Origin of the sequence: Devosia sp. Root685, assembly GCF_001427875.1 — a bacterium.
Taxonomy (GTDB): Bacteria; Pseudomonadota; Alphaproteobacteria; order Rhizobiales; family Devosiaceae; genus Devosia.
In genome coordinates, this window is record NZ_LMHK01000001.1 from 1,021,226 (window position 1) to 1,078,118 (window position 56,893).

A 56,893-nucleotide genomic window follows, 5' to 3' on the forward strand; every position below is an offset into this window, starting at 1 on the left:
GCAATGCCGATCCAGGTAAAGCCGAACTGCTCGTCCGGGATTGGCCGGGGCACCATGATGCCGCGCTGGTTGATGAAGGAATCGAAGGGCAGCATGATCGAGTCACGCACTGCCGGCATGGCCTTCAGCACCGCGAAGTACCAGAAGAACAATTGCAGCAACAAAGGGATGTTGCGGATGACTTCGACATAGACGGTGGCAAGGCTTGAGACGATGAAATTGCTGCTCAAGCGGGCAATACCGATGGTGAAGCCCAGAATCGTCGCAAAGATAATGCCGATAAAGGCCACCAGCATCGTATTGAGAATGCCGACAAGGAAGGCCTCCCAATAGTAGGATGCGCGCGTCCAAGGCAGCAGCGAGAAGCTGATATCGAAGCCGGCGGTCTTCCAGAGAAAATCGAAGCCGGTCGTCTTGTTTTGCGCCGCAAGATTGGCAGCCGTGTTGCCGATGATCCAGGCGATGAAGCCGACAAGAATGGCGGCGACAACGAACTGGTAGATGTACCCTCTGATCTTAGGGTCATTGAAAAAGCTGACGCGGGGGGCAGCGTCGTGCCCCAGTTCGCGAGTGGTCATATGATGCTGTCCCTTGGCCGCAAGTAACCGCTATGCGCCCTTTTGAGGCGCCATAGGTGACAGAACAAAGAGACCGGCGCCCACTTTGGGGCGCCGGCACAATTCGTTCAGATTAGCGGATCGGCGGGGCGTATTGGATGCCGCCGTCTTTCCAAAGGGCATTCAGGCCGCGCTCGAGCCCGATCGGGGTCGCCGGACCGACGTTGCGATCATAGGATTCGGCATAGTTACCGACGGACTTGATGATCTGGTAAGCCCAGTCCTTGGTCACGCCGAGCGGGGTGCCGAAGTCGCCTTCAACGCCGAGGAGACGCTTGATGGCCGGATTGTCGGAGCCGAGCATTTCGTCGACATTGGCCGAGGTCACGCCCAGTTCTTCAGCTTCGAGCAGCGCGAAATAGGTCCAGCGAGCAAGATTGAACCACTGGGTATCGCCAGCGCGAACCACAGGGCCAAGCGGCTCCTTGGAGATGATTTCGGGCAGGATGATGTGATCATCGGGGTTGGCGAACTTGGAACGTTCGGCAGCCAGAGCCGAGGAGTCAGTGGTGTAGACGTCGCAACGGCCATCTTCGTAGGCCTTCACGACTTCGTCCTGATCGACGAACACCACCGTGTTGAATTCCATGCTGTTGGCGGCGAAGTAGTCAGCCGCGTTCAGTTCGGTGGTGGTGCCGGATTCGATGCAGATAGCGGCGCCGCTCAGATCGAGAGCGGATTCGATGCCATCGGCCTTGCGGACCATGAAGCCCTGGCCGTCATAGAACATGGTACCGACAAAGCTGATGCCGAGCTGGGTATCGCGGCTCATGGTCCAGGTGGTGGTGCGCGAGAGCACGTCGACTTCGCCGGCAGAAAGTGCCGTGAAGCGCTCCTGGCTGGTCAGCGAGGTATAGCGGACAGCTTCGGCGTCGTTGAAAACGGCTGCAGCCATGGCGCGGCAGAAATCGACTTCGATGCCGGTCCACACATTGTTAGAATCGGGAGCGGAGAAGCCGGGCACACCGCCGGTCACGCCGCACTGCACATATCCCTTTGCCTTGACGTCATCCAAAATGGCGGCCTGAGCCGAGACCGCCGTAAGACCCAGTATCGCCGTTGCTGTAAGCGCTACGAGCTGTTTTTGCATATTATTGCCCTTTGTTTCCTGACCCTCTTATCCCGGAGTTTCTTCCTAACTTTCGTTTCGGCGTCTCCGGCGACACCCGCCGCCTTTGTGTGGCGAATAGATGCTGTTAAGCATGCAAGCGCCTATCGGCGGCAACGTCAAGGGCAGAAGGTGTATTGGGACAGCAATTCTGTCTCTTTTTTAGCCAGACCAAGAAACTGATCCGTTTTTGAGCACAGAGCAGGCATGACCTCTTCTTCAAACCCGCCCTCCGTCGAAACCATCCTCACCCATGCCGGGCGCGACCCCGACAGCCAGTTCGGCTTCGTCAATACGCCGGTCTATCGCGGCTCCACCGTGCTGTTCAAAACGCTGGATGATCTCGACGCGCAAAAGCAGCGTTTCCTTTACGGGCGCGCGGGCAATCCGACCACCGAGGGCGTCGAGGACGTGGTGACGGCGCTCGAAGGCGCCTATCGAACCAAGCTGGTGCCTTCGGGCCTTGCCGCCATCACCATTGCCATGCTGTCCTGCCTCAAGACTGGCGACGATATTCTGATTACCGACAGCGCCTATGAGCCGGGCCGCAAATTCGCCGATGGCTATCTGACGCGCATGGGCATCACGGCGCGCTATTATGATCCGCGCATCGGCGCGGGCATTGCTGATCTCATGCAGCCCAATACGCGGGCAGTGCTCGCGGAAAGCCCGGGTTCGCTGACCTTCGAGATGCAGGATATTCCGGCACTCGCCAAAGCGGCGCATGATAACAATGCGCGCTTGATCGTCGACAATAGTTGGGCGAGCCCGCTCTACCACAAGCCGCTGGCGCTCGGCGCCGACATTGTCGTGCATGCCGGCACCAAGATGTTCGTGGGGCATTCCGACGCCTTTGCCGGCACGATTTCCACCACCGAGGAAGCCTGGGCCGATGTCGAGCGGGTGCGCACGCTGCTCGGCTTCTTCACGTCCGGGGACGATGCCTATCTCGTGTCGCGCGGGTTAAAAACCCTCGCCATTCGCATGGCGGCGCACCAGGAGCGGGCGCTCGAAATTGCCCGCTGGCTCGAACAGCAGCCCGAAGTGGCCTCGGTGATCCACCCTGCCCTGCCAAGCCATCCGGACCACGCGCTATGGCAGCGTGATTTCACCGGCTCGGGCAGTCTTTTCGCCTTCGTGTTGAAGCCGGCGCCGCGCGACGCGGTTGCCGCATTCGTCGATGGCATGACGATCTTTTCGATGGGCTATTCCTGGGGCGGTTTTGAAAGCCTTTGCCTGCCGGTGAAAATCGCCAAAAATCGCACGGTGATGCCGTGGACCAATGAAGGCAATCTCTTCCGCCTGCATATCGGCTTTGAAGGCACGGAAGACCTGAAGGCCGACCTCAGCGCCGGGTTCGCCCGCTACGTCAAGGCGCGCTGAACAAGCCGGCGCAGGGCCGGCACGCCACGGAAACGAACCCGCCCGTCAGGCATGGCTTTGAACAGCCAGCGCCGGCGGGCGAAATAATTGCGCACCGCATAGGTACCGATAGCGCCGAGTGCAAAGCCGGCCAGGACGTCGGTCGGGTAGTGATCGCCGACCACCACGCGCGACACACCGGTCACCAGCGCCATGATCAGGAAAAGCCGGAAGAAGCGCGGGGCGAGAAACCCGACGACGACGGCCGTCGCCATTGCCGTGGTCGAGTGCCCCGATGGAAAACTCTGAAACGTCCAGTCATTGAGCAGATACTGGAAATCGAAGGCCCCGAATTCTTCGAACACAGCCGGGCGGCCGCGCCCAAAAAGGCGCTTCAAAAGATTGACCAGAATGCCGGTGCCACCCACGGCGGCAAAGACGAATCCGGAAAGCAGCGCCAACTCATAGATGGCGAGGCGCCAGCGCGACACGCGCTTCCAGAATCGATAGGTCGCAAAACTGAGGATAAAAATGATTCCGCTCGGAATCAGCACCCAATCGGACAGCCCGAAATGGGTGACGAACTGAAATGGCTGACGCCATTCGACGTCCCACGTCATGGCGCTACGCGATGCATAGACGTCGAAAAACAGCAAAACGAACAGCGCCAGGATGAAAAAGGCCAGATAGTCCGGCCAGTTTCGACGATCGAGCCCCAAGGGCCAGCGTTTGCTCAGGTCAACCATGGCGCCTATTTGGTCGGATGCAACGATCCCGTCAATAGTTGGTCGTATCGCATTGGCGCACTTGCCCTTTGCCGCAGAACGCGCTAACTCACCGGCGCGACGTCGGAGTGTAGCTCAGCCTGGTAGAGCACCGGTTTTGGGAACCGGGGGTCCAAAGTTCGAATCTTTGTACTCCGACCATTCGCATCTCTAAGTTTGCTATTGGAATTATCCAAAGGCACGACTTTGAGATGCGGAAATCGCTGATTTCTTCAGGATTTTTAGGCCTTTGCGGCACTGTCGTTCCTGTTGATCCAAATCGTAATTTGGCGACCAACTGAGCTGCGTGTCCGCCGTCTTCATTCCTGTCGTTATGATTGTGTTGGCAACGAAACGGCTCGGTTGTTGCCAGCTTCGTCGCCTCTATGGTTCGCCCAAATGAGATTTCGGCCGAAATCACGAGGGGATAGCTGCCAGATAAGGCCGCCACGATCTGCGTAGCTATCAGCCTCAGGACGTCTCAGGCGCTGAGAGCGCGCGCCTTAGAATAAGAAAATCCCCGAGCGTTTCCGCTGGGGACTTAATGCGACCGCAGTGGCGATCTCGGAGGCTGGGCCTTATGCGACACTGGCAGATCTCAATTTTGAGCACAAGGGGCATTCCCGCACACGGCCTTGTTCAGCGCTTGGGTGCTCGGCATGCGGCACTCTGAAGTCGGCCATCGCCATCCTTTTCAATTTCGCAGATCGGCGGAATTTTCACTTTTGCACCCATTTTGGCGAACTGGGTGCAAAAATAGAAATTCCGACAGCAAAGGGGTGGGTAGCGGACCGGCAGCTTCGAATTGCCTTTCGGTGAATTCGGACAGTTCACTTTCCTGTCCGACGAGGTACAACTTTGCTGTCGGCCAGGCACATGCCACCAAAGCGCGAAACAAAATGATTGTCGTCACCGGTTGTCCGAGAGCGATGAAATGAGGCTTGGCGCGAAGATCGCTTTGGCTTTGAGCATTGCTGCTCTCTTGACTGTGGGCGTCGCTGCCTGCCGTCGAGCAGAGGCGGTGCTGCGTTATCGTCTTACCTTGACGATAGACATCGGCGGAGTACGGCAGTCCGCGTCCGCTGTCCAAGAAATCCGCGCGCAGTGGACCGAGCCGCTCTTTTACTTCCCCGGTCAAACAAGTTTTAAATTGAGACAAAGGGGGCAGGCAGTCGAGCTACCTCTTTCGGATGGGGGGAGATTGTTTTTAAGCATGCAAGGGAAAGGGGGCTCCTCAGCGCGATACCTCCTTACAGCATGTGGTCTATTGGACCCACCTACAGACGGCCGAGCCTTGGTAGCTCGAATAGGGGCCTTCCGAGGCAATTGTGATATCCCATCCAATCGGATGCCGGTAATCTTCACTGTGAACAGTGAGCAATTGCCGATTACTGGCTATGGTATCGATCCAAGCGCTGGTGAGGGTCTTGGTGCGACGACCGTCACCATCGAGCTTTCTACCACGAACGACCCAATCTTGTTTGATCTCGACCAGCGGTTCGCATGGCTGAACGGCGCCGGATCTAGTTCTTTTCCTCTGGTAATCGTCTCGTTTCCCGACAAAAAAACAGTACACCTGGGCGCTACGGACCTTATCAAGCAGACGTTCTGATGGCTGCTTTTGATAAGAGCCGTTTGGGGCACCTTTTGTCCGCGATGGGTTCTGCTGCGGACTGGCGGCGTCGGGGTGGTGAGCTGCCAGGCAGGCTTAAGTTGAGCGCTGGATTAAAGCAGTCGTTCGACGGCTAATTTTATTGTCCCGGTTTGCGCCGCTGTAGGCTACCCGGTTGGGAATTCCGGATGCCGACAAACCAACTACCTGATGAATTCGCGAATTATAATCGAAGAAAGTGGACTTTTCGAAATCATATAACGGTCATTGCCCAGGGCGGTGTCGATTCTATAGCCAAGCACATCGACAATAAGGTAGCTAATTGTCGATACAATACTCATCACAACAGTCGCCCAAATGCCTATCACAGTCATAAAAACTATTGATACGTAATCTTTTGAAACCCAATACCTAGCGAAATAAATTAATAAAAACGAGACGATGAGCAACACGATAAGGCGAGGGAGCGTGATGATCGATTGCTCCCTCAGTTCCGTCTTGTTAATCGCGCCTCTCACGGGCGTGCTCCTCGGAAATTAGCGATCAGCCACGCGCGTCACCGGAAAGGCCAGCTTTTTGCATCGGTAACACCCAATCCCTTTGTCGAATAGGAGGGCGGCAGACAACGGGCGGCCTCGGGGTGGGAAGGGGACCGGCGGCTTTTGAAGTTTTGAATGAGATTGCGGACGTCCCCAAGAATATCGGGTACCGGCAACGGCAACGGCAACGGCAACGGTGATGATGGCATTCTAGGATCCAAAGGAAATCAAGGATGCGCCAAGCGAAGACCCGAAGCCGAACAGGGATGGTTCTAAAGACTTCCAGATGGCTCTCAGATAGATGGCGATTCGAAAACCGGTAAGCACTGCCCTCGACCTGAACATTGCCGTCAAAGGCCGCGCGCTCGTCTCGCAATGCGAAGCCGGGGTCGAAAAAGCCTTCGCGACCGATCATACCAACCTCGATATGCCGCCCTGGCTCATACTCAGAAACGAGGGAAATCAGGCCATCCTCAGGGAAGTAAATCCACTCGGAAACCTCGCCGGCCTTGACGAGAGATTGTCGGATTTCGAGCCGGACCAGTTCGAGCTGAGGCCCTATGTGCTTCAGAATTGACGCGTCCAAATCGTTGAGCAGCAAGTTGACGTACGACATGCGGCTCTCCCGAGGGCAGGAGCAATTTTGCCTACCTGTCTAAACCCCTATTGGGGTTATCGAGACGCTACACCGTACGCAATAGACGGTCCAAACTGCACCAAGTGCGGACCAACCGGTCCTCAGAGGCGAACGCTGTATACGAGATTCCTCAAGGACACCGGCAATGAAGTTGGCGGATGAACGCATGCTCTGGCATTCTTTTTCACTAGGCGTGGCCGCCCCACATTCCGCCAGCATCTGCACCAAGTTTGACGCTACTGCTCAAATGCCGGAAGTCCCTCGTATTCGTTGCCGCTCAGTTGCGTAACGATACGGTTGTTGATGAGTTCGGTGCTCGCCAGCTCAAGCACGACGATCCGCCCACCTCCGCCGACAGTCAGTGCGATCGGAGTGTCCGCATCATCTCCGAGCACCTTACCGACGGTTCCAAGCAGGGTGCCTTCTCTGTCATAGACCTCCTTGCCAACCGTTTGGTCAACCGCCAGCCCAAGCACTGAAATCGAGGCATCGCCATCGGTCAATTCGACCAAAGGCCCTCTTTCTTGCGCGAGTGCTGGGATCGCCGACAGTGCCAACACTACCGTGATAGCCAAAATATTCTCCATCCAAGGTCTCCCTCTTTGGAAACTTAACCCGGCGATGGCCACGCAGTTCCCGTGACTGCAGGCGTGAAGGAACCTTTCGTTGTGGCAACCGCTAACTTCAACAGATCGGAGTTGGAAAGATGACCTCAAGACATACAAATACGCGTACGCCCGACCTAAAAGACGTCGGAAGCGGCAGTGATGCGGATGCTACACCCGCAGTAGACACCGATACCCGCGGAGGCGATACCCCTGCTCCCATCAAGACCGGGGAAACCAACCAGTTGGACGACAATGTGGATGACCTGGGAAACAAGGCGGGCGGTGGAAAGCTCGAGCAACCGATAAGCGGTCCGAAAGAATGACCAGTCGTGACAAGCCAAACGTGGAATTCGAGGCGCCAGAAGCGAAGCCAACGGCCGAGGAACTCTACAGCGACCCCGCTGAGCGGGTCGTGTTCGGGAGACATGGCGGGATGGCCGGCTTCTGGAGATTTGTCATCCCGTTGGGCGTTCTACTTCTCGCTGCCGGGGCTTTCTTCGCTTCGGTTGCATAGCGCCATCGCGGGTGCAGGACGTTGCGCTCTTTCTCAGATACGTCGCGCAAGGCTGACCCCGGGAGGTCTTGAACTAGCCGCAGCTGTTCGGGATAGATGGCCCCCAGTCCAGATCATCGTCACATCAGGCCACCGCGAGGTTCGTATCGGCGACATGCCTGACCACAGCCACTTTTTCAACAAGCCTTATTCGCCCCGCGTCATAGCATCGGCAATGCGTGAAATGGCCCCCTAATCCGGGACATTCCCCAGTGGAAAATGCTCCCGTAGATAATCCAGCCCCGTAGGCGTCAGCTCCGGTCCGCCCTCCCGCTGCTCATCTTCAGCATCTCCTTCTCGGAAACACAGATCATGCGGGAAAGTTGCCGTTGCAATCAGTCAGGCTGGGTCAATGCATCAAGCCGTGCCCGCAACGACCATATCACTCGCTTCGGTTGCCTCTCCAGTGTTGCCTTTCCCGACAGAGCGAGTGGAACTACGCGCTCCACCACCACGGAACCGAAGCCGCGACGCGACGGACTTTCTAGCCGTGCTGCGACCGTCTCGAGCAGTTCCTCGCGCCAAACGAGATCGAGGATGCGGTTGCCATCTTCGTCTTCGCCAATTTTCCAGTCTATCGAGATCGCACCGAGCCCCTGCGCAAGTACCCCATATTTCGCAGAATTTGTGCCCAGTTCATGTATTGCCATGCCCAGATGCTGCACGGCATTGGAGTTCAAAGTCACGAGGGGACCTGAGATCGTAACGAGCTGCTCGTGTCCGAAGACGCCGACATGGTGATGTATGAGCTCCAAGAGGCTTGCCCCAGACCAGTCAGAATTGACCAGGAGATCATGGGATCTCGAAAGTGCCATGATGCGATCGCGCAGTTGCGCCTGAAATTCTTCCGGACCCGCAGCACGATCACTGGTCTCGCGAATAATTGAAAGAATTACGGCAAACTGGTTTTTGACCCGATGATTGACCTCCCGAAGGAGGAGGCGAATACGTCGCTCTGCCTCCTTTGCCTGCGTTATGTCGCGGGCAATCTTCGATGCCCCGATAATCGTACCCTGAGCGTTTCTAATGGGCGATATGGTCAGGGAGACGTTGATCGTGCTGCCGTCTCGTCGAAGCCGCACTGTTTCGAAGCTCTCCACCCTCTCACCGCTTTTGATGCGATTGATAATGTCGACTTCTTCGCTTTGGAGATTCTCCGGAATTAGCATTGTCACGGATTTGCCGATTGCCTCTTCGGCGGGATAGCCGAACATGCGCTCCGCGGCTGCGTTCCAACTTCGGATGACGCTATTAAGATCCTTACTCACAATGGCGTCAAAGGAACTCTCAACGATGGCGGCCAGCAGAAATCTGCTGTGCTCGTCGAAGAGATCGGGGACCGGCACGTTTGGGGTCTGTTCGATGGGCATTCTCTACCCCATTGTTCTTGATTGACATATTAACGTCACATCAAAGGATGGCGAACGCAAGCCATTCGATGATCGACGAGAAGTGGGCCATCCAACGATCGCCAAGTGAACCGCGGGCGTTGAGGGTTCGGGTGGGACTAGCGCCGCGTCGGCTATCGAGCGGAGGTAAACAGAAGCTCGGATCGATCACCAAGATGGGCGAGCGAACGCTGAGGCGCCTCCCTTTCGGCTCATAAATGTCGATGCCGTGGCGAACATGCTAGCCATAGCTCGTCAATCGCCAACTCACACGGAACAAGTAGGAAATCGAGCTGAGAATAGCTGCGGACCTATCAAGCGCCCTAAAGAGGAGCCGGCTCAAACTGGTCATAAGTACCTTGCGGAATGGAGGTCAGTTCGGGTGGGATAAGGGCTCGGCTACCATTTCGTTGGTCGAGGCGGGAAACTGGAAAAACCATCCTCGTTCCCTTTGCCACCGTGTCCAGTTGACGCAAACTGACCTCGCGGCCCCAACTAATTGATGCAGCTGAAGTTCCCCAGGGAGTACGATTCCTACGACCCAGATACCGTCGAACGAATGATCGCATCTGGTGCCATGGGGCGGCCGAGCTGCTCAAAAGTGCATTGACCAGAAGCTTTGTCAGGCCGCCAACGCAACAATTTGGTGCCATGGCGGAATCGATTTCCGGTGATCTGGTCATATCCGACCTCGACAACAAGTTCATGCTCTAAGGGCACCCATTCGGTCGACCGCTCGGTAGACCAGCGGCTCGGCCCTCCAGGAGCCTTTCCGGTGAACCCAGGACCTCCCTTCAGTTTCTCTAGCCTGTTCGTGAGTTCGGGCTTTTCTTTCGCGGAGATCGCCGAAGTGAAGCCGACGTGGTCGAGATTTCCATTCTCATCGAACAGCCCGAGCAACAGTGAGCCCACCAGTTTATCACCAGTGCCATAGCGGAAGCCGCCCACAACACAGTCCGCGGAGCGCACACGCTTGATCTTCAGCATGGCTCGCTGACCGCTGACGTATGGCTCATCCAGATGCTTTGCGATCACACCATCGAGCTCGCTGCTGAGTTCTCGAAACCATTCGTTCGCTATCGAATGGTCGTTGGTGGCCGGCGATAGTCGAAGCGGCAGATCCGGAGGATTTTCTGCGAGGAAGGTTTCCAGTGCAGCACGCCTGCCCTTTAGTGGGTTCGTTGCGAGGTCGCGACCGCCAAGATGGAGTAAGTCGAACGCCACGAGCATCGCCGGCGTCGCTAGCGAAAGTTTCTGGATCCGGCTTTTGGCGGGATGCAGTCGTTGCTGCAGGGCCTCGAACGAAGCCTCGCCGTCGACAACCACGATGAGTTCACCGTCGAGAATGAAGCGGCGATGCGGCAGCGCTCTGACGAGATCGACAATTTCCGGGAAATAGCGACCGAGGTCTTTCCCGGACTTAGCCCGGAGATCGACGTGGTCTTCGTCCCGGATAGCGATGCAGCGAAAACCATCCCACTTCGGCTCGAACTGCCACTCTCCTTCGCTCGGGAGTTCCGAAACGAGTTTCGCCTCCATGGGCGGAATGAATTTCAGACGTGCCATTCACAGCTCCTCTCGTCCGACAATGGTTGGGACGACCGGGCGTTGCCTTTCGGAATCGGAACGTTTGCCGGGCTGAACCTTTGAAGGAGAAGCTGGAGGAGCATCTGGATGACCGCCTTCGGCGTGATGCTGAGCAGGGATAAGAAGCGATGGCTGGCGACAAACTCGGAACATACAGGAGCAAACGGGATTTCCAGAAAACTCAGGAACCGAGCGGTCAAAACCCGGTCACAGGATCCAAGCGCCTGCGCTTCGTTATCCAAAAGCACGATGCGACCCGTCTGCATTATGACCTGCGTCTGGAGCTTGACGGTGTCTTCAAGTCGTGGGCCGTGACGCGTGGCCCTTCCATTGACCCATCAGACAAGCGCCTTGCTGTGGAGGTGGAGGATCATCCGCTCGACTATGGCGACTTCGAAGGCACGATCCCCAAGGGGCAATACGGTGGTGGTACCGTGATGCTTTGGGACCGAGGCTATTGGGAGCCGGAGGGGAATGCGTCACCACAGAAGTCCCTCGCCAAAGGCGAGCTGAAGTTCACCCTGTCCGGTGCACGGCTTCACGGAAGCTATGTCCTTGTCCGTCTCCGCAATAATCGCGATGGTGGCAAGCGCATAAACTGGCTGCTGATAAAGCACCGCGACGATCACTCGGTCGAGGAAAATGGAGCCCTCGTCCTCGAGGAGAATATTACATCGGTGGCGTCTGCGCGCACCATGGAGGCAATCGCTGCAGGCAAGGGCAGGAAGCCGAAGCCCTTCATGCTGGCCACGGCGGGCGATGCAAACGCCGTCTGGGACAGCAGCCACGGTTTGGCGGCGAACAGGCGGAAATCCAAGAAACGGTCCGGATCCACCAGAGAAGTGGCGATGCCTGCGTTCATCGAACCGCAGCTTTGTGAGAATGCGTCGCGGCCGCCCGCGTCGGGCGGCTGGATCCATGAAATCAAATTCGACGGCTATCGAATTCAGATGCGCGTGGAAGCCGGAAGGGTCACTCTCAAAACGCGGAAAGGGCTGGACTGGACCGCTAAATATCCCGAAATCGCTGATGCAGGGCGATCGCTGCCGGACGCTATCATCGACGGCGAGATCTGTGCCCTCGACGAAAATGGCGCGCCTGACTTTGCCGCTCTGCAGGCGGCGCTGTCGGAGCGCAAAACCGGTTCTCTTGTGTTCTTCGCCTTCGACCTCCTTTTCGAGGGCGAGGAGGACTTGCGGGACTTGCCACTCTTGGAGCGAAAAGAGCGCCTCGCATCGATTTTAGCCGATGGCGGTGACGATCCTAGACTGCGGTTCGTAGAGCATTTCGAGACAGGCGGCGAAGCGGTGCTCAAAAGCGCTTGTCGCCTGTCCCTCGAAGGTATCGTCAGCAAGAGGACCGATGCCCTGTATAGCTCCGGGCGCTCGGACACCTGGGTGAAATCGAAATGCCGAGCCGGCCACGAGGTGGTTATCGGGGCGTATTCCACGACCAATGGGCGATTCAGATCGTTGCTCGTGGGCGTCAATCGCGGAGATCATTTCATCTACGTCGGTCGGGTTGGAACTGGCTACGGCGCCGAAAAGGTCAAAGCCTTGATGCCGAGGCTGAAGGCACTCGAAACTGACAAAACCCCATTCACAGGCGTCGGCGCTCCGAAGAAGTCCTCCGAAATCGTCTGGCTAAGACCGGAACTGGTCGCTGAGATCGAGTTCGCTGGCTGGACCGGTGACGGACAAGTCCGCCAGGCAAGCTTCAAAGGCCTACGGGAGGATAAGCCCGCCAACGAAGTGGTTGCCGAAAAGCCTGCCTCCCCGGCCAAAGTCGACACACCCGACCCAGCCGATGATCTGGCGGAAAAGCCGAAAGCCAAGACCTATCGCAAAGGCGAGAAGGTGCCGGTTATGGGTGTCTTAATCTCCAGTCCAGACAAGGAACTATGGCCCGATGCTAGTGACGATCATCCGGTGACCAAGGTCGATCTAGCTCAGTATCTCGAAGCCGTCGGTTCATGGCTTATCGACCACATTAGAGGTCGGCCGTGCTCGATCATTCGGGCACCTGACGGCATCGACGGCGAGCAGTTCTTCCAGCGCCACGCAATGCCTGGAACGTCGAACCTTCTGACTCTCGTGGAGGTTTTTGGCGACAGAAAGCCGTATTTACAGATTGACCGCATAGAAGGTCTTGCCGCCATCGCGCAAATCGGCGGACTCGAGCTCCACCCGTGGAACTGTGCGCCGGGTCGTCCAGAGGTGCCAGGGCGTTTAGTCTTCGACCTCGATCCTGGCCCTGACGTCCCTTTCGCGACGGTCGTTGAAGCTGCGAGGGAAATGCGTGATCGCCTTGAGGAATTGGGGCTCGTCAGTTTCTGCAAAACTACCGGCGGAAAAGGTCTTCACGTGGTAACGCCTCTAGCAGTCGGTCGCGGGAAGCAACTCTCCTGGGATGAGGCCAAAGCCTTCGCTCGCGCCGTTTGCCAGCAGGCAGCCCTCGATAGCCCCGACCGCTTTCTCATCAAAATGGCGAAGAACCAGCGTCATGGTCGCATTTTCCTCGACTACCTGAGGAACGATCGGATGGCGACGGCCGTCGCACCTCTTTCACCACGTGCTCGACCGGGCGCAACTGTGTCGATGCCGCTCACCTGGAACCAGGTTCATACCGACTTGGATCCCAATCGCTTCACCATCCGGACGGTCCCTGCCCTGCTGCGGGACACTTCCGCATGGTCGGACTATGACGAGGGTGCGCGACTGCTTGCACCGGCGATAAAGCGCTTTCAGCGGTCGACCCGGAAGGCGGCCTAGCGTCTTTGGGTCAAAGTGCGGATGACGAAGGTGCGGTGTCAAACCAACTTATTTCAGAAGACGGGTCAGTCGCCGATCCACTCGTCATCGAAACCGCTAGAAGCAATCCGCCAGGGGACGCGTTCCTGCATCACTCATCAGCGTGGTAGCGCGAAAAGCAACTACCCCAAGAGATGCCCGTTAGGCGGCAGATCGCCTCTCAAACCCTGTCGGGCAAGCCGTCACATAAACCTGCATTGCGTTCCAAAGGTAATCTTTTAAATGGCGGAGCATTCCCGGCTATCCCACCTCTGCGTCGACGTTCAAAACATGTTCGCGGGCGATACCGAGTGGCAGACTCCGTGGCTCAACCGGGTTTTACCCGCCATCGAAGCCCTCGTCGAACGCGCTCCCGCCCATACCATCTTCACGCGCTTCATCCCACCCGAGCACCCGAAGGATGAGACCGGCACGTGGCACGACTACTACGCTCGCTGGCCATCGATGGTTAGGTCGCGGCTGGCTCCCGAAATGCTACAGGTGGTGCCCACGCTCGCCCGTTACATGCCGCCTGCCGGTCACTTCGACAAGAACCGATATTCCCCTTGGCTGTTCGGCGGCCTAGACCGAGCGCTGCGAGCTAACGGCGTAGAAACCCTGATCATTTCCGGTGGCGAGACCGATGTATGTGTCATGGCGACGGTGCTTGGCGCAGTTGACCTTGGATACCGCACAATCCTCGCGACCGATGCTGTGTTCGGTTCCGCAGATCAAACCCATGACGCAGCGGTAACCGTGCTCCAAAGTCGCTTCGGACAGCAACTGACGGCCTGCACCACACGAGAGCTGCTCGACAACTGGAAAGATATCGCATGACCTTGGTCGGTTACCACGCATCTCACGAACAGTTCGCCCCAAGCGAATTGCTAGGTCTGGTCCGTGAGGCCGAGCAAGCAGGTTTCGCATGCGCGAAATCATCCGACCATTTCCATCCGTGGAGTGAGCGCCAGGGGCAGTCAGGGTTCGCCTGGTCATGGCTTGGTGCAGCCATGCAAGCGACGAAGTTTGGGTTTGGGATGATATCGGCGCCAGGATATCGCTATCATCCAGCAGTCCTTGCGCAGGCGGCCGCCACTATCGGAGAAATGTTTCCCGACCGCCTGTGGCTGTCCCTTGGCAGCGGCGAGGCGATCAATGAAGCGATAACCGGCGAGTACTGGCCCGAGAAATCTGAGCGCAATGCGCGCCTGCGAGAGTGCGTCGACGTTTTCCGCGCCCTGTTCGATGGAGAGACGGTGACCCATCGAGGCAGGGTGACCGTTGTCGAAGCTAAGCTCTATTCGCGACCGCAGCGGCCCGTACCCCTCTTCGGTGCTGCGGTAACGTCGGCGACGGCGGCTTTTTGCGGACCGTGGGCGGATGGGCTGCTCACGACAGGCGGCGACATCAATCAGGTGAGACAGGTCGTTGACGCATTCCGCGAGAACGGCGGCGAAGGCAAACCGGTCCACATCCAGCATGCGTTGTCCTGGGCCCCTGAAGACGAGATTGCAATTAGGGAGGCTCTCGATCAATGGAGAGCTCCCTCGATCGGCGGTGATGCGGCTTGGGATCTGCGCCGGCCCCGCGACTTCGACGCTGCCGCGAAAGCGATGAACCTGGATCAACTTCGCCAATGCATCGCGATATCGTCAGACGTCGGCCGCCATCGCGCCGACATAGAGACCCTTGCGGGCTTGGAGCCAGCCGCGATCCATCTCCACTGCGTTGGACGCAATCAGCGGGCCTTCATCGAGATGGCAGCCAAGCATCTCGTGACAGTCGTATAGGAGGCGACCATGGAAGGCATTGATTGGCAACGCATGCTCATCGGTGACGAGCCCCCGATTTTCTTCCTCGAAATCATTATCCGAACGGCGATCATTTACGCCTATACCTTGTTCCTGCTGCGTTGGCTCGGCAGCAGGGCCATCGGGCAGCTATCGACCGTTGAATTCCTACTGGTTATCGCGCTTGGATCGGCCGTCGGCGATGCGATGTTCTACCCTGACGTTCCTTTGCTTCACTGCTTGCTGGTCGTCACGGCAGTGGTCGTAGCGAACAAATTAATCGACCTAGGGATCGCTCGGAGCAAAGCCATCGAACACCTGATCGACGGAAAGGCTGAACAGGCCGTACGCGACGGCGTTATTTGTAGTTCTTTCCTCAACAGCAGTAGTCTTGGCACGAGCGAGCTGTTTCAGCAGCTGCGCGAGAAGGGTGTCAGGCAGTTGGGCGAGGTGGAGCACGCCATCATCGAAGCGGACGGGGTGCTGACGGTGTTCGAGACTGGGAGGGCCCGACCCGGACTGCCGATCTTGCCTCCTTGGGAGATAGAGCGGCCCAAGGAGGTCGACCGGACCTCCACCAAAGCCCTACTGAGCTGCATGCGGTGCGGGTATACTTCGAACGAGCAGTCTGCGGCAAGCTGCGAGCATTGCGGCGACGATCGGTGGACGATGGCGACGATCACTGGTGGCGGAAACGGCGATTGAAGCCGTCACCCTTTGCGGACGCTCACACCTCTATGGTCCAAAGCGCTGTCCAAGGTCCCAGCCGCCCCTCCTCGGCATAGCCCTGAAGGAAAATCTGGCGCCCTTCCAATGGCGGAACGCCTTCTTGCGTCTCGTCGGCGAGGTTGGCGTAGAGACGCAAGATCGATCCGTCGCCCATTCTCCACGTGACAAGGACCGATTTGATGCCGAGCAACTCATATCGCCCGGCAAAGCCGTTCTGTCCCGAGAGGCGAGGCACAATTTCAACCTTCCGAAGATCGATCAGCGACCGATAGTGCTTGAGCCAGGATTGGTGAGGCTCTCTGTTCAGGTTGGACCAGTCGAGCTTGGCTGATCCAAAAGTCTTCGCGCTGGTGGGATCGACGGCCTCTTCCACGTTAGGCTTGTTGGGATCTTCGTGCTCGGGGGTGCTCTTGAGTTCTGCCTGGCGGCCCTTGCGCACGGAGTCTCGCAGCTCGGCTGGTACATCGGAAAAGAATGGAAACGGCTGGGCGCTCGCCCATTCCTCCCCCTGGAAAAGCATCGGGATCTGCGGCGACAGCAGGTATATCGCGGTCAGCGCCTTTACTGCATCGCTGGTCGCCAGCTTGGTGATCCGATCACCCTTCACGCGGTTGCCGACCTGATCGTGATCCTGCATGTAGACGACGAACGATGTCGGCGGCAGGCCTTCGCTAGGCTCGCCTCGCTTCATGCCCTCATGCGGTTTCATCTCTCCCTGGTAAGCAAACCCCTCTGCCAAGGCGCGGCCGAGCATGCCCGAACGCTCCTCAAAATTATCGAAGTCGGCATAATAGCCCGTGTTCTCACCCGTCGCAGCGGCATGCAGAAGATGATGAACGTCATCATTCCATTGGGCCGTGTAGTGCACTGGCTCCGCACCGCTGTTCCGCCTCAGCCAGATTTCCTGATTGTCGGAGTTTTCGATGATCAGATGAGTATATCGGTGCGGACGAGATGCCCGGAGCCGAGCGGACAGCAGTTCGAGAATATGGGTGGGAGTGTTGTCCGCGATCGTGTGCACGGCATCGAAACGCAGCCCGTCGAAGTTGAACTCGCTCGTCCAATAAAGGGCGCTCTCAACCACCAGCTCTCGAACCACCTCGGCGCCGGGGCCGTCGAAATTGATGGCCTCGCCCCAGGGACTCTTGTGCTTCTTCGTAAAGATCGGCGCGATTGCCGGCAGGTAATTTCCGTGGGGTCCGAAGTGATTGTAAACGACATCGAGGAAAACCATCATGGATCGTCGATGTGCTGCGTCTATGAAGGCTTTGAGGTCCTCCGGTCGCCCGTACTTGGCTGAAGGGGCGAACCACATGGCGCCATCGTACCCCCAGTTAAATTTGCCGTAGAACTCGGCGATCGGCATGATTTGCACCGCCGTGATGCCAAGGTCGACAAGATGGTCGAGCTTTGCCGCCGCCGCGGCAAATGTCCCCTCATCGGTGAATGTGCCGATATGCAACTCGTAAATGACCGCTTCCTCCCAAGGCCGCCCCTTCCATTCCCTGTCGGTCCATTTGAATTCTAAAGGGTCGATGACCTCGCTATACCCATGGATCCCCTCGGGCTGATGTCGAGAGGTTGGATCGGGGATCGACGTTCCGTCCGGCAGGACGTACTTGTAAAGCGTTCCCGATCGTACGCCCTCGACGTCGAGCCGGTGCCAACCGTCGCCCACCGATTGGAGCTCGATCAGGGTGCGCCGGCCCTTCAACTTCAGTTTCATTGCCTTGCATTTCGGCGCCCAGATCTTGAAGCGGGTGCTTCCGCCTCTGACCTCGGCACCGAAGCGCATCTTGTGGTTCCGACGAATGATATCTGCGCTGGGCTGTCGCATTTACGAACTCGACTAGTGACCGGTCTTGGAATGGGGAGACGCCACGGGCTTCGACTCCGGCGAGCCGCGATGACGGAGAAAGATCGAAAGGACCACGAGTACCGCGGTCGAAAGGAATTCAGACTGCCAGTTCTGGAAGGACTCGAACCAAAGAGTAGGATCGGCAAGATATTCCAGAGCGGTTTGAGCTGGCTGTCCATGCATCGCAGCATCCTCATTGGCGGCCGCGGTGCTTTGCAGCCAGTGCAGCACGAAGGAGGCCGCGAACAGCGCCAAGAGGGCGATGCCGAGCGAATAGGAATATAGGAATGTCCAAATTCCCCCGGCTTTCACCGGCCAGGGCGCCTGCTTGTTCCGGCGCTTTTCGGAGGGGTCAGCGTCTTCAGGATTTTCCTTGTCCGGGTCCTTCGATTCAGAAGACCCTCGCTGAAAGAGGAATGCCGTCATGATGACGTATGCCGACATCTGCAGGAATTCGCTCTCCCAGTTCTCGAAGAGTGCCGCTTGGAATGATGAGCCGAAGAAGTATTCGACCAGTCCAATGGCCGGCTCACCATGCTCGCTCAGCATGGCGTTCTCGTCGAGCCATCCGGACCAGACCATGCCGATAAGGCAAAGGACAAATATGCCGATGAGCGCCAATGTCAGGCCATTGTCGCGAAAGTGTCTTCCTGGATTTCCCATCGTCACCACCTAAACGAAGTCTGGATTCTGGCAATGGCCAAGCCGGCCAACTGTTCCGCAGTCGGCGCGTCAACTTGGCCCATCAGGGTCGTTGGCACTGGCAGCTGTCCTACCCAATCAACGACCCCGCTAAAAAGGACGGCCTGAAGCGTGGCGGCGGTATCCGCGCTCGGATGAGACAGGAAGACCAGCATCCGGAAACCCAAGATCGGCAGCGCTGAACGACCCGGAACTCGTCAGAGAGATCACGCGTTGGTGACGCAGTTACACCCTGCAAAAAGGACGCATCATGGCCACCGAAAAGACCCTCAACGACCTTTTCCTCGATACCCTCAAGGACATCTATTACGCAGAAAAGCAGATCGTCAAAGCCCTGCCGAAAATGGCGAAGGCCGCTCAGTCAGCTGAGCTTGCTGCCGGTTTCCAGCAGCATCTGGAGGAATCCGAGGGGCACATCGATCGCCTGGAGCAGGTGTTCGAACTGCTTGGCAAACCTGCTCGCGGCAAGACCTGCGACGCCATTCTCGGCATCATCGAGGAAGGCAAGAGCATCATGGATGAGTTCAAGGGCACTGTTGCTCTTGATGCTGGCCTGGTCGCCGCTGCACAGGCAGTTGAGCACTATGAGATCGCTCGCTACGGCACGCTGAAGAGTTGGGCGAAGCAGTTGGGCTTGGACGAAGCTGTCAAGCTCTTCGACGCCACCTTGAACGAGGAACTCGCCACCGATCAGAAGCTCACTCAGCTCGGCGAGGCGCAGGCGAACATCAAGGCTGCCTGATCGGTATCGAACGCGAGGGACCGGCGGCGGCCGGTTCCTCTCTCTGGAGCAGAGGACGCCAATCCATGTTCGGTCTAGCCACACCCAAAATCGTGGAGCCGGAGGCTTTTCATCTGTCCAGCAATGGCCGTATTCCCAACAGCCATCTCGCGGTCGTGCTTTATCGGGGCGTATCCGATGAAGACGACCTCGAAACCTACTTTAGGCGATTGTTCAATTCCCACGACTGGAGCGGGGACTGGGCGATGGGCATCTACGGCTACCACCATTTCCACTCCAACGCGCATGAAGTGCTTGGGATCGCCGCCGGGTCTGCAACTCTAGTCCTGGGAGGCGAAGATGTGGGCGTATTTCAACAATGACTTCGATGGCTACGCGATAAAGAACGCCAGTATGCTGTCCGAAATTCTGTCTGCGTCGTGACGATCAGTTCCTAGAGCTGGATATGGGGGACTACAGAAGCCAGTACTCCATCGCACTAACCAGGCCGAACGGGCAGGTCCATAACCAGGTCGTGAGCGCGCAGTTAGCGGGCAGGCTTTTGAGGGAACCATCAAGGTACCCTTGGACAACGCAAAACAGCGGCTCCCACCCAATGGAAGAACCTGCAAAGCGCCTCAGCAACGCCTCACCCCTTTCTTTTGTTGGTGCTGGAACAATGTGATCGGGCGGCCATTGCCTCGCCGAGTGCCTGATGCGTGTGGATTCCCGTCTGATCGCGTTGGGTGCTCACCAAGGTCCAGTTCTGCAAATACTACCCCGGTACGCCGGGGCTTTTTTTTGCTGCAGCTCGCGGCAGAGAGTAGTCGGTTCAGGTGAGAGCGGTCGGCGAGAATGGCATCGATTGCTGTAAATTCGGACCGACATGATCTGGAGTTTGAATATGCCGGCGAACGAAACGACGGGGAGCCGGCCCGCCTGGGTGCCAGACACTGGTGCCCCCATGACGGCAAACGAATACAATGGAGCCTATCTCGCCCAGCCTGATCTGTGGTGGTGGACGACCAATCTTTCAACAGAGCCGAGAGGTTTGGTGCTGTCGCGGGTGCTCGCAATTATAATGCAAGCGAATGTGGTGGTTCATGAAAAGGCCGTCGGACAATTGGGTGCAGGTCCGCTCGAAGATATGATGTCCGACGAACTTCTCGATGAACTCAAAGTGTTGCATCCCTTCAGCCCCGCTTTGAAACTTGCGCTGTCATGTGTTCGGATTGGCACCGAAACTGCGCGGGTCCGAGAGCGCCTTGCTGCGATGTTGCGTTGACTGCATCGGTCGCATCGGCCGCGCTCTGCAGGGCTGCAATTTTGATTAAGTTCCGGCTTCCTTCATTGAAGTGATAAGGCGCTGATAGGCGACGATAAGCTTGCCGATCTGCTTGACGTGTTCTGGATGCTTCGGCCCCACTTGGACCCAAAACCGCGCCTCCTTACCCAAGATAACGATAGCTTCGTCACGCTGCGTCGAAACGAGAGACATCCAACGCCAGCCGCGTAACAGCATGACGGACTTTTTCAGCCTGCAATCGATGGGGTCGGTCAATTCCATATCGTTACGCTAGCAGTGGGACCCACACGAATGCGTTGACCCGCACGATGCAAATTTAAGGATTGCGCTCACTGACTTGTCGCCGACGAACACACAAAGTTCTAATCGCCGGAAGGCGACAACGCGACAACTCATGCCGAGGGTTTCCGAAGGTCACCGCGGCTCTGACACTGAAGTTCTGAAGACATAGCGGATCGGTACGTCGACCGACAGCTGCTCATCGACATACGCGGGCACCCTTGCCCGGAGGCATGCGATAGAGCGGGAAGAGACAGCGCGTGACATCGTCCCCTAGATCGACATCTGAAGCAGTTGTGTCGCGGTCATTGATCGTCGATTAGCGCCATTGAAATAGCCGCTGCAGGGGATCAATTTTTTTTCGTTACTCCCCTTGAATCCCATCTTAGCGTTTCAAAAATCATTAGTCGCCGACGGCCTGAGTGGCGTCGGCAAAGTCTGGGAGGCGTTCTCTTGGGCGCCTCTCGTATCCATGTTGCTCAAGGAGAATATGGCTATGAGAACCAATCTCGATTTCGCACCGCTCTATCGTTCGAGCATCGGCTTTGACCGTATGTTCAACCTGCTGGAAAGCGCCAGCCGCGTTCATTCCATCGACAATTGGCCGCCTTACGATATCGTCAAGATAGGTGATGACGACTACCAGATCACCATGGCGGTTGCCGGGTTCACCGACGAAGAGCTTACGCTGACTTATGAGCCTAACCTGCTCGTGGTGGAAGGTCGAAAGGCTGGCGAAGAGGAGCGGGAATACCTGCACCGGGGCATCGCGGGCCGCACCTTCCGACGCCGGTTCGAGTTGGCTGACCACGTCAAAGTCAATGGTGCAAGCCTGGCCAATGGCCTGTTGACCGTCGACCTAAAGCGGGAGATTCCCGAGGCGAGAAAGCCACGACGTATCGAAATCGGAACTTCCCCCTCCGATTGGTCTGAGCCTCGTCAGATCGAGGATACTCAACGGGCGGCCTAGGTCACGGCGGCGCCGGACAATCGTCCGGCGCCATCTCAGATCGCTAGATAGAAAGGAGATTCAAATGCGAACGATTTCAGCTCTGATCGCTGCCACCTTTTGTGCTTTGGCCCTTTCAACACCGGCCATCGCCAGAGAAGGTGACCGAAGCCATATCCAAAATTCAAATCCAGACTGGATTGAATTTCGTGCCGCTTTCGCAGCGGAGGATTTGTGGCCCAAGAAGGTGGGCATTCGTAGAGCCGCACCGGTTGAAGCTCCAATGGCTAAGCACAAGGATGCGGATGAATCTGTAGCCGCGGTGAATGCCATCTCGCTGGCCGTCATGAGCGGACTGGATTCCCTTCGCCAATGGGGCGCCTTAGCCAAGGGGAAGCCCACAGACTTCGATGTGACGAGGAATTGAGCGATGGCTGCCTACTTCTATCCCTCCGACGAGTACGAGGACGACGGCCTAGTATCACCAGTCAAGGCCTCGCCTTCAACGCCGCAAGAGGTGCTTTCTGATCAGACGATGTCCATTGAAGTGAAGCGTGCCCTCCTCGCCTCCTGGGCCTCCGACCGAAGGGCGGTTGAAAATTGGCCAGCCCTGCGCCGTTTGGATGACGGGAGCGAACTGAATATCGACGACATACTGGATGGTCTGAAAGCGTTGGATGCTGTCGATGGAAAGCCGCAGCCGGCCACCGTCTTGCCGTTTCCGAGGAGCCGTTTGGCGCATTCCAGGCAACCGGACTACGATCTTGACCCACCGCCTGCAGCCATTGCGGTTAGCGTGCCGAAACGTCGCGCTTACCTTGATGCTACGGCGTCACGAGCTCTCGTCGATGGCCGATTTCCGTCTGTCGATCTATCCATGTGCGAGGTACGAAGATGAACCTTGAATGGAGCTACCTTACTCCGCGTCAGCGAGCCGCGCTCGAAGCTCTGGAGCACACCGGACTTTGTCGACTTCCCGGAGATATCGGAGAGCAGCTCTATAATCTGGGGCTGGCGGAAATAGTGGACGCTGGAGTGTATTGCCTCAGCGCAACTGGCACTACGGTTCTGCCCCTCACAGTTCACTAACCCACGTCGTCGGCGCTGTTGCGTGTTCCGCAACAGCGCACTTCTCTAAATATCTGGCCTGACGTTCCATGCGTTGAAGGTGGCAACGTGGCGGCTGCACACCCCACGGCAATCATTGAAGGCAGGACCCAGCACGCTTCTACTCAAGTGGGAGCGTGCCGAATATCGGAGCGTTGATGCGGTAGCGGCTGTGTCGCGTATTCGCATCAAGTGCCGCAATGACGGCTTCGGTCTCTGATCCAAATGATCCGAAAATGAGATTTGTCCTGGTGTCTAGAACCGACCAGCCCCGCCGCCGCCGGTGGTGAATGAAACGAAAGATATATTGAGTTGGCATGGCCTGAGAAACGGTGCCACCACGGAGAAAGTTCTCCTGGCTTTTGGCCACAATTCGAATGGTTTACGGAAAGTTGCTAATTGCGCCGAAAGCAATGCAGCCTCCGCGACGATTTCGATGTCCCCAGGCCTCAGTCCCAAACCAAGGCACTGAAAAGGAAGTCGCAGCCTTCGAGTGATGGTCAACATCTCTGCACGCTACGCGCGCCCCTTGCCAGCGACGACAAATCCTCGACTGCCACGTTGCTCGAAAACGGCGGCGACTTCATGGTTTCGACGCCGAGCAGGGAGGACTTCCGGATGATTCTGAAGCTGCGGCGCGTGGATGGGACGCGCCGCAGTCGCTGGACCTAATTTGGTCTGCAATACAGCAGCATCGTCGTGACCAAACCTTGCAGTTCGCTACGAACTTCAAGAGCCAGTTCATGCGACCGCAGTCTCCTCCGAGGGAGACGAAACGGAAACAGGGCAGCTTTTGGGAACAAGGGAAACGCCACCCAATGGCGGCAATGGGGTCGGAAGTCCCCTGCCCTATCTCACGCCACCACGAGAATTGCTGCCGTGATTGCGCTCCCAACGTTGTTCTTGCGGCCACGTCGGCCACAGGAGAAATGTAATGGGTATCTCACAGTATGATCCTGCTGCAGCAGGAAAGCCTGCGTGGAATGCAGGCAAGCAGGTTGGCGCCAAGCGTGCTCTGAAAATCAAACAGGTCTGGTCGATCCGCTTCTTCCTTGATCGTGAAGGACGAATGAGAGATCGAGCACTCTTCGACCTCGCGCTGGACAGTAAACTTCGGGGTTGTGATCTGGTGAAGATCAAGATCGGCACGTTAGTGGTTGGGCCAGCGATCCGCTCACGATCGATGGTTGTGCAACAAAAGACAGGCCGACCAGTCCAGTTCGAAATAACCGCAGACGCCAGGAACAGTCTCCTGGCTTGGCTCGAACGACGCGGAGGCAGCACTGACGACTTCGCGTTTCCAAGTCGCATCAATCCGGCTGGGCATCTCAGCACCCGGCAATATGCCCGCCTCGTGGACGAATGGGTTACCGCCATCGGCTTGCCGCCCGAGGAATATGGCACACACTCTTTGCGCCGAACCAAGGCGTCGATCATCTATAAAGCCACGGGAAATCTGCGGGCCATTCAGATTCTGCTGGGGCACAGTAAGATCGAAAATACCGTCAGATATCTTGGTGTCGACGTCGACGATGCACTCTCGCTTTCTGAGGCCACAGAGATCTGATCGAACAGCTTCGCCGGCATGCTGAACGCCGACGAAGCACCCTGATCGGATGATTTTTCGTGGCAGCCTCGGAAATACACGGGCATCAGCAGCCACGGGGTGGCTTGCAGACGTTCCGCTTCTGGTCAGCAGACAGGTAAAAGCTGACGTGGCTTCTGGCATCACTGGTTACGCCATGGGGACCATTCTTGGATAGTCGGTATAGCCCTGCGGTCCTTCGCCATAAAACGTGTCCTTGTCGGGTACGTTCAGAGGAAGGCCCTTCTGGAGACGTTCAGCCAAGTCAGGTGTCGCGATATAGTCTCGACCAAAGGCCAGGGCGTCGGCCGCGCCGGTCTCAATGAACCGCTCTCCGTCCTCCTTCGACATCAACTCGTTGGCGATAACCACCCCTCCGAACCGCCGCTTGATCTCGCCGAGCAGACTGTCTTCGCCCTCGATCTCCCGAACGAAGATGAATGCGATCTTTCGCTTGGCGAGTTCGTCAGCCACGAAGCCGAAGATGGCCTTGGGGTTGCTGTCGCCCATATCGTGCTCTTCGCCCCGGGGACGCAGATGCACGCCCACGCGATCGGCACCCCAGACTTCGATCACGGCATCGACGATCTCGAGCAGGAAGCGGGCGCGGTTCTCTATCGAACCTCCATAGCGGTCCTCTCGCTTGTTGGTTTTGTCCTGCAGGAACTGATCGATCAGATAGCCATTGGCCGCGTGCAGCTCGACGCCGTCAAAGCCAGCCGCCTTTGCCCGCTGTGCCCCACGACGAAAATCATCGACGATGCCGGGTATCTCGTCGGTCTCGAGAGCACGGGGCACAGGGTGAGGTCGTTTCGGTCGGAGGCCGGAGACGTGCCCGGCAGCAGCAACGGCGCTTGGTGCAACCGGGAGATGACCGCCAAGCAGCTCCGGATCGGAGATGCGCCCAACGTGCCAGAGTTGAAGAAAGATGCGACCACCTGCGTCATGCACCTGCGAGGTGACCCGCTGCCATCCGTCAACTTGCTCGTCGTTCCAGATGCCAGGCGTACCCCAATACCCAACTCCCTGCGGAGACACCGAAGTGGCCTCGCTCAATATCAATCCGGCGCCGGCGCGCTGGCAGTAATACTCAGCCATCATCGCATTTGGCACACGATCAGCCCCTGCCCGCTTTCGGGTGAGTGGGGCCATGATTATCCGGTTGGGCAACGTCAGTGCGCCGAGCCGTAATGGGTCAAACAAGCGGGACATAGAACAACTCCTTGGTTGGACTTCATATGGACGTTTGGAAGATAAGCGACAATTGAGCTTGCATTCGCCAGACTGTAGACTTGGGGTAAACAGCTAAGGGTGCATCCGATGGCTCTGACCAACGCGTTTGCTGGAGTGGAAGTGTTTATTCGTGCTGCCCGATCCGGCTCGTTCACCGCAGCTGCTGCTCATCTTGGCATGACCAAGTCAGCAGCGGCGAAAGCCGTGACGCAACTCGAAAGGCGGCTTGGTGTAAAGCTGCTCCACCGCACGACACGCCGGCTGTCGCTCACGCCAGAAGGCACCGCGTTCTTGGAACAGGCCGAAGCGTCTCTGGACCAGCTTCGTTCAGCTGAAGACGCTGCTCGGTCCAGGGCAACTACAGTCCGTGGCGTGCTGCGTGTCGATATGCCAGCAGCGTTTGGCCGGCGTGTTGCCATGCCGATCCTGATCGACATCCTGAAATCACATCCTGATTTGCGTTTGGCTGCCAGTTTCTCCGATCGCATTATCGATCCGGTGGAGGAAGGGGTCGATCTATGTCTGCGCTTTGGAGAGTTGCCGGACCGGAGTGACATCGTAGCGCGGCGACTCGGATCGCAGCGCCTGCTCATCTGTGCTTCACCTCAATACCTCGCCACTGCGGGGGCCCTGTTGAACCTGGATGACCTGCAAAATCATGCCTGCGTCCTGGGAATCCGTCCGGGCCGACCCGTGGCATGGCGTATTATCGATGAGGAAGGACGCACCCGCATCATTGAGCCGCCTGCCACGCATCTCGTCAGCGATGGCGAAGTGGTCATAGACATGGCCCTGTCTGGCTTTGGGCTGTGCCAGATGCCCCAATCACTCGTTCAGCGCCATATCGACAGGGAAGAGTTGAGCATCGTGCTACCAGAGCGTTGCCAAGCGGAGACGCCGCTTCATGCTCTTTGGCCGGCAACCCGGACAATGCTCCCCAGAGTAAGGGTGGTTGTCGATGAGATGGTGAGACGAGCTGAAGCCGGGCAGCTGTAGCCGGGCCATTGGCTTTCTGGGGGTGGAGACCGGAGCGACCGCTTTCGGTTCACTCGCTGCAAAAGCTGACTCTGGCCTTCGGGTCGGCACAACTAAGTGAATTAAGGTGCGACGTTGTTGAACTTCGACGTGAACGCATCGAGGCTCAAACGAACCGATTCAAGCTCGGGAAGTTGGGTGTGGTCTTGCTCGAGAACAATGCTGAGAACATTCGGCAGCTTCGCGCCGGCATCGATGACCTCCTGGATGGGAAGGACACCTGTCCCAATTTCGGTGAAGCACAGTGGATCTTTGCGATCTTCGAACTCCTGCATGCTGATCTTCTCGGTCATCGAGAAGACGCCATCATATAGGTTCAACGGTTGTGCTGTTTCTGAAGGGAAATCCTTCTGATGGAGTAGCACCACTCGTTCGCCGAGCTTCTCCATCCAACCAACAGGATCCTGACCAGCGCGGTACATCCAGTAGGTATCGATCTCGAAATAGACCAAACTCGGATCTGTATTTTCGATGATATGCGAATAGACGAACTCGCCATCGATGCGCTGAAATTCCTGGAAGTGATTGTGATAATAGAACCGCATGCCGCGCTCGCGAGCCAGCTGACCGACCTGGTTGAACACATCGCAACGACGCTTCACATAGTCGAGATCGTTTGGCGGGAAGAACTCGATGTCGCAGCCGAACTGGGTGTTCCCGAGGGTCGTCTGATAATCCAGAGCACGGGGCAGAATTGAGAGTTCCAGCGGATTGATGTGACATCCGATCATGGATAGCCCGAGGTCATCGAGGCGCTGGCGAAGTTGCCGCGCCTCCACTCCGAAGCCAACGCCTGGATCGGTCTTAGCCTTATGATTGGCGGCCTCGATCCGCTTGAAGCCAATCTCAGCAATCTTTTCGAGGGTTCCCCAGGGATCGGCCGCCAGTGCGTTCCGAACCGAATAAAGCTGTAAGCCGATACCTAGGGACATTTTGCGTTCCGCGTTGAAAGACTGTGATTGGGTGCGTGTCGATTTAGCTGCGAACGATGACGTGATCGCTCTTGAGCCAGAGTGGCGGCAGGCAGAGCTGGATATTGGACAGCGGCAGCAGGTGATCACCAAGGGTGACGCCGATGGTGTCGCGGATGAAGGCCTTACGGGCCTGGATGCGAGACCAGGTTTCCGGATGCTTCTCGGCCAATGATGCCCGCAGCGCCTCGTCGGCGATGGCGACGGCATCTTCGCAGTTCAGCGCCTTGCCGGCCGGCATCGGGGTCGGGATGACGTCGACCTGGAAGATCATGCCCGAGACGAGCTTCTCGGTGGAGCCGGGACGAACCGGAGAGTGGCTCCACTCGTCATAGCTAACCAGGTGCCCCGGGTTCAGCGCCGACTTGAGGTTCGACTTCGCCAGGGTGTCGACGACGGCGGTCCGCAGGTCGCCACCGGTGACGCCGATATTGGCGGTTTCGTACCAGGTGACCAGAGCATCGAAGTAGCCGGCGGTGACCTTCACGAAGGCGTCGTCATTGTCATCGAGCTGGCCGGCGCGCGAGCTGAGGCCACCCCAATAGCCGACGGCCGTGGTGACGCCATCGCCCTTGTTGAGGATGCGGGAGCCGGCGCTGTTCAGGCCATGGATGACATGGCTCGCGTCACCCGAAGCGAACATGGAATGGGCGCTGAGGGGTTCACCGGCATAGAGGAAATTGGCAGCAGCTTCGATCTCGCGCTGGCCGGGACGAGCCTTGGACAAGACGTTCCAGACCGAGGCCGAAGCGCGGGTCGAAGCCCATTCAAACGCTGCGATCTGATCGACATCCACCACCGAGCGCGCACCGGTCGTCGGGTGCATGAGCACTGCCGTCTCATCAGACAAACCGTCGAGGCCACCGATGATGCTCGCGAGAATGACGATCATATAGTGGGGAACAAGAAAGCCGGGGCGTGCATCATTCCATTCCTCGGGCTCGAGGTATTTCCAGCCGACGACACCGACGGTGTCGCCTGATTTGATCCCGGCTTCGCGGAGAACCGCATCGAGGCTAGGTTTGCGAGTGCGATCTTGAGCCATGAGGCTCAAGGACTGGCTGAGCATCACTTCGAGGTTCGGCAGCGGAGAAATGGCGGTGAAGCTCTCGGATTCATTACCCGTGATCACCACTCTCTTGCCGTTTGGACCGAGCAAGAGAACGGCCTCTTCGAAGCGTGGGTCAAAACCGGACAGGTGCAGAATGTTCGCGTTGTGCTCCCGATCAGCATAGACGAAGAGCCACGTCTTTCCTGCCTTGGCATAGGCAAAGTCACAGCGAGCGGCCAGCGTTGCAGCGGGGATTTGCGGGCGATCAAGAGGTACGCCGAAATCGGGGATGGAAACGCTTTGCAGGTGGCTCATTAGCTTCTCTCCAGGTCTGGCCGGTCTTCCAGCCGGTTTAAAAGGTGATCGGCGCAGCGAAAGGCGAGCGCCATGATGGTGAGAACGGGGTTGAAGGCCCCGTTTGTGGGATGGAGCGAAGCGTCGGCGACGAATAGGTTTTCGTGCCCCCAAACGCGTCCATTGATGTCGGTGACCGAGTTTGTCGGTGCAGTACCCATTCGGCAGGTGCCAGCTTGATGCTGATATGCGGAGAGCCGTGGCTTGGGTGGATCACCCCAGACGACCTTTGCGCCCGCTGCCGCTAGCCACTCTTCCGCACGCTCAAGCATTGCTGCCGCGGTGCGAATGGTCTCGGGGTGGACAACACCGGATAGCCGAGCGACCGGGCGCCCCCACTTGTCTGTAACGTTCGGATGGAGTTCCACCCTGCAGTCGGGATTCGGAATTTCGTGCACCGGCCCCTTCACCTGGATCAGGCGGCGGAAGTTGGCGCGCATGAAGTCGTGCGGTGCTTGACCCCATCGCGGCATCCACTGGGGGAGTGCGGCATCCCAGAAAATAATCGGGAGCATGACGAAGTCGTCCGCCAGCATGGCACCGCCGACGATACCGGGCGTGCCATGAGCAAAGTCTGTGGTCGCGATGGTGACGCCGGGCCCTTTGCGGGCATAGACCTCATCATCGAACAGTCCGAAGGCTGTTGGGTACGTGTGACCCTGGAGGTTCCTGCCGACGAGACCGGAATTGTTGCCCAAACCATCGGGCTCTTTCTCGGTCGCGGACAGAAGCAGGAGGCGGGCACTCTCAATCGCCCCAGCCGAAAGAACAACATTGTTGGCTGTGGCGTTAGCGGAGTGGCGGCTGTCTGCGTCTTCCCAAACCAATGAGACGCCGGTGACGTGGCCCTCGATATCCGTCACGATACGATCGGCGATGGTTTCGGTCGCTACGAGTAGCCGGCCGCTGGCCATCGCCCGTCGGATCATAGTGTTTTGCGTGCCGTTCTTTGCGTCGGTCGGACAAGGAAAACCGACACAGCTACCGCACTCTATGCAGGCATTCCGACCGTCGTGCGGAACTGAATTCACCAGCAAAGGAGGCTGTGTCGTGCTTATTCCAAGTGCCGTTGCCGCCTGATGCAGGATGCGAGCGGTTTCATATTGCGGCATCGACGGCATCGGCAAATCTGCGCTGCGCGCGGGTTCATGGGGAAGCGGCCCCTGCGGCCCTGCGACGCCCAGCATCTGTTCAGCACGCGTGTACCAGGGTTCAAGCTCGGCATAGCCGATTGGCCAATCGGTCAAAGACGAGGCTGCCGGAATCCCATAGCGGCTTGCCATTCGGAAATCGTCAGGGTGGAAGCGCCAGGCTTGGCCTCCATAGACGAGCGTGCCGCTACCGACGCACGCCGCATTGCTGGAATAGGCGACAGTATGCGTCGCCACGTGGTGTTCAATGCCATCTGAAGTGACGTGGATGCGTGGACCGTCGTCGGCATCCGGGCCGGTGTTGTGTCCGTAGAGGGGATAGCGATGATTGCGCAGGTGATCCCGGTGGCCACCATGATCATAATCGAGCCAGCGTCCGCGTTCGATCAACAGCACTCGCTTGCCGCCGAGTGCGAGCTCGCTGGCGACTACGCCGCCACCCGCGCCTGCCCCAATAACGATCGCGTCGAAATGCTGGCCGAAGTCAGGGCGAGGAGGAGATACTGGCACGGCGACCGGCGGTCCATCTGGGCCTTCCGGTAGACCGTGCTCGTACCCTATCTCTTTCCAGGAAATTCCATCTGGGTTTCCGCCGTTGCCAGGGTCTGCGTAGATCGCCTCGGCGACCCAGTGGGTAAGCGTCTCGAACCACGGGGTCCTGTCGCAGGCGGACAGTCGACCGTCAACTTCGGCGTCGCTGGCTTCGACAAACTCCCCGTACGCGCAAAGCGAGCGGAATCCAATCCGGATGGTCTCGGCGGCAACCGGTTCGGCCTCCATGCGCTTGGCGACGTATGCGGGCACACCCATAGCAACGCTGCCGAGGACCGGATCAGGAGCGATCCGGTCGAGCATTCGCAAGAATGACTTCTCGGCCACCAGCATGGTGTCAGCCCAAGACCTTGTCGTTTGACGGGTCCAGCAGGTGTACACGGCTCATGTCAACGCCCAGAGTGAGCTGAGCACCACTGCGCAGCGATGACTGCGGCAAGAGACGTGCGACGGCTGCCTCGGTGCCAAGGTCAAAGTGAACGAGTGTCTCCATCCCCAAGGGCTCTACCAATCGTGCCGTTGCGGAAAGCGTTGCTCCAGTGGGTTCGAGGTAGAAGTGTTCGGGGCGAACGCCCAGGAGTGCAGGTTTACCGGCGAGCTGGCTGAAGAGCGATGTTCGCTCAGCGGGCACCGCAAGCGTCTGACCATCAGGCAAACGTACGGACAATTGGCCTTGCTTGCTTTCAACGACGGCGGTGAAGAAATTCATCCCTGGGGAGCCGATGAAGCCAGCAACGAACTTCGTCGCCGGGCGCAAATAAAGCTCTTCCGGCGGAGCGATCTGCTCGATCCGACCCTTGTTCATAACGACCACGCGGTCTGCCAGCGTCATGGCTTCGACCTGGTCATGGGTCACGTAGATCGTCGTCGTCGGTACCTTCGCGTGAAGTGCCTTGATCTCGGTGCGCATTTGCACGCGGAGCTTGGCGTCGAGGTTCGAGAGAGGCTCGTCGAACAGAAAGACCGATGGATTGCGGATCAGCGCGCGTCCCATGGCGACACGCTGCCGCTGACCGCCGGAAAGCTGACGCGGCTTGCGAGCAAGCAGTTGATCAAGTCCGAGGATATCGGCGGTGCGCTTCAGTCGCTCAGCGATCTCGGCCTTGTCGACCTTCCGGAGCTTGAGGCCGAAGACGATGTTCTCGGCTACCGTCAGATGCGGATAGAGCGCATAGTTTTGAAAGACCATTGCGATGTCGCGCTCGCCCGGCTGCAGGTCATTGACCCGCTTTCCATCGATGCGAACCTCCCCGTCGGAGATCGTTTCAAGCCCAGCGACCATCCGCAAAGTCGTAGACTTACCGCAGCCAGAGGGACCAACGAGCACGATGAATTCGCCATCGGCGATTTCAAGGTCGATGCCGTGGACAATCTGGGTACTATCATAGGCCTTGACGACCTTATCGAGGGATACGACAGCCATAGTGGCCTCCTGATCGTCTGAGTTACGAAGCGTCGCCGTAGGTATTGCCTGCGGGCGTCCAGTCAAAATTCGTGTCGAGAGGCCAAGTAGGGCGGGACAACCGCTTCCAGGTCAGCCGCGAAAGGTCGAGCTGGGACACGCCGTCGCTAAGGAGAAGAATGTGCCTAGCCGCAATGTCTTCGATGCGCGGGTGCAGGTAGCCCAGCTTGACGACGTAGAGTTTGTGAGCCAGCGGATCGATGTCCATCGAGCGGAAGTGCTCGGGTGTCGTGATGCCGATGGGGCGAGCATGGAAGGTGGCCACGACATTGCCGATCCGAACCTTTGCCCATGCTGCTTCGCGTGAGCGATAAGGTTGGAAGCCACTTAGATCTAGATACTCACCGCAGGCCTCAACTTTGACCTTCACTTTTTCGTCGGTCGTAGGACGCGACCAATGCTCGGCGCCAAGGACGATTTCGACTTCAGCGCCGACACCGGCTGCGTTGAGTTGAGCTACCGTTTCCGGTGCCGTAATGCCGGCGATGATGATGTCTTCGTTTGCGCCGAGGCGGAGAGCCGATTGGAGCACATAGGTCAGTTCGCCGGCAGCGCCGGCCGTGGTGTTGTCGCCGGAATCCGACACGTATACGGGACGCTGCGGACTGGTGAGCGCGAGCTGTAGCCCTTCATCGACCTCGGCTGTTTCCATGCGGAGGATGAACTCCTCATGAGCAGCCCAGATTGCGTTGGCAAGCTTTGTTGCCTGCTCTTGGGCCAGCTCCACGCTGTCCTCGCTGACGGCAAAGGCTGTGCACTTTGTCCATGGCCGGTCGTTCCAGGCGAAGCCCACGAGAATGTTGGCTTCCATCATCCCGGGCACGCTGTCGTATTCTGGCAGATTTCCGTAGAGGTTATTGGCGGGAGCCAGCGCGGTTACCGCAGTTTCGCCGGGGATCAGGATTGGCAGGCTGACCGCGACCTTCTTCGGCTTCAAACCCTTGCGAATGACGCGAATGAGCTGGTCGGCGGCGCGATATCCGGTTGATTTATCATCGCGATGGGGGGCAGTCCGCAAGACGGAGAACACCGTGCCGGCATCGAGCAGTTCTGGGGTCATATCGCCGTGAAGATCGAGCGAAACGCTGATCGGCATGTCTGGACCAACTTGTTGACGAATGGCCGCGACGAAGTCTGAGTCTGCGTCCGCATCGAGCTCCTCAACCTCCAGAGCACCGTGATTGACGATCAGAACACCGTCGAGATCCTGGGCATCGGCCAGGAGCTTCAGGGTCTTCTGCTTGACCATTTCATACGCATCCGCGGTCATGATGCCGCCGGGCAAAGCAGTCGCCCAGTATAGGGGAACGGCTTCAATGTCGCTCTCCTCGCCAATGCGTTCGAGCATACCGCGCACCATCCACAGATCGCCGTCGCGCATTTGCTGAGCGTCGTAGAGCTGGAGAGCGTCAACGCCGGTGATGGCCGGCGAGGACAACATGATTTCGATGGATAGGCCTACGATAGCGAGACGCATGAGAATGCTTTCTGGAGACTAAATGTCAGGGGAGGACGTGGGAGGTCTGGATATCGGTGACGCCATCCAGAGCCAGTGCCACTCCACCTAGGCGAGGACCCTCAAGGTTGGGGTCCGCGAACTTGACGACGCTGCGGGCGAACATTGCGGGGTGGGTAAGGCGCTGAAGCGCTCGATCAAGAGAACTCGTGAGGTAAGGAGCGGCAATGGCGATATCACCGCCAAGTAGGACCACCGGTGGGTTGAAAATGCTGATCAGGCTCGAGACCGCCGAACCCAAAACGTCGCCAGCGTGATCTAGAACGTTGAGGACAACCGGATTGCCGGCCTCGGCCATCGTCATGATCTCGTCGAATGAGCGTGGGCGGACACTACCCAGGCGCGCGATCTCCTCGATGAGCGAGGGTGCCGACAAATATGCGGAGAGGCAGCCTGATGCGCCACACGTGCAGAACCGACCTTGCGGCACGATCTTGATATGGCCGAGCTCACCTGCCAAACCGCCTGCGCCTTGATAAATGGCGCCGTCTAGAAACAGTCCGCCACCGACACCCGAGCCAGAAAACAGGTAGATGAAGTTTTCCATGTCGATGCATGAGCCGAACATCTGCTCAGCCATGGCAGCAGCTTTACCGTCATTGCCGACATAGACTGGCGCTGCACATGCGCCCTTCAGCCGGGCATATATGTCCAGGTCACGCCAACCGAGTGCCGGAACGTGAATGAGCTGACCCTCGGAGCTCAGAAGGCCGGGCAAGGAGACGCCGATTCCAAGAACGCGCGCCTTGGAACCTGACTTCCCCACTACCTGATCGACGCCGTCGGCGATGAACTTCTCTACGCCTTCGGCGCTACCGTCGAATGGGAGCACCAATTTCGCCAGCACCGAACCATCGAGGCCGCAAGCGACGAAGATGATCTCGGTCGCTTCCACCTCGACACCGACCAACATCCCGGAATCCGGGGAAATGATCAGGCCTTCCGACGGGCGCCCACGACCTCTTTCGCCGGCCTTGACGTGGCGTTCCACGAGGCCTCTCTCACCGAAGCTGTTCACGATCGAGGAAACCGCGGACTTATCGAATTTCGTGCGCTCGATGATCTCTCGCTGGGAAATGCCTGGCTCCAAGCGGATCCGATGAAAAATTGCACTGGCGTGGTAGCGCCGCAGAAACAACCGATCCACTCCCGACCCCTTTTTATTCTGGCATTGAGAAAAATAACCTGAGGATTTTACCTCGGTCAATACGCGGCGCCAGGCCTAAACGACGAAATCGAGCACAAAACGAAGAAAAAACCAGCATTTTCCGGGTTTTGGACGTGCATAAAAATATTGCAGCTGCCTGACTCTGCCTAACCTGTTGACTTTTTTCTGCTCATGTCTCAGATTTTTTCTGGTGTGAAGATTATTCACGCTGAAGGGAAGGCCTAACGGCCGCAGAAGGTAGGGAACATGAAAAAATCCAACTGGTTGGCCGCCCTCGGCCTCGCCATGCTTGCGACGACTGCTGTCCAAGCCCAAGAAAATAACGAGATCTGGCACTACTATGCCGCCGGTTCTGAGCTCGCCGGCATGAATGCACTGATCGATGCAGCTAATGCAGCCACCGACCAGTACAAGTTCTCCGGTGTCGTAATCCCGGGTAATGTGGTTGAACTGCGCCGGCAGCTGCAGACCGCTTTCCTTGGTGGTCGCCCACCAGCGCTTTATCAAAGCTCGATGGCGTTCGAGCTCAAGACGTTCGCAGATGGTGGTCAGCTCCATCCGTTGACCGACGTTTGGGCAGCCATCGATGGCGACAAAATCTTCCCTGAAGGCGTGCAGCGCGTCGTCAAAGTCGATGGTGTGCCCTTCGGCGTGCCGTTCGATCTGTCGCTGATCAACAACGTGTTTTACAACAAGGAAGCGTTCGAAAAGGCAGGCGTCGACGTCCCGACGGACTGGGCGAGCTTTACCGCCGCGTGTGACGCACTGCGCACTGCTGGCTACGAACCACTCGGCAATGCCGGTGGCACTTTCTGGAGCCTCTACAACTTCTACGCCGCGCTGGTTTCGGTGCTCGGTGAAGAGGGCTACTACAAGATGGCCAGCGGCGAACTCGGCTTCGATAGCCCCGAGTTCAGCGAGGCTCTCGATCTTTACCGCGACAGCATGGTCTCCTGCTACGCCAAGAACTGGAGCGGTAAGACCTGGACGCAGACCGCCGACGATCTGGTCAACGGCAACACCGGCATGTTCATGATGGGTATCTGGGCTGCCGGCTACATGGAGCAGGCTGGGTTCAAGGCCGGGGAAGGCTTTGACATGTTCCAGGCCCCCGGTACCGTTGGTAAGTCGATCTTCCAGATGGACGTCCTTGCTGTTCCTGAAGGTCCCGGCGTTGCCGCCGCTGACGAATTCATCAAGGCAGCGACCACGCCCGAAGGTCAGGCGGCATTTGCCACCTTGAAGGGCTCCCTGGCGCCAAACATCAACGTTGATCCGGCCGTTTACGGATATGCCGGAGCCACCTTCACGCGCCAGTTCTCAGAGGCTTCGGCCAACAATGCCGTGCTGCCGAACCTCTTCTTCCTTCTCCCCACAGATCTTGGCACCGAATTCGGCGTGCAGATCGAGCGCTTTGCGATCGATCCGTCCGACACCGTCAAGTCCGAGATGATTTCGACGCTGGAAGGTCTCCGCCAGGAGGCTCTGGCCGAGAACGCTTTCATCAAGTGGTGAACTGATCCTCCTGGAGGGGGCGGCGCTTTCGGGCGTCGCCTCTTTTATTCCGCCTCAAGCGAGACGAGAGCAATCCGATGGCCCAACCTAAAAGCCGCCTGACACGAACGGACTGGACCCACATCGCCTTCCTGGTGTTGCCCGCGCTTCTGTTCGTCACCTTCTACATTTATCCGGTCATTTCCAGCATTGGCCTGTCGCTGCACGACTGGGATGGCTTTTCGCCTCGAATGCGCTTCATCGGCATAACGAACTACACGGTGCTGGCGGGCCAGCCGCGCTTTCTTCATGCGGTCTTCAACAACATCCTCTGGGTGGTGTTCATGCTGATCGTTCCCACCGGCATCGGTCTGCTCCTCGCCGCCATCCTCGATCGTGGCATCCGCGGCGAGAAAGCGTTCCGCATCATTTTCTTCCTGCCCTTCACCATTCCCGCCGTAGCCGTCGCCGCCATCTGGCGCTGGATGTACGAACCAGACAACGGCCTGGTCACGACGGTGATGAAGGTGCTGGGACTGGGAGGTTTTGCTCAAAACTGGCTTGGCGATCCATCCGTTGTGAATTTCTCGCTGATGGGTGCTGTCGCATGGTGGACCACAGGCTTTGCGTTTCTCGTATTTTTTGCTGGTCTCAGGAATATTCCCACCGAATGCATCGAAGCCGCCCGCATTGAGGGGGCCACACCTTGGCAAGTGTTTTGGAAAGTCAGCTTTCCGCTTCTCTGGCCATCGACGATCATCGTGCTCGGCATGGCTGCGATCGACGCCATGCGCCTGTTTGACGTCGTCTGGTCCATGACCAAAGGCGGACCCGCATACTCGTCTGAGGTCCTCGCGACGCAGATGTACGATTTGGCATTCGGACGTTTTGATATGGGGCGCGCATCGGCGGTCGCGGTCTATCTCTTCATCATCGCCGGCATCATCATCATGCCCTACATCGTCTACATGTCCCGGCGTGTTCAGGACAGCGAGGCAGAATAATGAGCTCCTCTTCCATCGAGCAACGCCAGACCATCCTTACGCGAACCGTGCTGATCGGCATGGCCGTCATATTCGTGGCGCCGCTTCTCGTCGCGTTTTTGACCTCGTTCAAAACGCCGTCGGAAATCACACGGGTGCTTTCAATCCCGAGCCAGCTCTACTGGGAAAATTACGCGATAGCGTTTCAACGCGCGGGTCGAACCTTCCTCAATTCAATCCTGATCACCGTACCCGCCGTCATGCTGTCCCTATTGATCGGTGCTATCGCCGGCTATCCCTTGGCATACATGCGCGGGTCCAGCGGCAAGGTGGTGTATTTCATCCTTCTCACCGGCATGCTGGTCCCTTTCCAGATCGTGCAGATCCCGCTGTTTTTCCTGATTCAGAAGATCGGCCTCTACGACACCATTCCGGGCATGTGGCTCGTTCACACTGCCTATGCGGTGCCATTCTGCACGTTCTTCATGCGCAATTTCTTCGCCTCGGTGCCCCGCTCGATGTATGAGGCCGCCCTGATCGATGGCTGCAGTCCTAACCTCTATTTTTGGAAGTTGCTGCTGCCTGCATCGACTTCGGGCCTTGCTGCACTGGCCATCATCCAAAGCCGGGCCATCTGGAACGATCTTCTTTTCGCAATTACGCTGACCACGAGTGACAGCGCGCGTCCGGCCACCGTCGCGATTTCAGGTTTTGCCAGCAGCCTCCAGGTTGAATACGGGCCACTTATGGCTTCGACGGTGGTCTCTATCATTCCGGTCATGGCGGCCTACCTGCTATTCCAGAAGTCCTTCGTCCGCGGGCTGTTGGGTGGGGCAGGGAAATGACCCCAAAGCGTTTCATCAGCGCATCGGGCGTACTCGTTGAACGCGGGAGGTGTGTATGCATAGCCAGGTGAGGGGAGCATGGGCGAACCCCAATGCTCAGCGGACCGAGAAAGACAACACCGGTCCCGAGAAGGGAAAATGGCACGCCGCTATCAATTGGCTGCAGCAGCCGGAATTGAGGTCGTCTTCACTGGGTCGCCTTAACGGAAAAGCCACTGCCTAAACCCGTTTTCTATCCCGGCGAGCTTTCCATCAACCTCTCCCCACCCTCGTCGGGATAGAAGACCCGAACCACTAGGAATCGGGTCACATGCCTATCACTGCCAAAACACCGGAACTGAAAAAAGCCAAGATCGCGACCCGTCTGATCTTCCTCTTGGCAGGCGCAGGGCTGGCGGCTTGGGCGCCCCTAGTACCGTTTGCCAAAATCGCCCTGGGCGTCGATGAGGCGACCCTCGGCATGCTCCTTCTGTGTCTCGGACTGGGATCGATCACGGCGATGCCTTTGGCGGGGGCGCTCGTGCCAAAACTCGGCGCGCGTGTCGTGATAGCCGTCAGCGCGTGCGTCATCATTGTGGCTTTACCGCTTTTGACGCTGGCGCAGTCAGTTCCTCAGTTGGCGATCGGCCTGGCCCTGTTTGGCGCCGGCGTGGGTTCAGTCGATGTGGCAATGAACATCCATGCCATCGAAGTTGAAAAAAGAAGCGGGGTGAGCCTGCTATCAGGTTTCCATGGCCTCTTCACGCTGGGGAGCATATTCGGCGCGGGTGGCATGTCTCTTATGCTCATTGTTGGTCTGAATTCGACAATCGCGACTGTAGTCCTGAGCATCTCCATGCTCTGCCTCCTGTCGATGAGTTTTCCTCACCTGATGGCCGAAACAGCTGAGCCAACGAAAAGAAAGGACACCCGCTTTGCGCTGCCCGGAGCAAGGCTGATTGTTATCTCTCTTCTCTGCTTCCTGGCATTTCTGGCGGAAGGCGTCGTTCTGGACTGGGGTGCCCTCTTGCTGATCGACCAGCATCAGCTCCACCCCGGATATGGCGGACTTGGATATGCGGCTTTTGCCGTGGCCATGACGGCCGGTCGCTTGACGGGTGATCGGGTCGTCACAAAATTTGGCGGCGGCGTAACCGCGCTGGTCGGAGGGCTTCTCGCAGCAGCCGGTTATGTTTGGGTCGTTGTATCACCAGATCCGACCACTGCCCTCATTGGTTTTGCGACCATCGGCCTGGGCGCTTCGAACATAGTGCCCGTGTTTTTCAGCGCTGCAGGACGCATGGACGGGTCCGGCTCCGGAATGGCGCTTTCAATGGTGACATCGTTTGGTTACGCCGGAATTTTGGTTGGCCCTGCAGTCATCGGGTTCATGGCCGAATGGCTTGGAATCGGTACGGCTTTTCTTGCAATGGCAATCATAATGCTGGCGATCAGTGCAATCGGACCGGCAGCGTCAAAGAGCGTCGCGCGCTGACGGCTCCGAGGGTCGTGGGTCGAATCCTGACGACACGTGGAAAGGTCACCGCTTCTCTGGCGGCGCTGAGAGCTAAACAGTCTGATAAGGGGTCGGTATCTGCCCCCTGCCCCACAGCCATGTTGGGGTGGCTTGCAGACTGACAGCTTCTACAAAATCGGCGACGATTCCAGACGGTTGGGATGGGCACGTTTACCAACCCAATCGCCGGCGTGTTTTTGGAAGCTACGCTTAGAAAGGTATGGATTGCCGATATAATGCTGCGCCCTAGCGTCTCTAAATTGTTGGTGACCGACTGGTCTTAGAATTATCAGATAATTAAGCATAATCTCGGAAACATTAGGCGTTTCTTATTCAGGTCTCGGCCGGTCGCGATGCAGAGAAGCCATTTCCCTCCAAATATTTGGCCGCACCGCCAGCGCCTGCTCATTTCGGCAGCGCCATTCGTTGTCGCGCTAGCGACGCTCTCGCCTGCATTGGCGCAAGTGTCCATTGGCGGGGATAGCACGCCGTCAGATCCTGCGCTTATCGACGGCAGTGTTGATTTGGAAATCGGTGTGAACGGAGCTGGTAGCTTGACCATTCTCAATGGAAGCACGTTGACCAATGCTGCCGGCTACGTGGGCCTGGATGTCGGCGACGTCGGTGCTGTGACGGTTTCCGGCCAGGGGTCGCGCTGGGAGAATCTCGGTGACGTTGTCATTGGACAGTCTGGTAATGGGACGCTTGACATTGAGGTGGGCGGGTTCGTCGGCGGAGAAACCGGTTATATAGGCGCCAGTCCGGGCGGCGTCGGTGTCGTGACGGTGTCGGGCGCGGATGGTTCGGGCAATGCTTCGACCTGGTCGCTTCGGCAAGATCTGAACATCGGATACCCGGGCACAGGAACGCTCAATGTTGAAGCAGGGGGGCATGTCGCGGTTGGCGGGCGGATCGATGTTGGTGTTTCGGGGCAAGGCAAAATGGAGCTCTCGGATGGTGCCACTCTATCGAGCAACGACGGCGTCGTCGGCACCGACGCCTACGGTGAGGCCATCCTGACTTCGGGCGCATCCTGGACCATGGTAGGGCAGCTCAGCGTCGGTCTGGTCGCCCAAGGCGACCTGCGAATTGAAGACGGCGCCAGCGTCACCAGCAACCAGGGTTATGTGGGCGCCCATCCCCATGGCAACGGCAGTGTCACCGTGACGGGGCCGGGGTCGAGCTGGGAGATGACCAGCTTCAACCTTACCCTCGGCAATTACGGGGTGGGGGCGATGACCATCGAAGATGGCGCGCGGGTTTACGCCAATACCGGGGTCTCTCTGGGCATCTCCGACGTGACAGCAAGCGGTACGCTGAATTTGTTGGGTACGCCGGGTGCGCGCGGCGTGCTGGAAACTAGCGGGTTCCGGGGCGGCGTGGGCACTGCAACTGTCACCGTAGATGGCGGCATCATTCGGGCCATCCGCAACAATGCCAATTTCGTCAGCAACTATGGCGCCCAGCAGATTACACTTGGCGTCGGCGGCGGCATCATCGACACCAATGGCTACAATATCGGCATCGCACCGGTCATTGCTGGAGGGGGCAGCCTGACCAAGGATGGTGTGGGCATGCTTACGCTCACCGGCGCCAACATCTACGGCGGAGGCACGACGATCACGGCCGGCACCTTGCAGCTGGGCAATGGCGGGACGAGCGGCAGCATCGTGGGGAACGTCGCCAACAGCGGCGTGCTGGCCTTCAACCGCTCGGATACGGTGACCTTTGGCGGGACGATCACCGGGACGGGTGGCGTTTGGCAGGTGGGCTCCGGACAGACCAGGCTCGCGGCAAATAGCTCAGGCCTGTCGGGCGTCTCCCGTGTGTATGACGGCATTCTATCGGTCGATGGCACGCTTGGCGGATCGATTGAGGCCATAGGCGGAAGAGTTCAGGGCATCGGCCAGGTGGGGACGGCGACGAATTTTGCTGGGGGCACCATCGCTCCAGGCAATTCGATCGGCACCCTGACCGTGGCAGGTGATTATGTTGGCAATGGCGGCACGCTCGAAATCGAGACGGTTCTTGGCGATGACAGCTCGTCCACGGACGTGCTGGTGGTGACAGGCGATACGTCCGGCAGCACCAATGTTCGCGTCATTAATCTCGGAGGCGCTGGCGCGCAGACTAACGAAGGGATCAGAATCGTCGATGTCGGTGGCGTGTCCGCGGGCGATTTCACGCTCTTGGGACACTATACCTTCGAAGGGGCTCCCGCTGTGGTTGGCGGGGCCTATGCCTATCGTCTTTATCAAGGGGGCGTCAGCACGCCTGCCGACGGTGACTGGTATCTGCGGTCGTCCTTGATTGATAGGGGTGCCTCGAGAGGGCCGCTTTATCAGGCCGGGGCTCCAGCCTACGAGGCCTATGCCACGATACTGCAGAGCTTCAACGAACTTGAAACCTTGCAGCAGCGCGTCGGCAACCGGTCCTGGACGGCAGGTATGATCGAAACGGGAGCCTTGCCCGAAGCGGCTGGGGCCAATGCCGGTATCTGGGGCCGTATTGTCGGCCGCCACGCCAGCATGAATTCCAGGTTCTCCACGGCCGGCGCAGATTTCGATGTCGACACGTGGCAATTGCAGGCCGGGGCCGATCAACAGCTCTATTCAAGCGAGGCCGGCAATCTTGTCGGGGGACTTTCAGCGCGATACGGAACCACTGCAGGCGATGTAACCTCGGTGTTCGGAAATGGCTCGATCAACAGCAGTGGCTATGGGCTGGGCGGATCGCTGACCTGGTATGGTTCGGGCGGCTTCTACCTCGATGCCCAGGCAAACCTGACCTGGTACGACAGTGCGCTTGCTTCCTCGACCGCCGCGACTGGTCTGGTTTCGGGCAATGGCGGCTTTGGCTATGCGAGCGGCGTGGAGGTCGGCCAGCAGGTCGCGCTTGACCAGAACTGGTCGATCACGCCCCAGGCGCAACTGGCCTATTCCGATGTCAGCTATGATGGCTTTACTGATGCTTTCGGCGCCGCCGTTTCGCTGGCTGAGGGCGATGACCTCACCATGCGGCTGGGCCTTTCGGTCGACTACCAGGACGCCTGGTTCGATGAGACCGGCGAGACTAGCCGTATCCATGCCTATGGCATTGCCAATCTCCACTATGACGTCCTTCCCGATAGCAGGACCGACCTTGCCGGGGTGGAACTCGTCAACACACAAGATAATCTGTGGGGTGGCGTAGGGATCGGTGGCACATACGCTTGGGGCGACGACCAGTACGCCCTCCACGGCCAAGCCGGCGTCAACACAAGTCTCGTCAATTTAGGTAGCAGCTATAGCCTTACCGGCACTACCGGACTCACCGTCAGATTTTAGGGCGTTTCGGGCTACTTGATAAATCCCGGCCTGATATGGGACGCTGCGGCTGGCGGCCGCTTTTAGAACAATGATCGCCTCGCTCAACGGCGACTATGGGGTCGTCTGGAGACTGGCGGCGTCGGGGTGGTGAGGAGCCGGTCAGATTTTGGCTGAGTTCTGCGAATTGTAGACGCCTTTCACAAGGTGGTCGACGTGAACAACGAGTTGCGAATGTGGTGCCCACCATTCGTTCTGCAAAATCACCACCATTCGTTCTGCAAAATCAAACGTCTTGCCGGAGAGCCTCGACTATTACAGCGAATGCCGGTGAGTGCTGCCTCCGGCTGGGGTAATAGAGGTAGTAACCCGAGAACATCGGCGACCATGCATCGAGCACCTGAACCAGTTGGCCCGACGCCAGTGCGTCGGTTACGAGGTTCTCAGGAACATAGGCGATGCCGAGGCCGCTGATTGCGGCGCCGACCATGGCGAGTGAACTGCTGAAAGTGAGCTGGCCTTCGACCCGCACACGAAGGTCCCGTCCATTCTTCTCGAATTCCCAAGCATACAGACCGCCCGAGCGCGATTGCCGATGGTTCATGCAATTGTGCGCCACCAGGTCTTGAGGCGTTTCGATCGGCGAACTTGATTTGAGATATGCCGGCGAGGCCACGGCAACGAGGCGCCAGTCTGGACTGATGCGGACTGCCACCATGTCCTTGTCCACGCTCTCGCCAAGTCGGACGCCGGCGTCGAGTCGCTCCTCGATGATGTCGCGAAACCCATTGTCGATGCTGAACTCCACTTTGATATCTGGGTATTCCTTGAGAGTTGGCGCAAGTTTCGGCCAGGCGATCCAGTCGAATGCGTGGTCTGACAGTGTCAGTCGGACGACACCTGAGGGCTTATCGCGCAGCTCCATCATGGCATCGACCTCCCGTTCGATGTCGTGAATGCTCGGTGCCAAGGTTCGCAGTAGGCGCTCCCCGGCATCGGTCGGCGATACATTTCTTGTTGTGCGCATGAGCAGCCTCAGGCCCAGCCGCTGCTCTAACTGCCTGATGGTATGGCTCAAGGTCGATTGCGAGGTGCCGAGTTTGGCTGCTGCCTTGGTGAAGCTGCGCTCGCGGGCCACCGCCATAAAGGCCAGCATATCGTTCAGGTCCTGACGGTGCATCGCGGCATCCACTCATATTGGAGATCGATAGGTTCATGCGAATTGCCACTACTAATCAAGAGGGGTGAGCAAGGCTATCTTCCAAGCACCGAACAGAGCGGACGAGACAGATGACGACCGAAACGACAGAAATGCCGATACTGAGATCACCTGCAGCCTGGGGCGCCGTGTTCTCGATGGCCCTGTGTGTCGCGACGCTCATCGCCTCAGAATTCATGCCGGTGAGCCTTCTGACCCCGATCGCTGGCGACCTCGGGGTCACCGAGGGCCAAACCGGACAGGCTATTTCGATTTCCGGCATCTTTGCGGTCCTCACCAGCCTATTCGTGGCTCAGCTCACCCGCAACGTCGACCGCCGACTGGTCGTGCTGGCCTTCTCCGCTCTGCTGATCGTCTCCGGGTCGCTGGTCGCCTTTGCCCCGAATTACCTGTGGTTGATGGTAGGTCGTGCTTTGCTAGGCCTCGCCATCGGCGGCTTCTGGGGCATGTCGACCTCTATCATCATGCGCCTTGTGCCCACGGAAGACGTCCCCCGCGGACTGGCCATGCTGAACGCAGGCAATGCGATTGCGGCCACCATCTCGGCACCGCTCGGCAGCTACCTCGGTGACATCATCGGCTGGCGTGGCGCGTTCTTCTTCGTCGTGCCCCTGGCTGTGCTGGCGTTCGTCTGGCAGTGGTTAGCTCTTCCTTCCCTGCCATCCCGTCACACGGCAGGACAGGGCAATGTTTTCCGATTGCTCAAGCGTCCTCAAGTGGCACTTGGCATGGCCTCGATCACCCTGCTCTTCATGGGTCAGTTCGGCCTGTTCACCTACCTGCGCCCTTATCTCGAAACCGTCACGGGCGTTTCCATTCCTGTGCTGTCGACGATCCTGCTTGTCATGGGATTGGCAGGGGTTGCCGGAACCTGGGCAATCACGCAGGCGCTGCGCACGCGTCTCTTCAGCATCGTCATCCTAATCCCCCTGGTGATGGCGGCGATTGCGGTTGCACTCATCGGGTTCGCTACAATCCCATTCGCGGTCGGTACGCTTCTGCTGCTCTGGGGCTTCTTCGGCACTGCCGCGCCCGTGGGTTGGGGTGCCTGGTTGGCCAGGACCCTGCCTGAGGATGCAGAAGCCGGTGGCGGTCTGCAGGTGGCGCTTATCCAGTTCGCGATCACGGTTGGCGCAGCCGGTGGCGGGCTCCTCTTCGACCAGGCGGGCTGGTGGGCTCCCTTCGTATTCGGCGCCATCATTCTTTGTGGCTCGTCAGCTCTTGCTTATGCCGCCTTCCGTAACAGCCAGGGGGTGAACCCATGACCGTCTCAGCCATCAGCCGCCGTGTATTCCTGGGCGCTGCCATTGCATCAACGGCGTTGCCTGTGCTCGCACACGCCCAGGACAATGTGGACCCCAACAGCCAGGAGCCGACCGACATGCGGGTGCGCTTCACCTTCAGCGACCAGACCATGATGGCGACGCTTTACGACAGTTCGGCATCGCGAGACTTCTACTCAATGCTGCCGCTCGATCTGACCATCGAGAACTACGGCCCCAACGAGAAGATCGCATATCTCCCCCGCAAGCTGACCGAAGAAGGCAGCGGCCCGTTCAGCAACGAACTGCCCTACGACCTTTGCTATTTCATGCCGTGGGGCAACCTCGCGATGTTCTACGCCGACTACAAATATCCCGGCCTGATCCGTCTGGGTCGCTTCGACGAGGGGCGTGAAGCCCTCCATGTCGAAGGGGAATTCCCTCTTCGGATCGAGGCTGCCTAATCCAACAGGAGATCAGAGAATGGACATCACTCGAGCCGGTGCGAACGCTTCTGCCAAGGGACCGGCTGACTGGTTCACTGGCACCGTTCGCATCGACAACCTCTTCAACCCTTATGATCCAGCTCGGGTCCAGGGTGCACAAGTGACGTTCGAACCGAGCGCACGCACGGCCTGGCACACCCATCCTCTTGGGCAGACCCTCATCGTGACCTCCGGCCTTGGCCGGGTGCAACGCCTGGGTGGTCCAGTGGAGGAAATCCGTCCCGGCGATGTCGTCTGGTTCGCCCCGGGCGAGAAGCACTGGCACGGCGCATCGCCTGACACTGCCATGACCCACATCGCGCTCCAGGAAGTCGAGAACGGCAAGGTCGTCGACTGGATGGAACACGTAAACGACGAGCAATACGGCGCCTGAGCGCCTCATTTCAGAAGAAGGAAATACCATGATCAAAGACAAAGTTGTAATCATCACGGGCGCATCGTCCGGTATCGGCGAAGCCAGTGCAAAGCTCCTGGCCAGCAAGGGTGCCAAGGTGGTCCTCGGTGCACGTCGTGTCGATCAGCTCAAGCGGATTGCCGAAGAGATCAAGCAAGCTGGCGGCGAGGCTGTCTATGCCGAACTCGACGTTACCAAGCAGTCGGACAACGACGCGCTAGTGAGTCTGGCCAAGGATACTTACGGCCGGCTGGATGCCACCTTCCTCAATGCCGGCCTGATGCCCAATTCCATGCTTTCGGCGCTCAAGACCGACGAGTGGAACCAGATGATCGACGTCAACATCAAGGGCGTGCTGAACGGCCTGGCGGCAGTGCTGCCGACTTTCACGGCCCAGAAGAGCGGTCATGTCCTTGCAACTTCCTCGGTTGCAGGTCTCAAGGCCTATCCTGGTGGAGCAGTCTACGGCGGCACCAAGTGGTTCCTGCGAAACTTCATGGAAGTGCTGCGCATGGAGTCGGCGATGGAAGGCACCAATATCCGTACGACGACCATCTATCCTGCCGCCATCAACACCGAGCTCTTGAGCACCATCAGCGATCAGGGCGCGGCTTCGACCATGCAGGGGCTTTACGACAAGTATGGCATCTCTGCGGATCGCATCGCCAAGGTGGTGGAGTTTGCAATCGACCAGCCAGACGACACGGTTATCAACGAGTTCACCGTCGGCCCGGCCAACCAGCCCTGGTAATTCCCGTCCACACTCCAACCCGAAAGGATCCTGACAATGCACTTTTCCAAGGCGGCAGCGGTACTTGCTGCCATCCTAGCACTGACTGGGCCGGTATTCTCGCAAGAGAACTCGCCAGCCGATCTCCTTGAAGGTGTCTGGCAGATGCTGCCTCCGGAAGGCGTGGATGCCAGCGAACCCCACTTCACCGGACAAATCGTCTTCAGCGAAGCGGGCACGATGTCGGTTCAGGCGATGGATCCCGATCCGACCCTGACGACCACCTACATGGTCGACGGGTATGAAGCCTTCTACGGCACTTACGAAGTCGATGAAGCCGGTGGCACCTTCGTCGTGACGGTTGAATCCGCACTGGGTCGAGACCTGATCGGCCAGGAGTTGGAGCGGGCGTTTGAAGTGACCGAAGGTCGGTTGACTCTCACGCCCACAAATCCTGAAGAGAAGTGGCGTGTCACCTACGAACGTCTCTAAGCCTTAACGCGAAGGCCTCGCTATGCGGGGCCTTTTTCTTGGAGGTCAATATGTCGAGAATTCTTGTTACCGGATCGTCCACTGGTCTCGGTTTTCTTGCTGGTCAACGCCTCCTGCAGGCGGGACATGATGTAATCTTCCATGCTCGAAGCGCCGACAAAGCTCAGGCCTTGCGAAGAGAATTTCAGGTGGACATCAAATGTGTTGTCGGCGACTTCAGCGTGATGTCAGACATGCTGGCCACTGCCGACGCTGTGAACGAAATCGGGAATGTCGACGCCGTCATTCACAATGCGGGCGCCGGATATGGGCGCGGGGTCGACCGTACGCAGGAAGGCCTGCCAACTATTTTCGCCGTCAATGTCTTGGCGCCTTACGTTCTGACGGCCAAGATCGCCAGCCCTACGCGGCTGGTCTACCTCAGTTCCAGCATGCATCGGGTCACTGCTGCTATTGATGACGCCCTATGGGAGAAGCGCGATTGGCGTGGGTCGCAGGCCTATTCCGAGAGCAAACTCTATGTCACGGCGCTGGCATTCGCCGTTGCTCGACTTTGGCCCAATCGTTTCTCGAACGCCGTTGATCCTGGCTGGGTGCCTACCAGGATGGGCGGTGCCGGGGCCCCGGATGACCTCGAAGCGGGTGTCGTCACACAGGTGGCACTTGCCAGTGCGGAGACAGGGCCGCTTGGGGCATTGAGCGGTGAATTCCTCCACCACAAGAAGGTGGTCTCGCCGCAAGCGTCGACCAGAGACATCAGGCTGCAGGAAAGCGTCCTCCGGCTCTGTCGTGAGTCTTCGGCCGTCGATATTGAGCGGTGACCAACAACTTGCGGCGTCTGCTTTTGGGATAACCAGTGAGCGGGCCGTATGACCGAAATGGGGACGATAGCCGATGTCATTAATGGTCAGAAGCCCTCGATCCCGATGCGTAGCAGGCGGTGAAGTTCTCGATTGGAACGTATCTCGATGCAGGTTGCTGTCACCTGCCCATTCTCGAGGGCTAGCCTATCCTTTGGCCCAAACACGTTGTCGTATAGAAGCGTCCAACGAAGGAGTTCGATCCGCAAGCCATCTCGACGAAACACGCGATAGAGCCTCTGCCATATTGGCGGAGCGAGCCGAATGATACCGTCGGCTCGTTCAACCCGATCCGTATATGTCCGGCTATTTCCACCCTCGATGATCCACTTGTCGTGGGCCGTTAGGCGTCGTCCCCGCCTTCAGGCTTCTCGGTATTGGGGTCGGTCATTATTTCCTGAATCCAACCTGCAGCCGCATGTCGGAGTTCATCTGGCAATTGCTCAGCCTGGACATCGATCGCCAACAGCTTCTGATGTCCTCGTTCATTCATACGAGTGATCTGCCGGCTCATATCGCCCCGGATAATCATGGCCACCATCCCGCACAATTGGAGGAACCCGTAGTCGGTTTTTGGCTTCAAACGGCGGGCGCGCTCATATCCCGAGAGAGTGAACGACATCTCGATTTCGTCAGGCAGATCTCGCACTGATCTCGTTAAGACCAGAGACGCCGCTTGCTGGCCTTTCGGGTCCGCCCTGGTGTCGTGAAACTTGAGCACGACGCTGGTCACTCCGTCATGACCTTTGACCTTCATCGATGTCGGAAACCATTCGTGCCAACGCGGGTCCATTTCGTCCGTCAGAACGAAACAGCCGGAACCGGGTACCTTCAAATTAGCTTCCGGGAGCCGGTAAAGCGAAACCCTGCCGTCAATCCTGTATCCTGACACCCATCTGGCATTCATGGGCTGCGCAATCGACGCGATCGGCGTCAAATCAGGCAGTTCCCTTTGTGCGGGCATCTCATTGCTGCGTCCATTGGACCGAGGATGCCGCGGGACGACATCATCGTCGACCTTACCGCCTCGCTCCCAGTCGAAGATCAGTCGGCAAGGAACGCCAAGACGCTCGAGTTCGTCCAAGCCGATATGGGCTCCGGCGAGTAAGGCGTGCCTGCGCTCACCAAAAATGCTTCGTTCCTCGTGCCAATTCAGTTTCCGAAAATACGGCAGGTGGTCAGGAGCCAGATTGACCAGCTGGCGCAAGCGCTCTGACCGCGCCCCATCGTCAGGGAATTCGGGATTGCGTGCCATCTCGATTGCCAGGTCGATATCGCCGACCGTTGGCTGCTCGCGCATCGCGGAGCCGAAGAGCCAAATCTTCTGGACGACGTTCAGCGGGTGAGCGTGCAGGTTCATTTCCTCAACGCGAGCCAATAGTTCGTCGATGACTTTTTGCGCGACACGAAGAGAGCTTCTTTTGGCCTTCCCGGAAGCAAGGGCCAGACCGCTGTCCGTCAGCGTCTGGTCGCGTGCTGCCGCCGAAGGGTCGATGAATCGCCGCTCAAGGAGTTCCTCGTATAGAACGGCAGCTTCGAGCCTCGTCGGCGCGAACGACTTCAGCTCGAAGAAGTTCTCGGCCTCACCGGTACGGGAATAGGCTCGTAGCGCGTCCTTGACCTGTGCTAGACGAAAACCGGCGACGGTGACATCCCCGGGCAAATTGACGCCCAAAAATCAGCTCCCCTCCCAAAATCTACGGTCTGGCAAGTCTCTTGAACGGACTGCCCGCTATTCTGGTTTTCGGCGCGTGAGGAAAACCCCCTCGCCTGCGTCCGTATTTGAGAACTCTATGCCGGCCGCTTCCAGTGAGCTCTGCAATTTCGACATCGTCTTTTCCGAGAGCGACGTAAGCGGCCCCTCAATCATGCCAAGCGAGCGCTCGGACACGGAAGCGGCCGAAGATAAATCGCCTTGAGACCAGCCCAGCAGTGCTCGGGCCGCTCGGATCTGGGCACCTGAAATCATCTGTTCATCGCAATCGAAACAACGCGATCTTACTCATGGACAGCGATTCTGCCAGTTGCTGCGTTAACCATGATTTTGCTGAAAATCGGCAAATACCTTGTATTTTCATTAATTGCATGATAGTCTTCAAAATACACGATGGAGCAACCCTATCGTGCGCTCGCCTGCACAAAACACCCGGGTTAACCGGTCTCACCCAATACTAGTTCTGAGTGCCGCCGGCATTACAATGCTGCTGCGATGGAGTGACCATGTTTTCTGCTACACTGAATTCAAAATGCGCCGACGAAATTGATAGCATCCTTGACCGTCCTGTCGACTACTCTTTCGAGAGCCGTCGATTGAGGAAGAACCTGCTGAACCTCGTCCGTGTCAGCAACACTGTCTTTCCCATTGGCCATGCTAATCTCATCGAGAACATCGCTGCTCTCGACGGCTGGCGCGAAACCGAATTTGTTGCAATCGCGTTGCGCTCGGGAAACCGCCGTTTCTGCGTCCTCACCGCACCTGCCTCGATCTGGCGTAACCGCCGGCAGGGGCTGATCGAGATTAAGCGCAAGGCGGCGGAGGCGGGCTTTCGAGTCATGCTTATCTCGCCGCAATTCATTCAGCGCGAACCCCGGATGAGCAATACCCGTGCTGTCGCCGACACTTGCCACATCTTCCTCACCGCAGAGGATCGGATGGCTGTGCTTCTCCACGTCCTCGAGAATGGGTACAGCACCCTTCAGGACTGCGCCTCGGTCATCGTCGACAGCGAAGCGCCATACAGCGCCGTTCTATCGCTCGCGGGTATGGGGCTTCTCGATATCGACCTCGACAAGCCGCTGAGTGCCAATACACGCGTCGATCTTCGGCAGGTCGCAGCGTGAAACCGTCAGCCACGCGCAACCCTCGGGCCGATCAGATCGACGGGATCGGGCTACTACACCAAGACTTGCTCAGGTTCTCGATCAACCAGGAGCCCAGCGACGAGGAACTCGACGCCGCACCTGTCTTGCTGAGCTGGCAATTCGGCCGTCGGTCGGTTCTCTGCATAGAGGGCGTCTGCGGAAACCATCCTACCATTCAGCCAGGTCCGATGAGGACATCCCAGCTTTGGTGGTGCGACCCTCAATTCGGATGGGTCCGAACGCAAAACCGACTGTACAGGTTGGGCACCTATAGCCGGCGCTAACAGGTCAAAGAGGGCGACCAGACCACTGGCCGCCCTGCATTCCGAAATCTGACTCATTGGGGTAACCGCATGTCCGACTTTGAGCCAAACCTCGCCGACGACGGAGACGATATCCCTACCCCGGTCCCGTCTGCCCGCTACCCGCACACGATCCTGGCCCAATCATTGGTCGACGCAGCCCTCACGCGCTCCGAGAAGGGGCGCATCGCTTCGGGAAAGATTGTTTTGGGCGTCGTCTGTGCGGACAAAACTGCGGTCGAGCATATCCGCGGTGTGTTTTCTCGCATGGCGCCGGCCAAAACTCGCGCTCTGGGTGTGAACCATACCCACAACCGTTGGTCGCCATACGCTGGAGCCGTTGAGGAAACACTGACTGTGGGCCAGGGCGTCATTCTGGTGGTGAGCGATGAGCGCGAGCTGCACTATCTTGTACGCTCGCTGTCCGACCGAACCATTGAGATCGGACAGCCCACGCTGCCGCAAGTCGCAGGCGCGATAAAGAAATGCCATCGAGGCCGCGTCCCCCAAGCTCTCTATTCCCTCTCCCTCGATGACGTGAATTTCGAGAGTATCGCTGCGGCAATCGGCCGAGAAGGACACGCTGCCGAGGCTGTCGCGCGCCTTTCGAAACTCTCCGCAAAGTCATCGGTCCCCGAAGTAGTGCCCGCCAGCGGCCTGCCGGTTCTTGCCGATGCGGTAGAGTTCGGCTCTGTGCGGGATTGGGGATTGTCCCTGGCGCGAGACGTGAAGGATTATAAGCAAGGCAAGATCACCTGGGCCGAATTGGATCGTGGCGCCGTGCTGGTTTCACCACCTGGAAGCGGCAAGACAACGGCCGTTCAATCCATCGCCGAGGCGTGCGGAATTCCCCTCGTCATGCGGTCGCTGGCTGATTGCTTCGCGGTCGGTAAAGGGCACCTGGGTGACGTGATCAAACAGCAGCGGTCAATGTTTGAAGCTGCGAAGGAAAAGGCACCGTGCATCCTGTTTATCGATGAGATCGATGCCCTACCAAATCTCACCGATGACAGCCGAGACTTCTGGGCGCCTGTCGTACTCGATTTCTACCTGTTGTTGGATTCTGCGATGGCAAATCGAGAAGGCGTCATCGTTATCGGAGCGACCAATCGTGGCGAACTGATCCAGCCGGCGCTGCTCCGCAGTGGTCGATTGGAGCGACTGATTGAGATGGGTCCATTGGATGCAGCAGGTGCAAGACGCGTGTTTCTCCATCACCTCAATGGACAGGCTCCAGCAGGCGACGCCGAAAGGATTTATGAACTGGCGGCAGGCTCGACTGCTGCGACGGTTATGGGATGGGCACGAGCGGCAAAACGGTCAGCAAGGATTGCGCAACGAGCCGTGAATTCCGACGATATCGAGATCCATATTGTCGGCGGAGATGAGAGAGGATTGTCAGATCTGACCAGAGCCGCCTTGCATGAAGCAGGACACCTGGTTGCCGCTTTAGCGCACCCGAACCTCACGGTGTCGAGCGCATCGATCGCATCGAGTGGAGGATCAGGTGGGAGAGTGGATTTTGACCGCCGAACGTCCCTGCCCTCCTTTGCCGACATCGAAAAGGATGTCGTGGTCGTGCTGGCCGGCAGAGCGGCGGAGAAGGTCTGCCTGGGAGATGCGTCCGTCGGTGCCGGTGGCGAAGGAAGCTCGGACTTAGCCGTCGCAACGGGGACGTTGGCGTCGCTTTATATGAGCTACGGCTACATGCCCGATTTTCCGCTGTGGCGGTGCGAACCCAACCACGCAATCTCGATGTTGGCCATGGATCACGCGCTTAGGGAGAAGGTGAACCAGCACCTCGTTCGACTGTCGAACGAAGCCGAGGCGCTGGTTACCGAGAAGGAGACGTTGGTCCGGGCGTTTGCGGAGGAACTGACACGCCAGCGCCGACTGTCAAAGAGGGAGATCAATATGATTGTCGCGGGCAACGTCAGTGCCGCCGCTTGAGCAGCCCCACAAGGAGGCTGCCACCAAAAGCGCCGACGAGACGAGAAAATGTGAGAGTATTATCCTATCGGGGGCCGTCGTCGTCGAGCCAGTAGTCATCGTCGATGTGTTCGCCCATCGACATCGTCGGTGGGCCAGTCCAGGGGCTCTTTGCTACGATGTGAGAAGAGAAGCGTCTCCCCTTCGAGCGCGCTGAGGCGTTTTCGCAAGTACGCAGCGAACTGATCTGGATCATGCCCGTATTTGGCAGCCTCAATCAGCTTCGCAACATAATCGCCCAAGTCGGCCCACATCTCGCCCCTCGGGAGAATATCAGCCTGTCGTTCTGCGACGAACTCCTCCCGCCCCTGAGATAGAGCGTGCGCCCGAACATCCTTCAGACTTTGAGCGGTCCCAACGGTCTGGCGCCTGTCGTCTAAAAGATGTGTCACATGCAGTAAGTCGCGTGTCTGTTGTTCGACCTTCGACACGAGCAGGTTGTATTGCGTGCGGCTCAAACCTCGTTCCCTGGCGAATTTGCTAGCCGAGAGTGGTTTGGTGCCATCCTTCGTATCCCGCCAAGCTTTCACGTAGTCGGAGAAGATGAACAGTTTCTCGAGATCGATAGCCAATGCGCTGACTTGTTTGCGGTATGACCTTGAAGCTGACCAGACCGGCTGTGCCTCCACATCATTCTCCTCAGGACTATCATAGAGATCGAATGTGCCCCCTAAGGAAACGAAAGGCTTTTGCGTGGTGTCGGGACTATCTGACAATCTGGAAATCCAAGTTCGAGTCTTTGACGGCAAGTTGCCGTACCCAAGGAAACCAAGGGTAAATTAGTCGATCGAACTTGGATCCAAGCTGAACCTTATCGGACAAGGTTTTGGTGAGGATCGGCCCCAATATCTATATTTTCCTCTTGGGCCCAATCCACCATACGGGTGAAAGCGCGGGCATAAAGGTACTGCTCCACACTCCTCCGGATTTCGTTCGCCAGTGCGCCCTCATCGAACTGGAGGATATCTGGATGGTCGTTCAGCAGGTTGATCGCCCAATCGGCCGTGATCCCTAGCCCCGCCCTTGAAGTCTGGGCTTCGCCAAAAACTGAGAGTTCGTGGTCGACCGCATAGCCCATGCAGGTCGTAAGCGGGTCCAGAAAGTCATCCGAATTCCCTGGATTGTCGATCCCCTGCATCTCTTCAAGCGCCGTCTGAAATACGGCGTCTTCCATCTCGTCGAAACTCTTCATTTTTGGCTGCTCCTTGGTTAGCTCAACAAGGATTGTCGCCACCGATGAAAGCGACAACAGCGCTCAAAAGAAATTTCTCGATTCGCTAGTCAGCGCTCTCCTGCGGAGTTCTGAACCGCTGGAGGAAACTTTTTTGAGGTCGACTTTCCACGACCGAGCCAAAGCGAGCGCCGGGCCGGTCTTAACAAAAATAAACCCTCCGCCCCACATTGGGACACAATCAAAGACCCACAGCACAGACAGGGATGTTGACCTCAACAGACCAGAACCGCGCACCAACAGGTAAGAAAACCCGTACCCTGTGCCGACGAAGAGCGTTTTGTAGTTCGTGTGTGAAACAAAATTTTGGGGTCCGCACCTGTCCCGTTTACGCGCTGAGATACAAAAAGCCGACAAGGTCCGCATTTTGTATCGAGAAGTATAAACAAGCAGATTTCAAATCTTTTTCCCACTTCGTCACATCATAGTTCACGCCATTAACTAGAACAAATCTCAGCCAGATTGAACCTACGCTAACACTGACAATCCGCACTCAATTTTGTGCTTGCATAATACTTTTCATCATGCGAAACGCCGCTCCCCAAATTCAAGGAGACCGCGACATGACGCGCATCACTTACATTTTTACCAGCCACATGGTGGATGGCGACTTCGATGTTGCTAACGACTGTTTTCGCGGCGCCGCGTTTGCCCGGGGAGGACGTCGGGCAGCACGACCGAGCCTCGATCACTACGATTTCGGCGACCGCCAAACCTACAAGGGGGACTGGCTGTCCTTCGACCCGGATGATCGCTTTGCGGATTTTGACGCACACAACGACAACTGATGGAGGCAACTATGAAGCACCAGACCCTCAACTTCCCCGTCGACTTCGACAAGTGGGCAGCATCGCTCGGGACCAAGAAGCCTCATTCGGCCTCCCATGCACCTTCGGCTTGCCGGCAGACCTTGGACGTCTCCAGGCGATTGTTGCCGCGTGCCTTGCTGCGCAAACTCTTCCCGGGCCATCCGGGTCTGGTCGCCGCGATGGATGGAGATCGCGGCGCTATCGCCACCGTCCGTTTTCGGAGGGATCCGAGGCCGTCGTTCGCACGCGTCAGTCGTAGCGGCCAACGTCGGGCAATACGACAGCTGTTGAACTCCTTGGACCTTTGGCGTGGTGACACCCGAGGGCATGGAGCAAATCCGAGCACGGAATTCGCTGGCTCTAACCTGACGATGAACGGCCACATCAGGATGGATCCGTATACCCGAGCGGTTTTTTCGGAGGGGCTTTGGCCCGGCGCTGACGGCGTCTCCGAAATGGCCTTCGGGGCAATCCTCGATCAGTTCGCTGAGCCCAAATCGGCACCGCGCCCTCCCCCGTGTGTGCCGCAGGCACTCAACGACGTCTTCACCCGGCTCAAGCACCGGACTTACCGCAAAGGTATTCAATGACCAGAACCGCTGACGCTCAAATCGAAACCGCGGCACTCACATACGCAGAGCTCAAGGCGGTGATCAAAACCAGGCCGGGGACGCCCGCTCACACCCGAGCCATCGACGGCATGTACACGCGGGAATTTCTGCGTGGCTACTTCCGGGATGAGCCCAAGGGCGATCTGGGTACCGCGCTACTCATCGCCAATAGCGGCGCGCGCCTGGCGAAGCGGCTGAACGAGCGTCAACTGAAAAACCTCGCTGACCGGCATGGGGTCGAGGCTTATTGGATGGAGGCGCCCATCGCAAATTAAAGGTGCTTGGATCCGCCAAGACCCAAGCACCCTAACTTCACCGGCCGCAATCCCGCCAGGAACTAGTCGGCCGACCACTCAACGTAAACGTCGTGTTCCCAAAGCATGCTGCGCGCCCCCTCGCGTGTCAAGCATCGCCTTGGGCA

53 protein-coding genes, 1 tRNA gene and 1 pseudogene (2 of these 55 cut by a window edge) are annotated in these 56,893 nt (G+C 58.1%); 33 read left to right on the top strand and 22 right to left on the bottom strand.

Annotated elements, in window-relative coordinates; all coding sequences use genetic code 11:
• On the bottom strand, window positions 1–578 hold the beginning of the coding sequence (locus tag ASD83_RS04930) for an amino acid ABC transporter permease (protein WP_056308483.1). 613 nt of this gene lie to the left of the window's left edge; the window shows 578 of its 1,191 coding nt (coding positions 1–578); it begins with the start codon at window positions 576–578; its stop codon lies beyond the left edge, outside the window.
• A gap of 112 nt (window positions 579–690) precedes the next feature.
• Window positions 691–1,707 carry an amino acid ABC transporter substrate-binding protein gene (locus tag ASD83_RS04935; protein ID WP_056308485.1) on the bottom strand — a complete coding sequence of 339 codons (1,017 nt, stop codon included), beginning with the start codon at window positions 1,705–1,707 and terminating at the stop codon, window positions 691–693.
• A 225-nt stretch (window positions 1,708–1,932) separates the two neighbouring features.
• Here ASD83_RS04935 and metC point away from each other — a divergent pair, with 225 nt between their 5' ends.
• Entirely contained in the window at window positions 1,933–3,108 is a 1,176-nt protein-coding gene (metC, locus tag ASD83_RS04940; protein WP_056308487.1) for a cystathionine beta-lyase, read from the top strand.
• Here metC and ASD83_RS04945 read toward each other — a convergent pair.
• The gene (locus tag ASD83_RS04945) at window positions 3,090–3,833 is read right to left on the bottom strand and encodes a phosphatase PAP2 family protein (protein WP_056308489.1); all 744 of its coding nucleotides are present in this window, start codon (window positions 3,831–3,833) and stop codon (window positions 3,090–3,092) included. The two genes, metC and ASD83_RS04945, sit on opposite strands and share 19 nt — an antisense overlap.
• Window positions 3,834–3,936: 103 nt before the next feature.
• Between ASD83_RS04945 and ASD83_RS04950 the strand changes: the two genes are divergently transcribed.
• Window positions 3,937–4,013: transfer RNA gene (locus tag ASD83_RS04950), tRNA-Pro, on the top strand.
• A gap of 532 nt (window positions 4,014–4,545) precedes the next feature.
• Here ASD83_RS04950 and ASD83_RS20875 read toward each other — a convergent pair.
• The 4 genes from ASD83_RS20875 to ASD83_RS04980 all read right to left on the bottom strand — a co-directional run bounded on the left by ASD83_RS20875 (window position 4,546) and on the right by ASD83_RS04980 (window position 9,170).
• Complete coding sequence (locus tag ASD83_RS20875; RefSeq protein WP_156385744.1) at window positions 4,546–4,989, bottom strand: hypothetical protein; 444 nt, start codon at window positions 4,987–4,989, stop codon at window positions 4,546–4,548.
• A 1,017-nt stretch (window positions 4,990–6,006) separates the two neighbouring features.
• The gene (locus ASD83_RS21220; RefSeq protein ID WP_210168343.1) at window positions 6,007–6,618 is read right to left on the bottom strand and encodes a hypothetical protein; all 612 of its coding nucleotides are present in this window, start codon (window positions 6,616–6,618) and stop codon (window positions 6,007–6,009) included.
• A gap of 257 nt (window positions 6,619–6,875) precedes the next feature.
• Window positions 6,876–7,226 carry a PRC-barrel domain-containing protein gene (locus tag ASD83_RS04970; RefSeq protein ID WP_056308497.1) on the bottom strand — a complete coding sequence of 117 codons (351 nt, stop codon included), beginning with the start codon at window positions 7,224–7,226 and terminating at the stop codon, window positions 6,876–6,878.
• A 909-nt stretch (window positions 7,227–8,135) separates the two neighbouring features.
• Entirely contained in the window at window positions 8,136–9,170 is a 1,035-nt protein-coding gene (locus tag ASD83_RS04980) for a PAS domain S-box protein (protein WP_082560958.1), read from the bottom strand.
• A 68-nt stretch (window positions 9,171–9,238) separates the two neighbouring features.
• On the opposite strand from ASD83_RS04980, the pseudogene ASD83_RS21440 reads away from it, so the two are divergent.
• Window positions 9,239–9,391, top strand: a pseudogene (locus ASD83_RS21440) (transposase); the annotation flags it as partial.
• Window positions 9,392–9,722: 331 nt separating this feature from the next.
• Here ASD83_RS21440 and ASD83_RS04985 read toward each other — a convergent pair.
• Complete coding sequence (locus ASD83_RS04985) at window positions 9,723–10,754, bottom strand: ATP-dependent DNA ligase (protein WP_056308501.1); 1,032 nt, start codon at window positions 10,752–10,754, stop codon at window positions 9,723–9,725.
• A gap of 149 nt (window positions 10,755–10,903) precedes the next feature.
• Here ASD83_RS04985 and ligD point away from each other — a divergent pair, with 149 nt between their 5' ends.
• The 4 genes from ligD (at window position 10,904) to ASD83_RS05005 (ending at window position 16,059) form a co-directional block, all read left to right on the top strand.
• Window positions 10,904–13,546, top strand: a complete 2,643-nt coding sequence (ligD, locus tag ASD83_RS04990; protein WP_056308503.1) for a DNA ligase D — start codon at window positions 10,904–10,906, stop codon at window positions 13,544–13,546.
• Window positions 13,547–13,807: 261 nt separating this feature from the next.
• Window positions 13,808–14,401, top strand: a complete 594-nt coding sequence (locus ASD83_RS04995) for a cysteine hydrolase family protein (protein WP_056308505.1) — start codon at window positions 13,808–13,810, stop codon at window positions 14,399–14,401.
• On the top strand, window positions 14,398–15,354 hold the full coding sequence (locus tag ASD83_RS05000) for a TIGR03885 family FMN-dependent LLM class oxidoreductase (protein WP_056308508.1): 957 nt from the start codon (window positions 14,398–14,400) through the stop codon (window positions 15,352–15,354). Before ASD83_RS04995 ends, ASD83_RS05000 begins: the two co-directional genes overlap by 4 nt.
• Before the next feature lie 9 nt (window positions 15,355–15,363).
• Window positions 15,364–16,059, top strand: a complete 696-nt coding sequence (locus ASD83_RS05005) for a DUF421 domain-containing protein (RefSeq protein WP_082560960.1) — start codon at window positions 15,364–15,366, stop codon at window positions 16,057–16,059.
• Window positions 16,060–16,081: 22 nt separating this feature from the next.
• On the opposite strand, the gene treZ is transcribed toward ASD83_RS05005, so the two are convergent.
• Together treZ and ASD83_RS05015 are read right to left on the bottom strand one after the other, a co-directional pair.
• Window positions 16,082–17,920, bottom strand: a complete 1,839-nt coding sequence (gene treZ / locus ASD83_RS05010; protein WP_244489101.1) for a malto-oligosyltrehalose trehalohydrolase — start codon at window positions 17,918–17,920, stop codon at window positions 16,082–16,084.
• Between the two features lie 12 nt (window positions 17,921–17,932).
• Window positions 17,933–18,604 carry a DUF6766 family protein gene (locus ASD83_RS05015; RefSeq protein WP_056308510.1) on the bottom strand — a complete coding sequence of 224 codons (672 nt, stop codon included), beginning with the start codon at window positions 18,602–18,604 and terminating at the stop codon, window positions 17,933–17,935.
• Window positions 18,605–18,893: 289 nt separating this feature from the next.
• Here ASD83_RS05015 and ASD83_RS05025 point away from each other — a divergent pair, with 289 nt between their 5' ends.
• The 3 genes from ASD83_RS05025 to ASD83_RS05035 all read left to right on the top strand — a co-directional run bounded on the left by ASD83_RS05025 (window position 18,894) and on the right by ASD83_RS05035 (window position 20,649).
• A complete protein-coding gene (locus tag ASD83_RS05025; RefSeq protein WP_056308514.1) occupies window positions 18,894–19,385 on the top strand; it encodes a ferritin-like domain-containing protein in 492 nt (163 codons plus the stop codon).
• 65 nt (window positions 19,386–19,450) lie between these two features.
• Window positions 19,451–19,747, top strand: coding sequence for a hypothetical protein (locus ASD83_RS05030; protein WP_056308515.1), 297 nt, complete (start codon window positions 19,451–19,453; stop codon window positions 19,745–19,747).
• Window positions 19,748–20,328: 581 nt separating this feature from the next.
• The gene (locus ASD83_RS05035) at window positions 20,329–20,649 is read left to right on the top strand and encodes a hypothetical protein (RefSeq protein WP_244489102.1); all 321 of its coding nucleotides are present in this window, start codon (window positions 20,329–20,331) and stop codon (window positions 20,647–20,649) included.
• Window positions 20,650–20,694: 45 nt separating this feature from the next.
• On the opposite strand, the gene ASD83_RS05040 is transcribed toward ASD83_RS05035, so the two are convergent.
• Window positions 20,695–20,925, bottom strand: a complete 231-nt coding sequence (locus ASD83_RS05040) for a hypothetical protein (RefSeq protein WP_156385746.1) — start codon at window positions 20,923–20,925, stop codon at window positions 20,695–20,697.
• 520 nt (window positions 20,926–21,445) lie between these two features.
• Here ASD83_RS05040 and ASD83_RS05045 point away from each other — a divergent pair.
• From ASD83_RS05045 to ASD83_RS05060, 4 genes are all read left to right on the top strand, one after another.
• On the top strand, window positions 21,446–21,919 hold the full coding sequence (locus ASD83_RS05045) for an Hsp20 family protein (RefSeq protein WP_056309885.1): 474 nt from the start codon (window positions 21,446–21,448) through the stop codon (window positions 21,917–21,919).
• A 64-nt stretch (window positions 21,920–21,983) separates the two neighbouring features.
• On the top strand, window positions 21,984–22,325 hold the full coding sequence (locus ASD83_RS20885; RefSeq protein ID WP_156385747.1) for a hypothetical protein: 342 nt from the start codon (window positions 21,984–21,986) through the stop codon (window positions 22,323–22,325).
• Between the two features lie 3 nt (window positions 22,326–22,328).
• Window positions 22,329–22,796: a hypothetical protein gene (locus ASD83_RS05050; RefSeq protein ID WP_056308520.1), complete on the top strand. Its 468-nt coding sequence runs from the start codon at window positions 22,329–22,331 to the stop codon at window positions 22,794–22,796.
• Window positions 22,797–23,939: 1,143 nt separating this feature from the next.
• Window positions 23,940–24,572 carry a tyrosine-type recombinase/integrase gene (locus tag ASD83_RS05060; RefSeq protein ID WP_056308524.1) on the top strand — a complete coding sequence of 211 codons (633 nt, stop codon included), beginning with the start codon at window positions 23,940–23,942 and terminating at the stop codon, window positions 24,570–24,572.
• Between the two features lie 168 nt (window positions 24,573–24,740).
• Here ASD83_RS05060 and ASD83_RS05065 read toward each other — a convergent pair whose 3' ends face one another.
• Window positions 24,741–25,802: an alkene reductase gene (locus ASD83_RS05065; RefSeq protein WP_056308526.1), complete on the bottom strand. Its 1,062-nt coding sequence runs from the start codon at window positions 25,800–25,802 to the stop codon at window positions 24,741–24,743.
• A gap of 108 nt (window positions 25,803–25,910) precedes the next feature.
• On the opposite strand from ASD83_RS05065, the gene ASD83_RS05070 reads away from it, so the two are divergent.
• On the top strand, window positions 25,911–26,819 hold the full coding sequence (locus ASD83_RS05070) for a LysR family transcriptional regulator (RefSeq protein ID WP_056308527.1): 909 nt from the start codon (window positions 25,911–25,913) through the stop codon (window positions 26,817–26,819).
• Between the two features lie 101 nt (window positions 26,820–26,920).
• Here the strand turns inward: ASD83_RS05070 and ASD83_RS05075 are convergent, their stop codons facing one another.
• From ASD83_RS05075 to ASD83_RS05100, 6 genes are read right to left on the bottom strand one after another with little or no spacing between them, the layout of a single operon-like run.
• Window positions 26,921–27,790: a sugar phosphate isomerase/epimerase family protein gene (locus tag ASD83_RS05075; RefSeq protein WP_056308528.1), complete on the bottom strand. Its 870-nt coding sequence runs from the start codon at window positions 27,788–27,790 to the stop codon at window positions 26,921–26,923.
• A 43-nt stretch (window positions 27,791–27,833) separates the two neighbouring features.
• A complete protein-coding gene (locus ASD83_RS05080) occupies window positions 27,834–29,195 on the bottom strand; it encodes a M24 family metallopeptidase (RefSeq protein ID WP_056308529.1) in 1,362 nt (453 codons plus the stop codon).
• Window positions 29,195–31,270, bottom strand: a complete 2,076-nt coding sequence (locus ASD83_RS05085) for a GMC oxidoreductase (protein WP_244489103.1) — start codon at window positions 31,268–31,270, stop codon at window positions 29,195–29,197. Before ASD83_RS05085 ends, ASD83_RS05080 begins: the two co-directional genes overlap by 1 nt.
• A 4-nt stretch (window positions 31,271–31,274) precedes the next feature.
• Entirely contained in the window at window positions 31,275–32,360 is a 1,086-nt protein-coding gene (locus ASD83_RS05090; protein ID WP_056308532.1) for an ABC transporter ATP-binding protein, read from the bottom strand.
• Between the two features lie 22 nt (window positions 32,361–32,382).
• On the bottom strand, window positions 32,383–33,876 hold the full coding sequence (locus ASD83_RS05095) for a M81 family metallopeptidase (protein WP_056308534.1): 1,494 nt from the start codon (window positions 33,874–33,876) through the stop codon (window positions 32,383–32,385).
• 25 nt (window positions 33,877–33,901) lie between these two features.
• Window positions 33,902–35,122 carry an ROK family transcriptional regulator gene (locus tag ASD83_RS05100; protein ID WP_082560961.1) on the bottom strand — a complete coding sequence of 407 codons (1,221 nt, stop codon included), beginning with the start codon at window positions 35,120–35,122 and terminating at the stop codon, window positions 33,902–33,904.
• A 207-nt stretch (window positions 35,123–35,329) separates the two neighbouring features.
• Between ASD83_RS05100 and ASD83_RS05105 the strand changes: the two genes are divergently transcribed.
• The 5 genes from ASD83_RS05105 (at window position 35,330) to ASD83_RS05125 (ending at window position 43,226) form a co-directional block, all read left to right on the top strand.
• Window positions 35,330–36,598, top strand: a complete 1,269-nt coding sequence (locus ASD83_RS05105; RefSeq protein WP_056308538.1) for an ABC transporter substrate-binding protein — start codon at window positions 35,330–35,332, stop codon at window positions 36,596–36,598.
• Window positions 36,599–36,675: 77 nt separating this feature from the next.
• Window positions 36,676–37,581, top strand: coding sequence for a carbohydrate ABC transporter permease (locus ASD83_RS05110; RefSeq protein WP_056308540.1), 906 nt, complete (start codon window positions 36,676–36,678; stop codon window positions 37,579–37,581).
• Between the two features lie 47 nt (window positions 37,582–37,628).
• Window positions 37,629–38,405: a carbohydrate ABC transporter permease gene (locus ASD83_RS05115; RefSeq protein WP_244489104.1), complete on the top strand. Its 777-nt coding sequence runs from the start codon at window positions 37,629–37,631 to the stop codon at window positions 38,403–38,405.
• 310 nt (window positions 38,406–38,715) lie between these two features.
• A complete protein-coding gene (locus ASD83_RS05120; RefSeq protein WP_156385749.1) occupies window positions 38,716–39,879 on the top strand; it encodes an MFS transporter in 1,164 nt (387 codons plus the stop codon).
• A gap of 575 nt (window positions 39,880–40,454) precedes the next feature.
• Window positions 40,455–43,226 (top strand): autotransporter outer membrane beta-barrel domain-containing protein, encoded by a 2,772-nt coding sequence (locus ASD83_RS05125; protein WP_244489105.1) that lies wholly within the window; start codon window positions 40,455–40,457, stop codon window positions 43,224–43,226.
• A 265-nt stretch (window positions 43,227–43,491) separates the two neighbouring features.
• Here the strand turns inward: ASD83_RS05125 and ASD83_RS05130 are convergent, their stop codons facing one another.
• A complete protein-coding gene (locus tag ASD83_RS05130) occupies window positions 43,492–44,385 on the bottom strand; it encodes a LysR family transcriptional regulator (protein WP_056309891.1) in 894 nt (297 codons plus the stop codon).
• Between the two features lie 110 nt (window positions 44,386–44,495).
• Here ASD83_RS05130 and ASD83_RS05135 point away from each other — a divergent pair, with 110 nt between their 5' ends.
• The 6 genes from ASD83_RS05135 to ASD83_RS05160 are packed head-to-tail and all read left to right on the top strand — an operon-like array spanning window position 44,496 to window position 48,629.
• Entirely contained in the window at window positions 44,496–45,689 is a 1,194-nt protein-coding gene (locus ASD83_RS05135) for an MFS transporter (RefSeq protein ID WP_056308543.1), read from the top strand.
• Complete coding sequence (locus ASD83_RS05140) at window positions 45,686–46,150, top strand: cyclophilin-like fold protein (RefSeq protein ID WP_056308545.1); 465 nt, start codon at window positions 45,686–45,688, stop codon at window positions 46,148–46,150. Before ASD83_RS05135 ends, ASD83_RS05140 begins: the two co-directional genes overlap by 4 nt.
• Window positions 46,151–46,169: 19 nt before the next feature.
• Complete coding sequence (locus ASD83_RS05145; protein WP_056308547.1) at window positions 46,170–46,565, top strand: cupin domain-containing protein; 396 nt, start codon at window positions 46,170–46,172, stop codon at window positions 46,563–46,565.
• 28 nt (window positions 46,566–46,593) lie between these two features.
• Window positions 46,594–47,337, top strand: a complete 744-nt coding sequence (locus ASD83_RS05150) for an SDR family oxidoreductase (protein WP_056308550.1) — start codon at window positions 46,594–46,596, stop codon at window positions 47,335–47,337.
• Between the two features lie 36 nt (window positions 47,338–47,373).
• Entirely contained in the window at window positions 47,374–47,808 is a 435-nt protein-coding gene (locus tag ASD83_RS05155; protein WP_056308552.1) for a lipocalin-like domain-containing protein, read from the top strand.
• A 50-nt stretch (window positions 47,809–47,858) separates the two neighbouring features.
• Complete coding sequence (locus tag ASD83_RS05160) at window positions 47,859–48,629, top strand: SDR family NAD(P)-dependent oxidoreductase (protein ID WP_056308554.1); 771 nt, start codon at window positions 47,859–47,861, stop codon at window positions 48,627–48,629.
• 382 nt (window positions 48,630–49,011) lie between these two features.
• On the opposite strand, the gene ASD83_RS05165 is transcribed toward ASD83_RS05160, so the two are convergent.
• Window positions 49,012–50,343 (bottom strand): nucleotidyltransferase domain-containing protein, encoded by a 1,332-nt coding sequence (locus ASD83_RS05165; protein WP_056308556.1) that lies wholly within the window; start codon window positions 50,341–50,343, stop codon window positions 49,012–49,014.
• A gap of 545 nt (window positions 50,344–50,888) precedes the next feature.
• Here ASD83_RS05165 and ASD83_RS05170 point away from each other — a divergent pair.
• The 3 genes from ASD83_RS05170 (at window position 50,889) to ASD83_RS05175 (ending at window position 53,782) form a co-directional block, all read left to right on the top strand.
• On the top strand, window positions 50,889–51,509 hold the full coding sequence (locus tag ASD83_RS05170; RefSeq protein WP_156385750.1) for a hypothetical protein: 621 nt from the start codon (window positions 50,889–50,891) through the stop codon (window positions 51,507–51,509).
• The gene (locus ASD83_RS21520) at window positions 51,506–51,814 is read left to right on the top strand and encodes a DUF6634 family protein (protein ID WP_413813482.1); all 309 of its coding nucleotides are present in this window, start codon (window positions 51,506–51,508) and stop codon (window positions 51,812–51,814) included. The genes ASD83_RS05170 and ASD83_RS21520 overlap by 4 nt, the downstream gene beginning before the upstream one ends.
• 69 nt (window positions 51,815–51,883) lie before the next feature.
• On the top strand, window positions 51,884–53,782 hold the full coding sequence (locus ASD83_RS05175; protein ID WP_056308559.1) for an AAA family ATPase: 1,899 nt from the start codon (window positions 51,884–51,886) through the stop codon (window positions 53,780–53,782).
• Between the two features lie 95 nt (window positions 53,783–53,877).
• Here ASD83_RS05175 and ASD83_RS05180 read toward each other — a convergent pair whose 3' ends face one another.
• On the bottom strand, window positions 53,878–54,537 hold the full coding sequence (locus ASD83_RS05180; RefSeq protein WP_056308561.1) for a hypothetical protein: 660 nt from the start codon (window positions 54,535–54,537) through the stop codon (window positions 53,878–53,880).
• A 95-nt stretch (window positions 54,538–54,632) separates the two neighbouring features.
• Entirely contained in the window at window positions 54,633–55,013 is a 381-nt protein-coding gene (locus tag ASD83_RS05185) for a hypothetical protein (RefSeq protein WP_156385752.1), read from the bottom strand.
• A 602-nt stretch (window positions 55,014–55,615) separates the two neighbouring features.
• On the opposite strand from ASD83_RS05185, the gene ASD83_RS05190 reads away from it, so the two are divergent.
• From ASD83_RS05190 to ASD83_RS21095, 4 genes are all read left to right on the top strand, one after another.
• Window positions 55,616–55,840: a hypothetical protein gene (locus tag ASD83_RS05190; RefSeq protein WP_156385754.1), complete on the top strand. Its 225-nt coding sequence runs from the start codon at window positions 55,616–55,618 to the stop codon at window positions 55,838–55,840.
• 11 nt (window positions 55,841–55,851) lie between these two features.
• A complete protein-coding gene (locus ASD83_RS05195) occupies window positions 55,852–56,451 on the top strand; it encodes a hypothetical protein (RefSeq protein WP_156385756.1) in 600 nt (199 codons plus the stop codon).
• Window positions 56,448–56,747 (top strand): hypothetical protein, encoded by a 300-nt coding sequence (locus ASD83_RS05200; protein WP_056308569.1) that lies wholly within the window; start codon window positions 56,448–56,450, stop codon window positions 56,745–56,747. Before ASD83_RS05195 ends, ASD83_RS05200 begins: the two co-directional genes overlap by 4 nt.
• Window positions 56,748–56,852: 105 nt before the next feature.
• Window positions 56,853–56,893, top strand: partial view of a hypothetical protein gene (locus ASD83_RS21095; protein WP_162249124.1) — the 5' end (the start) only. It continues 784 nt past the right edge of the window; only the first 41 of its 825 coding nucleotides appear in the window; its start codon is at window positions 56,853–56,855; its stop codon lies beyond the right edge, outside the window.

What these genes read in the sequence shown, in the direction of transcription:
- ASD83_RS04935 (WP_056308485.1), bottom strand. Translation starts at nt 1,707, where the DNA reads ATGCAAAAACAGCTCGTAGCGCTTACAGCAACGGCGATACTGGGTCTT.
- metC (WP_056308487.1), top strand. Translation starts at nt 1,933, where the DNA reads ATGACCTCTTCTTCAAACCCGCCCTCCGTCGAAACCATCCTCACCCAT.
- ASD83_RS04945 (WP_056308489.1), bottom strand. Translation starts at nt 3,833, where the DNA reads ATGGTTGACCTGAGCAAACGCTGGCCCTTGGGGCTCGATCGTCGAAAC.
- ASD83_RS21220 (WP_210168343.1), bottom strand. Translation starts at nt 6,618, where the DNA reads ATGTCGTACGTCAACTTGCTGCTCAACGATTTGGACGCGTCAATTCTG.
- ASD83_RS04970 (WP_056308497.1), bottom strand. Translation starts at nt 7,226, where the DNA reads ATGGAGAATATTTTGGCTATCACGGTAGTGTTGGCACTGTCGGCGATC.
- ASD83_RS04980 (WP_082560958.1), bottom strand. Translation starts at nt 9,170, where the DNA reads ATGCCCATCGAACAGACCCCAAACGTGCCGGTCCCCGATCTCTTCGAC.
- ASD83_RS04985 (WP_056308501.1), bottom strand. Translation starts at nt 10,754, where the DNA reads ATGGCACGTCTGAAATTCATTCCGCCCATGGAGGCGAAACTCGTTTCG.
- ligD (WP_056308503.1), top strand. Translation starts at nt 10,904, where the DNA reads ATGGCTGGCGACAAACTCGGAACATACAGGAGCAAACGGGATTTCCAG.
- ASD83_RS04995 (WP_056308505.1), top strand. Translation starts at nt 13,808, where the DNA reads ATGGCGGAGCATTCCCGGCTATCCCACCTCTGCGTCGACGTTCAAAAC.
- ASD83_RS05000 (WP_056308508.1), top strand. Translation starts at nt 14,398, where the DNA reads ATGACCTTGGTCGGTTACCACGCATCTCACGAACAGTTCGCCCCAAGC.
- ASD83_RS05005 (WP_082560960.1), top strand. Translation starts at nt 15,364, where the DNA reads ATGGAAGGCATTGATTGGCAACGCATGCTCATCGGTGACGAGCCCCCG.
- treZ (WP_244489101.1), bottom strand. Translation starts at nt 17,920, where the DNA reads ATGCGACAGCCCAGCGCAGATATCATTCGTCGGAACCACAAGATGCGC.
- ASD83_RS05015 (WP_056308510.1), bottom strand. Translation starts at nt 18,604, where the DNA reads ATGGGAAATCCAGGAAGACACTTTCGCGACAATGGCCTGACATTGGCG.
- ASD83_RS05025 (WP_056308514.1), top strand. Translation starts at nt 18,894, where the DNA reads ATGGCCACCGAAAAGACCCTCAACGACCTTTTCCTCGATACCCTCAAG.
- ASD83_RS05030 (WP_056308515.1), top strand. Translation starts at nt 19,451, where the DNA reads ATGTTCGGTCTAGCCACACCCAAAATCGTGGAGCCGGAGGCTTTTCAT.
- ASD83_RS05035 (WP_244489102.1), top strand. Translation starts at nt 20,329, where the DNA reads ATGACGGCAAACGAATACAATGGAGCCTATCTCGCCCAGCCTGATCTG.
- ASD83_RS05045 (WP_056309885.1), top strand. Translation starts at nt 21,446, where the DNA reads ATGAGAACCAATCTCGATTTCGCACCGCTCTATCGTTCGAGCATCGGC.
- ASD83_RS20885 (WP_156385747.1), top strand. Translation starts at nt 21,984, where the DNA reads ATGCGAACGATTTCAGCTCTGATCGCTGCCACCTTTTGTGCTTTGGCC.
- ASD83_RS05050 (WP_056308520.1), top strand. Translation starts at nt 22,329, where the DNA reads ATGGCTGCCTACTTCTATCCCTCCGACGAGTACGAGGACGACGGCCTA.
- ASD83_RS05060 (WP_056308524.1), top strand. Translation starts at nt 23,940, where the DNA reads ATGGGTATCTCACAGTATGATCCTGCTGCAGCAGGAAAGCCTGCGTGG.
- ASD83_RS05065 (WP_056308526.1), bottom strand. Translation starts at nt 25,802, where the DNA reads ATGTCCCGCTTGTTTGACCCATTACGGCTCGGCGCACTGACGTTGCCC.
- ASD83_RS05070 (WP_056308527.1), top strand. Translation starts at nt 25,911, where the DNA reads ATGGCTCTGACCAACGCGTTTGCTGGAGTGGAAGTGTTTATTCGTGCT.
- ASD83_RS05075 (WP_056308528.1), bottom strand. Translation starts at nt 27,790, where the DNA reads ATGTCCCTAGGTATCGGCTTACAGCTTTATTCGGTTCGGAACGCACTG.
- ASD83_RS05080 (WP_056308529.1), bottom strand. Translation starts at nt 29,195, where the DNA reads ATGAGCCACCTGCAAAGCGTTTCCATCCCCGATTTCGGCGTACCTCTT.
- ASD83_RS05085 (WP_244489103.1), bottom strand. Translation starts at nt 31,270, where the DNA reads ATGCTGGTGGCCGAGAAGTCATTCTTGCGAATGCTCGACCGGATCGCT.
- ASD83_RS05090 (WP_056308532.1), bottom strand. Translation starts at nt 32,360, where the DNA reads ATGGCTGTCGTATCCCTCGATAAGGTCGTCAAGGCCTATGATAGTACC.
- ASD83_RS05095 (WP_056308534.1), bottom strand. Translation starts at nt 33,876, where the DNA reads ATGCGTCTCGCTATCGTAGGCCTATCCATCGAAATCATGTTGTCCTCG.
- ASD83_RS05105 (WP_056308538.1), top strand. Translation starts at nt 35,330, where the DNA reads ATGAAAAAATCCAACTGGTTGGCCGCCCTCGGCCTCGCCATGCTTGCG.
- ASD83_RS05110 (WP_056308540.1), top strand. Translation starts at nt 36,676, where the DNA reads ATGGCCCAACCTAAAAGCCGCCTGACACGAACGGACTGGACCCACATC.
- ASD83_RS05120 (WP_156385749.1), top strand. Translation starts at nt 38,716, where the DNA reads ATGCCTATCACTGCCAAAACACCGGAACTGAAAAAAGCCAAGATCGCG.
- ASD83_RS05130 (WP_056309891.1), bottom strand. Translation starts at nt 44,385, where the DNA reads ATGCACCGTCAGGACCTGAACGATATGCTGGCCTTTATGGCGGTGGCC.
- ASD83_RS05135 (WP_056308543.1), top strand. Translation starts at nt 44,496, where the DNA reads ATGACGACCGAAACGACAGAAATGCCGATACTGAGATCACCTGCAGCC.
- ASD83_RS05140 (WP_056308545.1), top strand. Translation starts at nt 45,686, where the DNA reads ATGACCGTCTCAGCCATCAGCCGCCGTGTATTCCTGGGCGCTGCCATT.
- ASD83_RS05145 (WP_056308547.1), top strand. Translation starts at nt 46,170, where the DNA reads ATGGACATCACTCGAGCCGGTGCGAACGCTTCTGCCAAGGGACCGGCT.
- ASD83_RS05150 (WP_056308550.1), top strand. Translation starts at nt 46,594, where the DNA reads ATGATCAAAGACAAAGTTGTAATCATCACGGGCGCATCGTCCGGTATC.
- ASD83_RS05155 (WP_056308552.1), top strand. Translation starts at nt 47,374, where the DNA reads ATGCACTTTTCCAAGGCGGCAGCGGTACTTGCTGCCATCCTAGCACTG.
- ASD83_RS05160 (WP_056308554.1), top strand. Translation starts at nt 47,859, where the DNA reads ATGTCGAGAATTCTTGTTACCGGATCGTCCACTGGTCTCGGTTTTCTT.
- ASD83_RS05170 (WP_156385750.1), top strand. Translation starts at nt 50,889, where the DNA reads ATGTTTTCTGCTACACTGAATTCAAAATGCGCCGACGAAATTGATAGC.
- ASD83_RS05175 (WP_056308559.1), top strand. Translation starts at nt 51,884, where the DNA reads ATGTCCGACTTTGAGCCAAACCTCGCCGACGACGGAGACGATATCCCT.
- ASD83_RS05185 (WP_156385752.1), bottom strand. Translation starts at nt 55,013, where the DNA reads ATGAAGAGTTTCGACGAGATGGAAGACGCCGTATTTCAGACGGCGCTT.
- ASD83_RS05190 (WP_156385754.1), top strand. Translation starts at nt 55,616, where the DNA reads ATGACGCGCATCACTTACATTTTTACCAGCCACATGGTGGATGGCGAC.
- ASD83_RS05195 (WP_156385756.1), top strand. Translation starts at nt 55,852, where the DNA reads ATGAAGCACCAGACCCTCAACTTCCCCGTCGACTTCGACAAGTGGGCA.
- ASD83_RS05200 (WP_056308569.1), top strand. Translation starts at nt 56,448, where the DNA reads ATGACCAGAACCGCTGACGCTCAAATCGAAACCGCGGCACTCACATAC.